We start from the raw sequence: 48,591 nt of genomic DNA, 5'->3' as shown, positions 1-48,591 counted from the left end.
CGGGCTGCTGGGCTCGCCCCGGTACGCACTGCCCGGAGGCCTGTCGCTAGAGGGCGCGACGACGGTACGCATGGTGGCCGACGGCACCGTCCTCGTCACGGGCGTCGCCGCGGGCACCGTGGCGGCCGCCGCCGGCAGCGCCTGCACGGATGGCTCCCAGAAGCAGGACGGCCACCACTGGCACCATCTCGCCACCAACAAGAACGACTCCTCGACGCAGAGCGGAGGACCCTGGACACCGCTATTCAGTCGCCTCTTTGCCAAGGCGGGATTGGACCTGGATGCAGCGGAGAATCTCGTCTACCTCCAGGGCCACAAAGGCCCGCACCCCGAGGAGTACCATACGGAAATCTACCGTCGGCTCACGACGGCAGTCGCGCAGTGCCAGACCTTGATGCAATGTCGGAACGCATTGGTGGAAGAGCTCAAGAAGATCGCAAGAGAGGTATGCACTCCAGGGACACGGCTCCACCGGCTGGCAACGAAGACATCGGACTGAACGCGTATGGCTCGATTCTTTGACTTGATGGACGACAGACGTTCCCACGATCGCTGGCACTTGGGGGCGCCTGTCGACGAGCAGGGGCGGGAGATCGACCCCTGGCAGTTCAACGAGGGACGGGTGATCGAGCTGGGCTGCGTGCCGAGCTTTCCGCTCGACATTCCCGGGCGTGCGCTCGACTTCTGCTGGGCCGCCTTCAACATCCTCGTGGCCAACGAGCGTTTCGTGCGGCTCTTCAAGCAGCTGAATGTCAGTGGGGTGCAATTCATCCCCGCCCGCGTCGAAGCACACTCGGAGCCCTACTTCATCCTCAATCCCCTGCGCATCATCCGCTGCATCGACGACGCCCGGAGCGAGGAGGTGCAGTACTTCAAGCCCGAGGATGGCCAACCGGAAAAGGTGGGCGAGTACAGGGTGGTGGCGGGGATGCGTATCGACCCTACGAAGGTGGGCGACGCGCGCATCTTCCGTCCCTGGGGCTGGACGGTAGCCCTCATCGTCTCCGAGGACGTAAAGGAAGCGATGGAGCGCGAGGGCCTCACCGGCCCGCGCTTCGCCGAGGTGTGAGGATATAGTACGGGTGGCACATGGACAACACCGCAAGTCTGACAGTGCGACAGCGGGGACCATCAGCACAGGTGTAGGCGTCCCACGGCGAGGAGAACCTCGTCTACCTCAAGGGCCGTAAGGGCCCGCATCCCGAGGAGTACCATCAAGAAGTCTACAAGAAGCTCAGCAAGGCGCTCCAAGGCTGTGCATCCGTCATCCAATGTAGGAACAAGCTGGTGGAAGCGCTCAAGGCGCTCTCGGATGAGGTATGCAGCCCCGGCTCACGCCTCCACAAATTGGTGACTCAATCCCAGGATTGAGCCAGAGCGAGAAACATGCCCAGGTATTACGAATTGGAGGATGACAAGTACGTCCCGGAACGCTGGCATCTGAGAACCCCGGTCGATGAGCAAGGGCAAAAGCTCAATCCCTGGCAGTTCACAGAGGGCCGATGGCTCGAACCCCAGGGAATCATCCGCTTCCCCGTGAGACCTGATGGAGTAACGCTGGACTTCACCCTGGACGCCTTCTCCAACCCCATCGTCCATGCTCGCGTCGTCCAGCTCTCGAGCGCCTGGGAGTTGAAGGGGTGCAGTTCCTACCCGTGCAGGTAGACGGCCATGCGGGGCCCTATTTCGTTCTCAATGCCCTGCGCATCATCCGCTGCATTGACGACGCCCGGAGCGAGGAGGTGCAGTACTTCAAGCCCGAGGATGGCCAACCGGAGAAGGTAGGCGAGTACCGGTTCGTGAGGGGTATGCGCATCGACCCGACGAAAACAGAAGGAGCCCGCGTCTTCCGCCCTTGGGGCTGGACACTGTCGCTCCTCCTCTCCGAGGACGTAAAGGAAGCGATGGAGCGCGAGGGCCTCACCGGCCCGCGCTTCACCGAGGTGTAGCCGGAAGCTCCCCAAGCCCTCCCTACCAGCAGCGCGCGGCGAACGCGGCGAGCTCGCGGTTGAAGCGGCGCGAGTCCTCCCAGAAGGGCGAGTGGCCGATGCCCGGATACAGGGACACCTTGGCATCGGGCAGCAGGGAGGCGATGTGCTGTCCGGAGGCGGGGCGGATGACGCGGTCCTCCATGCCATGGGACACGAGCACGGGCACGGAGAGCCGGCGCAGCACATCGTCATTGTCCGCGGCGCGCGAGCCGATCGCCTCCCGCACGTGGCCCGGCACCAGCTCGTTGTAGGCGAGCACCAGGCGCCGCGTCTCCGGCGTCACGGGCTGGTGGTGCAGCAGCGACACGAAGCGCTCCAGGGTGGCGCGGCTGACGGCGTCCTCCTGGGTGAAGAGGCCGGGGATGAGCGAGAGCAGCTCGGGCGAGAGCAGGCCGAAGGCCTCCTCGGAGCCGCCCTTCACCATGGCGGACACGAAGTTCACCCCGGCGACGCGCTCCTGGCCGTAGTGGCGCAGGTAGTCGGCGACGACCATGGCGCCGTAGGACCAGGCCACGAGCAGGGGCCGCTCCAGCTCGAGCGCGGAGATGACGGCATGCAGGTCCTCGGCCCACAGCCGCCCGTCGTCGTAGGCGCCGTGGGGCTTGCCCGAGTGCCCGTGCCCTCGCAAGTCCAGCGCCACCAGCCGGAAGCCCAGGCTCAGGGCGCTGTAGAACTGCCGCTGCCACGCCAGGTGGCACTGCGAGAAGCCGTGGAGGAAGAGGAGCGGAGGCCCGTAGACGTCTCCCGCGTCGTACACGCGCAGGGACACGCCGTCGGCGCCCTCGAGGCCGTGGACGCGGAAGGCAACGGGCTCGGAGAAGGGCGAGCCACCTTCCGGGTCTCTCGGCGCGGACGACGGCTCCAGGACGGTCACCGCCGGGGCGTACGGAGACGGTGCCGCCGGAGAAGGCGGGTACACGGAGAGTGAGGGGGTTTCGACCATGGCGATGTCAGTCCGGGGGTGTGCTGCGTTCCCCTCAGAAATAGGCATGGGCGCAAGAGCGGGAACCCCCTCCCCGTGCCGGGCTCTCCAGACGTTTCAAGGAAGACGCGTCTCCCACGGAATTCGGTCTGCCCGGAAACACTCCCGTTTTGCGGGAAGGGGTGGGCGAGTGCGCGCCAGGAGACGTCTGGCCGCCCACTGCACCGGGGGGCGCGAGGCGCGGGCGTCGAATCGCGGAGCGGTTAGTAGTAAGCCCGCCACATACACGCAGGTGTCACACGCAGGTATCAGGAGCCTCGCGCATGAAACGCTTCTTCATCGGTTCGCTCGCGGTGGTGGGCGGGCTGACCATCCTCTTCGTCGGAGCCATCATCGCGTTGGCGGTGCTGGGGGCGTCGAGCAAACCGGGGGTGCCACAACAGGTGGTGCTCGAGCTGGAGCTGAGTGAGCCGTTGCCGGAGTACGTGCCGGAGGACTCGCTGGCGAGCGCCTTCGGGGACGACAAGCTGACGGTGAAGGACGTGGTGGACGCGCTGGAGAAGGCGGGAGGGGACGCGCGGGTGAAGGGGCTGGTGATGAGGCTGGACGGCCCGCCAGGGAGCACGGCGGTGGTGCAGGAGCTGCGAGACGCGGTGAAGGCCTTCCGGGCGAAGGGGAAGAAGGCGGTGGCGTACGCGGACACCTTTGGAGAGGGAGGGGGAGCGACGGGGGCGTACTACCTGGCGTCGGCGTTCGACGAAATCTACATCCAGCCGTCGGGGGACGTGTCGGTGGTGGGGGCGGCCATCGAGACGCCATTCGCGAGGGATGCGCTGGCGAAGCTCGGGGTGAAGCCGAGGATGGGCAAGCGCTACGAGTACAAGGGCGCGGTGAACACATACACGGAGCAGACGTACACGGAGGCGCACCGGGAGGAGACGGAGCGCTTCCTGACGAGCCTGTTCGGGCAGGTGGTGAAGGGGGTGGCCGAGGGCCGGGACTTGAGCGAGGAGCAGGTGAAGGCAGCCATCGACGCGGCGCCGCTGATGGGGAAGCAGGCGGTGGAGGCGAAGCTGGTGGACGGGCTGCTGTACCGGGACGAGGTGTACGCGAAGGTGAAGGAGGAGGCGGGGGGAGCGCAGCTGCTGTACGTGGAGAAGTACCTGGAGCGAGCGGGGAGACCGAACACGCACGGCCCGGTGGTGGCGCTCATCTACGGAGCGGGGACGATTTCGCGAGGGAAGAGCCACTCGAGCCCGGTGTCTGGGGAGGCGACGATGGGGAGCGAGACGGTGGCGGCGGCGTTCCGCAAGGCGGTGGAGGATGACCGGGTGAAGGCGATTGTCTTCCGGGTGGACAGCCCGGGAGGAGGCTACGTGCCGAGCGACACGGTGCGCCGGGAGGTGCAGAGGGCGAAGGAGAAGGGCAAGCCGGTGATTGTGTCGATGGGGACGTACGCGGCGAGCGGTGGCTACTTCATGTCGATGGAGGCGGACAAGATTGTGGCGCAGCCGGGGACGCTGACGGGGAGCATCGGGGTGTACGGCGGGAAGATGGTGACGGCGGACTTCTGGGAGAAGTTGGGGGTGAACTGGGAGGCATTGGGGGTGGGGAAGAACGCGACGATGTACAGCTCGGACCTGGACTGGACGCCGGAGCAACTGGCGAAGAACGAAGCGTCACTGGACCGGGTGTACGAGGACTTCACGACGAGGGCGGCGGCGGGGAGGAAGCTGCCGTTGGAGAAGCTGCAGGCGGTGGCGAGGGGCCGGGTGTGGACGGGGGAGGACGCGAAGGAGCGGGGGCTGGTGGACGAGCTGGGAGGCTTCCCGGTGGCACTGAAGCTGGCGAAGGAAGCGGCGAAGGTGGAGGGCCCGGTGCAGGTGGAGATCTTCCCGAGGAAGAAGGGAGCGGCGGAGGTGCTGGCGGGGATGTTCGGAGGGGAGAAGAAGGGGGAGAGCAGCGACGACGAGGAGGCAGGCGTGAGGGTGAGCACGCCGTGGCAGCCGCTGTTCGAGCAGACGCGGGCGCTGTACCAACTGGGAGTGAAGCTGGGAGTGGTGAGCGAGCGCCAGCAGATGCTGTCGGCGCCGGTGCCCGACACCACCTGGTAGGGCACACCTGAGCGGAGAGCCCCTCCCATGCCGCTGGGAGGGGCTGCGACGCGGCTGGCCTTCTATTCCTTTGCGATGCCCACATCGCCGGCCTAGCGTCGATCGCATATGAAGAACTCGAACCAGGCCTTGAGCCTGGGAGCAGTGGCCCTCCTGGGAGTGCTCGTATCAAGCTGTGCATCGGTACCTGAGACGCCGGGTCCGACCGACGATGCGAGCACCTCGTCCCCCTCCGTCGAAGAGCTCAACCAGTACGTGCTCATCCTCCAAGAGTCCTCCAGCGGTCACGTCACGCACAGTTGGCGCCCCGTCGAGGAGTTTGACCTTTCGCAGTTCAGGCTCCAGCCGCGTGCGGAGAGGACCTATGGGCGCATCGTGCTTGCGGCGGCCCGCCAGCGCGATTGTCATGAAGAACTCAACGGTTGCATCGAGACGTGCATGGACCGGCCTCTTTCGGAGGACTATGCGCACATCACTTCAATTGGCGCCAAGAGATCGCATTGCAGGAAGGGGTGCTGGCAACCGTACCTTGATTGCGAAGAATTGCAGGGACGTCGCCCTCAAGAGTTTTCGGCCACGAACCAGGCGGTTGATTGGCTGAAGCGCAATCGCAACGAGGTTCTGGCGGGGAGTATCATCGTCGTTGCAGGAGTCGCCTTCATCGTGGCCTTTCCCCCTGGGGCGCTCATTGCCTTGATTCCAGCGGCTGCTCTGGCTTCATCGGAAGTGGCGTGCGAGCCCCACATCGCAGCGGTGGCACCGTGACGATTTTCGACCGCATCACCGAGGCACAGAAGCTCCTCGGGAAGGACCGGAAACAGGCTCAGACACCGGAGGAGAAGGAGTTGTATCTCCTCGCCATCGACGCGCTCTGGTTCGTCTGGATGAATGGCCAGTCGTATGAGTTCGAGAGCTATCGCAAAGACGTCGAATCCAAGGCCCCCCCCCGGGTCATCGCCTCATTCAACACGCGGGACGAGGCGGAGGCCTGGCTCGGTGCGCAACCTGAGCCACCTGATCTGGCCGATGTGCTGATCGCTGACGAATACCATGTCATCATGTCTTCTCGTGACCGTAGCCGCCGCTTACTCGTCCCAGATTCCGGACTCGAATACCACATCGAGGAGATGACGAAAGACGGCCTCCCTCCGGCGGTGGCTACGTTCAATACTCGCGAGGAAGCAGACGCCTGGTTTGGCAGCCAGACCGCCCCCCCAGCGCAGACCGTCATTCAGATTGGGGGCGAGCGCTACCTCGCGGTGTTCTACCGAAACATCAATCACCGTGCCCTCTTCCCCTTCTCTGTTGTTGAGAGACTTCATGCGAGGCGGAAGAGGAGAGAACAAGAGGGGACGGAAGAAGGAGAATAGGGGCCGACGGGGCAGCGACACGCGTGCGCTCGCTCACCAATCGGGCGCTTCGCACTGAACACGCCTTTCCAGCCATCCCCCTTGCCGGGAGCGTGCCCATCACTCAGCTCGCTCAGTCTGGCCCGCTTCTCCCTCGTCCAGCGTGCTCGGTAACACCCGCGCCCGGCATCCAGCCCCGGGCGGTCACGACACTGGGAGCGGACTGTCGAGGCCTCTAAGCTGCTCCTCGGCCGCCTGACGGTATCGCGGCACGACCTCCACGGCCAGCACGTCGCGCATCTGCTGGCGCGCACCTTCGAGGTCCCCCGCGTCCCGGAGGCTCGTCATCTGGTACATAGCGCGCAGGAATCGACGCCCACCCTTCTGGAACCGAGAGAGAATCATTCCCATGAGGGCTTCGGCGCCTTCTGGGCTCTTGATGGCCTCTTCGGTCTCGGCCTCGCTGACGGCTGCCGTAGGGGCGACCCGGCGTAGAAGGGCGCGCAAGTCGTCCGTGAGTTCTAGGGCGTTCCCCTGCTGAATGCGTTGCGAAAGAACGGCGAGTTGGTCCCGGTCGGGCAGGTCCGGATTGAGCCGCCCGGTTGCGCGCACTTCAATCAGTCCGGTCAACTTCTCAAGCTGAACTTCGGCGTGCTTCCGGTAGAGGGGGACCACCTCCACGGCGAGCACGTCACGGATCTGCTGACAGGCCCCTTCAAGGTCCCCTTTATCTCGAAGCTCATACGCCCGGTTTCGAGCCCTGCTGAGTCGCCGTGACCCTTCCCCGATTCGCTGGTGGATCTCTCGAAGCAGGGTCATTGCGGTGGACAGGGAGCGCAAGGCATCTTGCGCGTCCTGTTGGCCTATGGCCACCTGCTGAGCGGTCCGCGAGAGGAGGGTCCGCATCTCGTCGTTGAGTTCTAAAGGGGCGCCGTTTTCAAGAACGTCACGACACAGCACCCATACATCGTCCAAGTCTACCTCTTCGGCCATGTGCTCACCTCCATCTAGCGTTCGTGGCACTTGCTAGAAGGCCATTTCTGCTGCTCCTCACAGTAGCGCAGGCAGTCATCACACTTGCCCGTCCACCCTCCCTGGATGCAGGAATAATAGAATTTGATGCACTCTTGCTTCCACTCGGGAAGGGATGCGTTGTTGGAAAAATTCTCCTCGTCCTCGTCCACGTCGGCGCGCATGGCGCGTAGCACCTGCTCGACCTCCGTAAGGCGAGGCGCCACAGGCCCCCACCGGTTCAAGAGGGTGCTTCTTTATGCAGCACGTCATGGTGGAATCCTCCGGTAGGCAGTCCGCCGAGCCCAGAGCAGCAGCAGGAGCCGAGCAACCTGACGCCAGCACAGCCCACTGCATGGCCGCTCCGAGACGAAGGGTATAATTCGGCCTTTTCATGCCTCAAAGGCCAAGCCAGCCCACCAGGGAACACTAGAAAACGACAGAGCGTAACGGGCTAGCCGCCATGCACCCTTTCTGGTAGGTTGTGCTGTCCTATGCGGAACTTCTTACCTCCCCGGTCTGCCCTACTTCTCGTCCTCCTGGCGTCCGTGGCTGTGGCCAAGGAACGCGAGGCCGAGTCTCGGAGCTTCTACCTTTCGGAAAGCCCGAGGGACGTAGCCCGCCCGGTGTACGTCGCCGGTGAGATGGTAACCGTCCTCCGGTTCCAGCAACCCTGCACCGCGGCAGGAACGAAAATGCTGGGGTGGGAAGGTCGTTTTGAGCCGGTGACGTGTGCCGGGAAGCGAGTGCTTATTGAACCGCTCCAAGACCTCAAGCCCGAGGATCGCTTCCTCTTGCTGGTGACGCTCGCGGACGGGAAAGAGCTGCCCTTCACCGTGACAGCACATGAGGGGCGGTTTGATCATCAGGTGAACGTGTTCCTGGACCTTGAGAGCCCGGATGCAGCCCGCAGGCGACTGGCAGATGCCTACGTCAGGGAGCGCACGCTTGAAGAGGAGAACGAACGACTCCGAAAAGAGCAAGCCTCTACTAGTCACGCCTACGCCTCGCTATTGGCCAGCGGAGAAGTGAATAACACGCCATTTCGTCGCGAGAGCAAGTGGCGAGTCGAGCTTGGGGGCGCCGTAGTTGATATTTATATCTATTCTGCCAGGAAAGTGCAGAAAGCGGCTGTCCTGTTTCATGTGACCAACAACCAATTGGACGTGCCTTGGAAGCTAAAGGAAGTCCAGCTATCGGCCATGCTCAGCAGGCAATCCTTCGACGAGCCTGTGCGGACGGGCGAGAAAAAGGAGTTTGCCTTACGCATGAGTCGCGACGAGATTCAGCGCGGGGAGTCAGGCGATATTGCTGTCGTTGCGGACAAGAGCGCTTTCACTTCAAAAGATGGACCGGTCCATCTTGTTCTTGAGTTGTTCCGGCAGGATGGTCTTCAGCAAGCCGTTGTTCTCCTGGATCATCGAATTGTAGAGGAGAAGGGAACGCGTTAGCCATGTCTGTGAAAAAGCCCCTTGCGCTCCCTGTTATTGTCTTGCTGCCTTTGCTCACTGCCTGCCCGCCTGCTGGAGTGTCTCTTCGTTCTGACGGCAGTCCCGGTCCGGAGAAGTGCCCCGAAAAGGCGTTGGAGGTTATGCGCATTCTGCGGATGCGTGTAGGTGATGCCGCTGACGCGCACCTTGATGCGAATCAAATAGATGCAAGTCCCGTCATCGTTTACGACGGTCCGATTGAAAGCTACTTAACCGAATCGCTTGGTACGCTAGAGCCCGGAACTCGCCTTTACGGGCAGGCGTGGACCGGAGGGTTTCAGGTAGTCGTCCGGTACTACGAGGCGCACCCTCCAGATGGCGACAAGGTGCCAATCTGCGCGGTCGCTCGCCTCGGTCACGGCCAGATGCGGAAAAAGGCCGAGTCCAAGCCGGGGAGCGCCCTCCTCGAACATGGCGCGGTGTCGGTTTTCGTAGTCGATTCGTTCCGGTAAGGGCCATCCGCGCGTCCCGACTAGTCATTTCACCTCGGGTGTGGGTCCCGTGTGGTCGAGAATGTAGCTGCGAGCGCCAGAGGAGACCTGAATTGATGGCCTTTGACCCCCATCAATTCAAGCGAAGTGCCTGAAACTCTTGGGGAACCGTTTTTCTCCCACCAAGACAGGGTCGGGGCGAGGGAGCCACGGCTCCCAGGAAGAGCCCCGGAAACCCACTCCGGGTCAAAACGAAGGCAGATCGTTGGCGAGGTGAGAAGACAATCCGCCGTCGATCACCAGCGTGCTGCCGTTGATATAGCCACCGAAGGGCCCGGCGACGAAGGCCACCAATCGGGCCACCTCCTCGGGGCTGGCGAACCTTCCGGCGGGAATCCTTCGCAACAATGCCTGACGAGACGCGGGGTCCGCCTTCGCCAGCATCTCCGTATCGATGTACCCGGGACAGATGGCATTGCAGGTGATGCCATGGGCGCCCCACTCGGCGGCGATGGATTTGGAGTAGCCGACGAGCGCGTGCTTGGTGGCCGCGTAGGTGGAAGAGAGCGCCCCGCCAAACAACCCCAGGACGGAGGAGATGTTGACGATCCTCCCGTACCCGGCCGCCTTCATGCGCGGGAGGGCCCAGCGGCAGAGATGGTAGACACCATCCACGTTCACGCCGAACAAGGCATCCCACTCTGCCTTGGAGACCTGGTCGGCACGGTGGAAGGGCCCACCGAGTCCGGCGTTGTTCACGAGGACGCCGGGGACGCCCAGGGAGGCTTCCATCCGGGCGAGTATCGCGTCCACCGCGGCCTCATCCGCGACATCGCAGACGAATGACCACGCCTGGGCACCGGAGGCGCGCAGCTTCTTCTCCTGGCGGGCCAGGGCCTCCGCGTCACGCGCCAGCAGAATCAACCGGAAACCGTTCTCCGCGAGGACGTCAGCGATGGCCGCGCCAATTCCTCGGCTGGCTCCGGTGACGAGCGCCAGGTTCGCGTTCGATGGCCGCTCCATCAGAGGACTCCCTTGGGGGGCAGGAGGTGGAGCTCATCGACGCGGACGTGCAAGGGTTTGCGGGCAATCTCCCAGATGCTCTGGGCCACGTCCTCCACGGACAGCATGTCGGCCGGGCTGAACTCCGGGAGCGACTTCCAGAAGGCCGTGTAGACGGCGCCCAGCGAGAGGAGCGTGGCCCGGATGGAGTAGGGCTTCCCTTCTTCATTCAAGACACCCGTGAGGCCTCGGACGCCATGCTTGGAGGCGGCATACGCCCCATTCGTGGGCAGGGTGAGGTGATCGCTCACGGAGCCGATGTGGATGAGCCTCCCGCCGCCGCGCGCCTTCATCCGCTTGAATGCCTCACGTGCGCACAGGAAGGTCCCGGTCAGGTTCACGTCGAGCGTCTTGCGCCAGTCGTGGAGCGAGGTGTCCTCGATGGGCGTGAAGCTCCCGAAGCCCGCGCAGTTGACCAGCAGCGAGAGGGAGCCCTGCGCCTTCTCCGCCCTGTCGAACAGCGACGTCACCGAGGCCTCATCCGTGACGTCGACCCGCATCGCGTCGGACGACTCCTGCCTCACATCATCCGAGGCGCACACGACGCGCAGTCCCTCGGCCCGCAGCTTGTCCGTGACTGCCTTGCCTATATTGCCGGTCCCGCCGACGACGATCGCGCTCATGGGGGAGAGATATCGACCGTCTCGCCTCGACACCAGGAGCATTCACGGACGGGCTCACACCGTCTGTGCGGGAGTGAAGAACGGGAGGGAGGTAAAGCCACCGCAGGAATTCTCTCCCCGGTGACCCAGGCGCGCGGGGGCTCGCGCGGAGATACCGAGCCGCCGCCGCAGCGCCTCCAGGGGCATCTCCAACAGGGCCTCGAAGCGCTCGCCGAGGAGGGACACAGCGGAAACACCCCGCTCGAAGTCCTCCGCCTGAATCTGTCCCAAGTAGATGTCGCGCAGGTGCTTGTACCGCGTCTGGGAGATGTCCGGGTGCACCGCCGCCTCCGCCAGGAAGAGGGCGAGCGCGACGGGCGCCATGCCGAACACGAACGACTGGACGGCGACCTCGTCCGAGTCCGACGTCTCATAGGCGCCCATCACGTGGATGAAGTCGTGGCACTTGTTGAGCCGGTGGACGGCGTACTGGGTGGGAGTCGCGTCCGCGCCGAGCCGGGCCTGGATGGGGAAGAAGTCGGGGGACAGCCGGTAGTGCGCCATGTACCGCGCGTAGCAGCTCCCGAGCGAGCCCTCCGGCATCGCGGTGAGCGCTTCTGGCTCCGGGAGAGCGGGGTCCCACCGCTCGGCATGGAGCTGGCGGAAGCCCGGCACCGAGAGCAGGACGGCATCGCTGGCGGCGAGGAGCTCGGCCCGGGAGAGGTGGGGGATGATCTCCCCGAGAGTGGCTCGCCGTTCCGCCAGGTCGCGGACAATCGTATCGAGGGAATGCTCAGGCACCGGAATCTCCTGGGGCCCACGTTATTGCGTCCCCGGCGGGGCCTTCAAAGCTCCGTTTGCACCGTGCCCGCGGCGGAAACTCGCGCCACCCGGAGCCTCGCCGCCTCGGCCCACTGGCTCTCGAGCGCGCCCCAGTCCGCGATGGCGCCCAGCCGCGCGAGCACCGCGTACAGGCCGAAGCGCAAGCGGAACAGGAACAGGAATCGGCCAGGGAGCGAGAGCCTCGCGAGGAACCGCTTGTCCCGGAGAAGCTCCTGGGCCTCCAGCCCCGGGCCGGGGTGCATGGGGTGTGCGCCGTGCTCGAGCAGCGGCGCGAAGAAGCCGCGCAGCAGCGTGCGCAGCATCTCCAGGCTCTCCGAGTCCCCGGGCGGCTCGGCGCCGAGCGCCACCAGGGCCTCGCGGATCCTCCGCGCGTCATCCGTCCGGACGGCCTCGAGAAGCGCCGAGCAGGCGAGCACCGTCTCCGGGTCGAAGCTCCGGACGCAGCCGAAGTCGTAGATGACCAGGCGGCCATCGTCGCGGAACGCGTAGTTGCCCGGGTGTGGATCTCCATGGAACAGGCCGTGCCGGTAGAGCGTGCCGACATAGAACGAGAACAGCGCGACGCCCATCCGGTCCCGAGCCCCCTGGGACGATTGTGACCCCAGGAAGGAATCGAACGACCGTCCGGAAATCCAGCGGGTGGTGAGCACGGCGGGCGAGCACCAGTCGGGCTCGATGGCCGGGATGAGAATCGTCTCATCCTGCGAGAACAGCCGCGCGAAGGTGGTCTGCCGCTCGCGCTCCAGGGAGTAGTCACACTCCTCGAGCAGCACGGTGTGCGCCTCCTCGACGAAGCCGCGCACGGACGCGGCGGCACCTGGAACCAACAGGCTCGCGAAGGCGGACCCGGCACCCGCGGTGCGGAAGTCGCTTCGGAGCGCCTCGTCGATGCCAGGGTGCCGCACCTTCACCGCGACGTCGGTGCCCTCGGGGAGGCGCGCCCGGTGGACCTGCCCGATGCTCGCGACGGACACCGGTTGCCGCTCGAGTCCGGCGAGGAGCACGTCCGCACGAGCCCCGAAGGCCTCGCGAATCACCGCCTCCACCTGCGGGAAGGGGCTGGCCGGAGAGGCGGTCTGCAGCACGGAGAGCAGCCCGCGAAGCTCCTCGGGGAGCGTCGGGTCGATGTAGCCGAGAATCTGGCCGGCCTTCATCGCGAGGCCCTTGAGCTCCCCGAGCCGCGCCACGAGCTGGGACACGGCGCGCACATCCGCCGCCGCGAGCCCCTCGCCCCGGCCGCGCAGCCGCCCTCCGAGCGCCGAGAGCGCCAGCCCCGCGACCCCGCGCCCCGTCTTCCACAGCCGCTCGACCCCCGACCGGGCCAGCGACCGCTCCGTCCCCAGCAGCTGCGCCCGAAGCATCCCCACCCGGTCGTCCTCTCGCATCCCAGCCCCTCCGCCACCGCGCGGCGCACTCCCGCGGACCTTCGGCTACCTCGCCCCGGCTCCGTCCGGCAGCCAACAGAACATGGCTCCAACGCCCGGACTAACCAGACAGCCCGTCAAAGACAAACGGGAAATGTCGCCAAGACGGAAGCAAGTGGCGCCCAGGGTGAAGACACCGCTGGTGTAAATGTTCTACAGAACCGTGACCACTGAACGGGGGGGACGCCCGATGCAAACAAGGAAACGGCTGGGGGACATCCTGTCGGAGATGGGTGTGGTGGACGGGCTGCAGTTGCAATCGGCGCTGGCCTACCAACGCAAGTGGGGAGTACCTCTGGGCCAGGTGGTGGTGGACATGCGCTTCTGTACGGCGCAGCAGGTGCTGGAGGCCCTGGCGCGGCAGGCGGGCGTGGAGACGCTGGACCTGGACGCGGAGCTGCTGGAGCCGGGGATGGCGGAGCTGGTGCCGAGGCGTCTGGCGGAGATGCACCGGGTGGTGCCGCTGCGGCTGGAGGGCCCGCGGAGCATGGTGCTGGTGGTGGCCATCGCCGCGCCGGCGAGCCTGCACTCGCTGGATGCGGTGCGCAGCGTGTCGCGCAAGGCGCGGGTGGTGGCGAAGCTGGCGTCGGACGCGGCGATCTCCCGGGCCATCGAGCGGCTCTACGGCGCGGAAGCGCCGGCCCGGCTGGAGCAGGAGTCCATCCTGCTACCCGAGGCGGACGCGGACATGCAGCTGAACTCGGGCTGCATGGCGGCGCTGACGGAGGACGGAGGCTTCGACGAGGCGCGCGCCATCCTGCTGCCGGACCTGAATCCGGAGCGAGAGGCCCTGGAGCTGCCGCTGCTGGAGCCCCTGGACGTGGAGGAGCTGGCGGGCATCCTGGAGCTGACGGAGGAGCTGTGCGAGCCCGAGCCCGAGACGGGTGGCGTGCTCGTCTACGGCTGGGGCGCGGCGGCGGCGGCGGGGCTGGTGCGGGTGCTCGGAGCGGCGGGCCACCGGGCGAGCGTGGCGAGCACGGAGCAGGTGCTGGCGGCGGGGGAGGGCGCGGTGGTGCTCTCGCCCCTGCCCTCGCTGGAGGTGCTGGAGCAGCGGCCCCGGGCGCAGTTGCTGGTGGCGGGCAAGGTGCCGGAGCTGGATGTGGTGAGGGCGCAGGCCCTGGGAGCGCGCGGCTTCCTGGTGGCGCCCCTGGACACCGACTTGATGCTGCGCGCGGTGAAGCGGCTGATGCGTCCGGCGGAAGAGGCGCCCCGGCTCCGCGCGGCGAGCTGAGGCGCCTCGGACGTCACGAGATCAGCGCACGAGCTCCAGGACGCTCTCGGTGGGCATCCACAGCGAGGAGAGCTCCAGCGGGAGCGAGTTGAAGGGCTCGGCGCGGACGATGGCATCCCCCTCGTAGGTGTCGACGAGCAGCCAGCCGCGCTTGACGCGCTGGAACACCTCGAGCGTGTGAGCGGCGGGGTCCACGAGCCACACGTGTGACACGCCCGCGCGGGCATAGGCCGGCAGCTTGCGCGTCCGGTCGAGCGCGGCGGTGGAGGGCGTGAGCACCTCGCAGATCCAATCCGGCGCGAGCGTGAGGAAGGGCTCGTCGGGCGTGGGCGCCTCGGCGATCCTGTCCCTGCGCCAGCCGGAGAGGTCCGGGACGAGCACATCCCGGCCGAGCCGCAGCTCGGGGGCGCGCAGGAAGCACCAGCGGCCAGACCCACCGCGCCGCGGGTCCAACCGTTCACCCAGCTCGACTCCCAACATGAAAGCGGCACGGGCCTGACCTGGCGCCGGCCGGGGCGAAGCCACCAGCTCCTCGTCGACGATTTCCCCAACCCATCCCATGGGCAGCGCCTCGAGAGCCGAGTACGCCGCCTGGCTGTTGCACATCGGAATCACCCTGTCCTCCTACGGCCCCCATGGGCCGGGCAGGGGAAGCAGTCTAAGGAGGGGTCTGACATGCGCCCGGCGCCGGGCCGGGTGTCTACTTTCCGATGCAAAAGCGCTGGAAGATGGCGTCCAGGAGTGCCTCGGACGCGGATGTCCCCGACACCTCGCCCAGGCACTCGAGCGCGAGGCCCACCTCGCCCGAGACGACCTCGAGCGTGGAGAAGCGGCAGGCGCTCTCGGCACGGCCCAGGGCCTCGGCGGTGCGCCGCAGCGCATCCGCGTGACGCTCGGAGACGAGCGCCACCGCCGCTGGAGCCCCGCCGCCCCACAGGCGCGAGAGCACCGTCGAGCGCAGCAGCTCCACGCCCTCGCCCGTGAGCCCACTGACGGACAGCTCGCCGTCCGTCCCCAAGTTGTCCACAACTCCGAGGGCCCGCCCCACGTCACACTTCCCGGCAACGCGGAGCACCGCCGTGGCCCCCGCCTCGAGCAACCACCGCTGGGCTTCCGCCTCACCGGCCTCGGGAGGAAGCACGAGCACGGCGAGGTCCACCGTGGCGAGCACCTCACGGGTGCGCGCGATTCCGAGCGCCTCCACGCGTCCGGGAGCCTCGCGCAACCCGGCGGTATCGAGCAGGGTGACGCCGAGCCCGTCCCACTCGACCCGGGCCTCGAGCACATCGCGCGTCGTCCCCGGCTCCTCGTCGACGAGCGCCCGCTCCTCGCCCACGAGCCGGTTGAACAGCGTGGACTTGCCGGCGTTCACCGGCCCGAACAGGGCCACCCGAGCCCCCCGGCGCACGAGCCGCCCCCGGCCCACCTCGGCGAGCAGGGCCTCCGCGGCGGCGCGCAACCCTGAGACACGGGCGTCCGCGCCTTCATCCGCGCCCTCGGCCTCCTCGGGGAAGTTCAGCACGCCCTCCAGGTCCGCATGCAGCGAGCGCAGGGGCTCCTCGAGCGCGCGGACCCTCGTGGCGAGCGAGCCCGCCAATCCCGCCGCGGCGGCGCGCACGGCAGCCTCCGAGTCCGCCGCGACGAGGTCCGCCACGGCCTCGGCGCGGGTGAGGTCGATGCGCCCGTTGAGGAAGGCGCGCCGGGTGAACTCGCCGGGGCCCGCGGGACGTACGGCGGGGTGCTCGAGGGCGCGCGCCAACAGCATGTGCAGGAGCCGGGGGCTGCCATGGGCCTGGAGCTCGACGACGTCCTCGCCGGTGAAGGACTGGGGCGCGCGGAAGAACAAGAACAGCCCCTCGTCGAGCACGCCGCCTGTGGCATCGACGAAGGAGGCCAGGTACGCGTGCCGGGGCGTGGGGGCAGCGGGCACACCGGGAGCGAGCAGGCGCCCCACCTCGAGGGCCGCGGGGCCGGAGAGCCGGAGGATGCCGACGGCACCGGCGGCGGGAGCGGTGGCGAGCGCGGCGAGGGTGGCGGGAGAGGAGGTCATGCGTCGGCCGTCAGGAGCCCACCGCGAGGCCTCGCCAGGAGGACGGAGCCCGGAGCGCTATGGGCAGGCGGGTGCGGTGGGGGAGTTGAAGTTCTCGTCGTAGGAACCGTTGCAGGACACGATGCCATTGCCATCCACCTTCCCACCACGGAGTTGGGAGCCGCCGATGTGGATGACATACCCCTCGGCGCTGCGCACCGTCTGGGTGGTACCGGAAAGGGTGGAGCGCTGCACGTCCACGGAGTAGGAGCCGGCGTCAGTGCGAGACACCGCCAGCGCTCGAGCCTGCTGCCCCGCGGAGCCGGAGCCCGAGAGGGAGCTGTCCCGCACGAAGGCCGAGGACGAGGACAGGCGCAGCCCGGTGGAGTCCGCGCCATTGCCACCGGAGAGCTCGGTGCGGACGAGCAACACCTTGGAGCCCGCGGCGTCGACCCCCGTGCTCTCCGAGGCACCGTCCAGGCCGGTCGCGGAGGAGTCCCACAACTCCAGGGTGCCCTGGCGCACGGAGACGCCGAGGGCCCGGTTCCCGCCCTGACCGAGGAGCGTGGAGCCCGAGAGCTTCACCGTGCAGGCCTCGCACGAGAAGCCCACGGTGTCCCCCTGGTGGGACGAGGCGAGCGCCTGGACGCGCTCGAAGCCCCCGGGGCCCGGGCCAGCCGAGGACTGGATGGAGACGGTGCGCTGCTGCCCGTCATGGGCGAAGGCCACCACGTCGCGGGCGCGGAACAGGGACGACGCGGTGGAGAGCGCCACGGCCTCGCCCGGTCCGCCCACATGCTCCACGGTGAGCGAGCGCAGCTCCGTGTGGTCCACCCCCACCAGCGTGGCCCCCTCCGCCCGCGAGCGCACGGTGGTGAGCGTCTGCCCCGAGCCCTGGAGGTGGATGTACGGGCGCAGCTGCAACCCCTCGGTGCCGAGGTCGAACACCCCGGGCTCGATGAAGACGAGCCAGGGCTCATCGGCGGAGACCTTGGTGATGGACTGCACGGCATTGCGCAGGTTCTCGCCGCCAATGAGCGGGTTGTCTCCCGGTGGGACGACGCGGATGCGGGCGAAGTTGCCCGGAGGTCCCATAGGCCCGGGGTCTCCCTTCTGACCCGGCTCGCCCCTGGGTCCGACAGTGCCCTCGCCCTGGGGTCCGGGGTCTCCCTTGGGTCCGGGAGCTCCCTTTCCACCGCAGGCGGGGACGAGGACGAGCAGGATGGACAGGGAGAGAACGACTCGGCGCCGCATGGAGAGGCCCTCCTGTGCCCCGGGGGCACGGCCCGCCGGAGGGGAGCTCCGGAAGGGACCTCGAACGAGGTAGGTGCCCCCTCTCCGTGCGTCCAGCCAGGAGTCGGCCCAGCGCCGGTGGGCAGACGGAGCCAACGTCCACCAGCGGTGGCAGACCCACTCTCGGGCCCGCCAGCCGACAGAGCCCTGCGACTCCAGGGCGTCAGACCGGAAGGCTAGTCCCGCGAACCCTGCGCGGGAGTGGTGCCGCGAGCGGCGCGCTCGACGGCCTCTCGGTTCTCATCGATGTACCTCTCGACGGCGGCGTCCTCGAGCTCGAGATCCCTCAGCACGCCGGGGTACACGAACTTGAAGGCGGGAGACTCCTCGTCTCCGCGCAACCGGAAGCTCATCTTCAGCACGGCCGCTCCGTATAGCTTGTCCTTGAGCGACTTGGCCTTACCCATGCCTTGCCCTTTCGTCGGTGGGCCCCGGGGGCACCTCAGCCCTCGAGGTCATCCTCGTCATCGTCCTCCGGCAGCATGCTCCGCTTGGGAAGGGGCGCGGGCTTGTCCGGAGTGAACACCACGCGCCGGTTGCGGCCCTCGCCCTCGCAAGAGACCTTCACCCCCGGCACGCCCTCCACGGCCTTGAGGACGCGCGCGCGGTCTTCTGACTTCAGTGTAACGAGCGCGTAGAAACGGCCGAGCGTGGCCGACTTCTCGGCGAGCTTCCGGGCGGCATCGCGCAGGGCGGGATCCTCGGCCACCTCCACGGTGCGCTCATCCGCCTCGGTCGCGCGAGCCGCGGGGGCCTTCGCCTGCTGCTGCGCGCCCTGTTGTCCCCGCGCGGGCTTCGCCGGGTGCGGCGCCGGCGCCTGCTGCTGCCGGGGCTGCGGCGGAGGCTGGGGCTGGGGAGCCGGCTGGGGCGCCTGGGCCGCGGCCTGCGCGGCGGCGGCCTGCTCGCGCTTCAACCGCTCGCTCCGGGGCTCCGTGTGGGCCCCGGCACCCACGAGCACGAAGCGCCGATCGGAGCCCGGTCGGTGGAGCATCTTGTTGAGGAGGAACTGCAACGAGTCCACCACCTGGCTGCGCTTGCCGGGCTCCACGCCCGGAGGCGGCTCGCCCTGGAAGTGCAGGGCGACGGAGAGGCTGCCGTCGCTGGCGTCCTTGAAGTCGAGCCGGGCGGGAAAGCCCATCAGCCCGAGGATGTCGGTGAGGAGCCGCTCCACGCGAGCGCGCAGTTCCTCGCCCGCGGGAGCCGGAGTGGAAGCCTCGGGTGCCTGCACGTCGCTCACTTGCGCTTGCCTCCCGCGGTGGCCGTGGCCGTTCCCGCCGGCACTCCGCCGCCTCCACCGCCGCGCTTCTCCAGCCACTTGCGCAGGCCGTACTGCTGCGCGATGGACAGGAGGTTGTTGGTGAAGATGTAGAGCGCCAGACCCGCCGGGTAGTTGAAGAGCGTGAGGGTGAAGATGACGGGCACCACCCAGGTCATCATCTTCGCCTGGGCCGGGTCTCCCATCTGCGGCTGGAGCTTCTGGGTGATGATCATGCTCACGCCCAGCGCCAGCGGCAGCAGGTAGGTGGGGTCCTTGTAGGTCAGGTCCCTCCACACCGGGCCGAAGAAGGGCTCCTGGTAGATGTCGTAGCTGTTGCGCAGGGCGGTGAAGAGCGCAATCCACACGGGCATCTGGATGATCATCGGCAGACAGCCGCCGAAGGGGCTCACCTTGTTCTCCTGGTAGACCTTCATCATCTCCAGGTTCTGCCGCTCGCGGTCGTCCGCGTACTTCTTGCGGACCTCCTCGATGCGCGGCTGGAGCTTCTTCATGGCCTCCATGCTGACCATGGAGCGGTGGGTGAGGGGCAAGAGGAGCAGCTTCACCAGCACGGTGAGCAGGATGATGGCCACGCCCCAGTTGCCCACCAGGCCGTGGAAGAACTTCATGACGGTCACCAGCAGCTTGGCGATGACGGCCCACAGGCCGAAGTCGACCGTCTCCCCGAGCTGCGGGTTGACGGAGGTGGCCGTCAGCCCCGCCGCCTCGCGCACGGCCTGGCCGGGCACCGCGGCGAGCAGGTCCGGCTCCTTGGGCCCGAAGTAGCCGCCGAAGCGGTACGTCACCGTCTGGCCGGGGGCCACCGTGAGCGGGAAGATGGCGGCGACGGAGCGCGCCTCGGGGGTGGCGGTGAGCTCACAGCGGCCCTGCATCGGGCCGTCGAGCGGGTAGAGCGCGGAGAGGAAGTACTGCTGGTCGATGCCGAAGTACTGCACCGTCCCGCGCATCTTCTCCGGGTCCGGCTGCTTCTGGTCCGCCGCCAGCTTGTGCTTCTCCTCGCCCACGTGGCACGAGGCGTAGCTGAGGTTGCCCACGCCGCCGAAGAAGGACGGGGCGTGCTCGTTCTGCGGGTCGATGGCGCGGTTGTAGTGCACCTGCAGCTCGCCCGTGGCCGGCTGCGCCGAGGTGTTCTTCACCTGGAGCGTGTAGACGAGCTCGAAGCCCTCCTTGGGCCACTGCAGGCTCTTGGTCACCTCCCACGGCCCCTGGCGCGCGGTGAAGGTGACGCCACCCTCGGCGCCCGTCTCGGCCACCGCGTAGTGCGTCCCGGCCGGCAGGGGCTGGGGGCCCGCGATGGTGACGGACAACGGCACCGGCTGGCCCGCCACCGGCTGCGCCAAGTTCATCTGCGGCGGCGGCGGCACCTGGCCTCCGAAGAGCAGCTTGTAGCCCTCGGCGATGGACAGGTGCTGCTGCTCGCGCATCTTCTCGCCCTGGAGCACCGCCGACGTCAGGCCCGCGCCCTGGCTGGTGAAGGTGTAGTGCGCCGACGTGCGCTCGAACTCCAGCGTGCGCACCGGCGGCGGCGGCGCCTCGGCGTTGGCCACGGCGCCCTCACTCCCCGTCCCAGCGGGCGGCGGCGTCCCCGCGGTCTCCATTCCGGGCGCGAGAGTGGGCGTCCCCGCATCCGTGACGGCGGCCACCTGCTGACCACCGTCCGTGGCCCCGGCCTCCACCGGAGCCCCCTTGGGCGCGAAGAAGAAGGTGTAGGCGAAGGTGAGCGCCATCGCGAGCGCGAGCGCCACCAGCAGTCGCCTCTGGGAGTCAGGCGAGTTGGGCGAGAGCGGATCCAGATCGTTCATAGAGAGAAGGCGGTCAGGGAACGGGGTCGATGCCGCCGGGGTGGAAGGGCTGGCAGCGCAAGAGGCGCCAGACAATGAGGGGCACGCCGCGCAGGGCTCCATGCTTCTGGAGCGCCTCCAGGGCGTACACCGAGCAGGTGGGGTAGAAGCGGCAGGCGGGGGGTAGTAACGGCGACAGCCACCGCTTGTAGAGGCGGATGGGCAGCGCGAGCAGGTAGGCGAGCGGGCTCATCGGGGGGACTCCCGGGGGCCGGACGGAAACAGCCTCTGCAGCTTGCGGGTGACTCCATCGAAGGCCCGCGACAGGTCCGTGAAGGAGGCGTCCTTGGCGGACTGACGCACGACCAGGACAACGTCCACACCGGTGGGCCATTGCCCCCGGCGCTTGCGAAAGAGCTCTCTCAGGAGCCGACGCAGGCGGGCACGCACCACGGCATTGCCCACCTTGCTGGAAACGGTGAGGCCCACGCGGCTGAAGGGCCGCCCATTGGGCCTGGCGAGTCCCAGGAGACAGTCGGAGGGAAGCTTCTGACCGGTCTCCTGGACCTCGAGGAACTCGCGCCGCCGCAGCAGGCGCACGGCCTTGGGGAAGCGCTCGTCGCGAGGTGGCGCCTGGCCCTCGGCCTTCACGCGAGCGTCCCGGCCACTACTTCTTGTAGGCGGACACCACCAGGCGCTTGCGGCCCTTGGCGCGGCGGCTCTTGAGCACGTCCTGGCCAGCCCTGGTGGAATTGCGCTTGCGGAAACCGTGGGTACGGTTGCGCCGGATCTTCGACGGTTGATAGGTGCGCTTGGACACGGCTGAACTCCTGGGACACCGAGTCGCCCACCCCTGAGGCGGGCGCCCTTATCCATGAGACTGAGGAAGGCGGCGCTCGTAACCCGATCTCCCACCCAAGTCAATGTCGGATCACTCCCGCCTGTCCGGCCAGGGAAGGTGGCCCCCCTTTTTGCACCCCACACCCGGGGTGAAACGGGGGTGAGGTGGGAAGGCTGGGGTCAGAACCCTTGGAGGGGCGCGCGGGATTCCGCGCGATCGCTGCGATCAGAAGGGGGGCCCTAGGGGTGCGGAATGTCTGGGGTTGGGGCGGCAAACTTGATCGCCCAGGGGGGGCCTGTTAGCACGGACGGCCCCCTGCCTGGCGGTGCGCCAGTGCCTCGGAGCCCCTTCGTGAACGCGCTCGCCCATACCCCGCCCCCGACGCCAAGTGCCGAGAATCTCTGGGCCCGGATGCTGGACTGCCTGCTCCAGGACAAGAAGAACTACGCCCTGGGGTGGATCGGCAAGATGCGGCCCCTGGAGGTGCGCGGGGACACGCTGGTGCTGGCGGTGCCGGACCGCTTCTACCAGGACTGGGTGGACAACCATTACCGCCCGCTGCTCGAGGCCACGCTCGCCCGGGTGACGGACGAGCCCACCCAGGTGGACTACGAGGTGGTGCCGGGCATGGCGCCTCCGCCGGAGCTCAAACCCGCACCCGAGGTCAAGTCCGCGGGCTCCCGGCCGCCCCGGCTCAACGCCCGGTTCACCTTCCAGAGCTTCGTGGTGGCGGACAGCAACCAGCTCGCCGCGGCGGCGGCCCACGCGGTGGCCGAGAGCCCCGGCCGGGCCTACAACCCGCTCTACATCTATGGTGGGACGGGGCTGGGCAAGACGCACCTGCTGCACGCCATCGGGAACAAAATCTGGGAGAGGGACCCGTCGCAGCGCGTGGTGTACCTGTCCAGCGAGCAGTTCACCAACGAGTACATCGAGAGCGTACGCGAGCAGCGGATGCCGGAGTTCCGCCGGAAGTTCCGCGACGAGTGCGATGTGCTGATGATCGACGACGTGCAGTTCCTCGGGCGCAAGGAGGAGACGCAGCGCGAGTTCTTCCACACGTTCAACACGCTGCACGAGCAGGGCAAGGCCATCATCCTCACGAGCGACATGGTGCCGGCGGAGGTGCCGGGGCTCGAGGAGCGGCTGCGCAGCCGCTTCAGCATGGGGTTGATTACGGACATCCAGGAGCCGAGCTTCGAGACGCGGGTGGCCATCCTCCAGAAGAAGGCGGTGATGGAGGGGTTGGACCTGCCGGACGAGGTGGCGCACTTCATCGCGAGGGCGTTCCAGAAGAACGTGAGGGAGCTGGAGGGGGCGCTGGTGAAGGTGAGCGCCATCCACTCGCTGTCGAGGCACCCGGTGACGGTGGAGTTCGCCTCGCACGTGCTCAAGGACGTGCTGCCGAGCCGGCAGGTGGTGGACGCGGAGAGCATCCAGCGCGAGGTGGCGCGCTACTACAAGGTTCCGGTCGAGGCGTTGAAGGAGGACCGGAGGCACAAGGCGCTGGCGCACGCGCGGCAGGTGGCGATGTACCTGTGCCGCAAGCTGACGAAGGGCTCGTTCCCGGAGATTGCCGCGCGGTTCAACAAGGACCACTCGACGGTCATCTCCGCGGTGCGCAAGGTGGAGAAGCTGCGCGAGACGGACGCCGCGGTGAAGCGCGAGCTGGACGAGCTGGAGTCGAAGCTGACGGGCGAGTGAGCTCCTGAAAGAGGCCAAGGCCTCTGTGCCAGGAGCACAAGGGCGAGGGGTGCTGGCGACCTTCAACGGGAACGTGCCCCAAGGGCCCTGGGAGACCCGCCCAAGCGCCGCCCTCGGCGGGCTCTCATCAGGAGGCTCCCTTTTTCCGGAGGGGTTGCATCTGCGAGAGAAGCGCCTCTGCCTCCTCTTGAGTGCACACGGTCACGTCCCTGGCACGAGCCACGCGCGTCAGCGCGGACCTCGCCTTGGCCCGATCATCGAGCGGCCCAAGGTAGAGCTTGGCAAGATGGAGAAGCGCACCCGTGTCACCCAGCGAAACCGCCTTCTGGAACCAGCGAGCCGCCAAGCGTGGCCGACCTTCGTCCCGATACATCGTACCGATGTTGTTCGCAGCGGCTCCATCGCCTTTCGAGACTGCCTTGCGATACCAGAAGAGTGCCCGCTCTCGAGAGCGCCGCACTCCCCGGCCCACATCGAAGCAGTAGCCAACGTTCAGCCAGGAAGCCTGATGCCCGGCCCGTGCCGCCTCGTGGAAGAGGCGAAACGCCTCGCGATGATGACCCGCATCGAGATGCGCACTCGCCTCGTTGAACTTCACCTCGAGATCCATGTGTCGCGCCTTGCCTGTCATTTCCTGCTGTTCCACCATTCGTCGAATCCGGGAGGCTTCGCCCTCCGCACCAGCGTGCCCGTGTGAGGGTCTTCGTAGAGGACCTTGCTTGGATTGTCTGGATCCGGTCTCATCTTCTTGAAGGGGTTGTTTGTCCCGTCGGGTTTGGCTGTCTTCCCGCGCTCACCCTTCCCACCACCGCCGGGTACGCCAGCAGACTCAAATTGATGATCGTAGTTCGGGTCGTCGAGCGTTTCCTCGCACTCCTCCGGCGAGACGAGCCAATTTAGCCCTGCTGCACTGACTCAGAAATCGAGTCTGCCATAATAGAAGAGAAGTCTGTTCGGTTCGAAGCGACACGACACACTCACGACACCGGGGGCGGACTGTCGAGGCCCCTTAGCTGCTCCTCGGCCATCTCGCGGTATAGCGGCACGACCTCCACGGCCAGCACGTCGCGCATTTGTTGGCGCGCACCTTCGAGGTCTCCCGCGTCCCGGAGGCTCGTCATCCGGTACATTGAGCGCAAGAATCGACGCTCCCCCTTCTGGAAACGAGAGAGAATCATCTCCATGAGAGCCTCGGCGCCTTCCGGGCTCTTGAGGGCCTCTTCGGTCTCGGTTTCGCTGACGGCTGCCGTGGGGGCGATCCGGCGTAGAAGGGCGCGTATGTCGTCCGTGAGTGCTAGGGCGTGCCCCTGCTGGATGCGTTGCGCTAGAACGGCAAGCTGTGGCCGGTCGGGCAGGTCCGGATTGAGCCGCCCGGTTGCGAGCACCTCCATCAGTCCGGTCAACTCTTCAAGCTGGACTTCGGCGTGCTCCCGGTAGAGGGGAACCACCTCCACGGCGAGCAGGTCGCGCATGACTTGGTGTGCCCTGTCGAGGTCCCCTTTCTTCTGGAGTTTGCCCGCCTGGTCCAGGGCATCCCCAAGTCGATGCGAACCGTCCCGGATGCGCTGGCGGATCTCCCGGAGCAGGGTTGTAGCGGTGGGCAAGCTGCGCAAAGCATCTTCCGCGTCCTGCTGACTGATGGCCACCTGCCGAGCGGTTCGCGCAAGAAGGGCGCGCGTCTCGGAGGAGAGTTCCAATGGGGCGCCACTTTCGAAGACATCCTGAGCCAGCGTCTGGAGTTCTTCCCAGTCCGTTTCTTCGGTCATTCGCTTATCGCCCCTCGCGCCTGGTGCACCAGTTGAACGGCCAATTTCCGAGTTGACCCTCACAATACCGCAAGCAATCGTCGCACTTTCCCGTCCATCCGAGATTCCGGCAGTCGTAGTAATACCTGATGCACTTCTGCTTCCACTCGGGCAGGGAAGCGTTGTTGGAGAAGTCCTCCTCGTCCTCATCCTCGTCGGCGCGCACGGCTCGTAGCACCTGCTCGACCTCCGAGGGCGATGCTCCACAGGCCCCCACCGGGTCAAGGGGGTGGTTCTTGATGCAGCACACCATGGTGGAGTCTCCCGGTCGGCAGTCCGCCGGGCCCAGAGCAGCAGTTCCAGCTGAACAACCTGACACCAGCACGCCCCACAACACAGCGGCCTCGAGGCGAAGGGGGAAATTCAGGTTTTTCATTTCTATAAAGCTAGGCCAGTAAATAAAGCTAATCCAGAAAATGACGGAGCATGACGGACTGGCCGTCTGGAACCCGCTCTGATAGGTTGACCCGTGCGATGCGGAACCTCTTACCTTTGCGGTCTACCCCGCTGCTCGTCCTCGTGGCATCCATGGCCGTAGCTCGTGGACGCGATGTCAACGTGCGGAGTGCCTACATTCAAGACCGCCCCAACGACCGGGTCGAGCAGTTGTTCGTGACTCCTGATGTGACAACCGTGCTCCAGTTCCAGCAGTCCTGCGACCACGCAGGCACGAAGATGCTGGGCTGGGAAGGTCGCTTCGCGCCCGTGGAGTGTGTCGGGAAGAGGGTGCTTCTAGAGCCGCTCCAGGCCCTTGAACCCGAGGAGCGATTCCTGCTGGTGGTGACGCTCACGGATGGGACAGAAGTGCCCTTCACCCTGTTGGCCGCCGGGAGGGACGAGACGCGATGGCCTGATCAACAGGTGAACGTGTTCCTTGACCCCGATTCCCGCGACGCTCTCCAAGCGCAGCTAAAGGAAACCCGAGAGAGGGAACGGAGGCTCGAGGAGGCGAGCTACCGTCACTACAAGGAGGACACGGCAGACCACGCGCTCGCAAAACTCCTGGTGACGGGCGCCATCAATCAGACCTCGTTCGTTGAGCGGAAGAAACGGATCGTCAAGAGCGAGGACGGGGCGACAATCGTCGTCCGGATCTACGGTGGCAAGGCGAAAGCAGCGGTCCTTTTCACTGTGACGAACCGCCACCCATCCAAGCCCTGGAGTCTGGCAGAGGCTCGCCTGGTGACCACTCGCCCAGGAGAGGACCAGCGCCCTCCCTTCCTGTTTGGCGAGGCGAGACCGTTTGCCTTGCGCGCCGACCGCGACGAAATCGCCCCAGGCGAGACCGGGAACATCGCCGTCGTCGTGGATAAGAGCGCCTTCGACACGGAGAGCGGGCTCGTCAACACCCTTGCTCTGGAGCTCTACCGCCACGATGGCCTGATGGACACCCACGTTCTCCTGGAGCGTCGACTTGCCCGCGAGTAAGACCGCCGAGATCATGCCGCCGACCCGAGCACCGCTACTCCCTTCCGTGATTCTGCTCCTTGCGACGTTGGGTTGCCCTTCCGGGGGTGTGCCACTGCGGGCGGATGGCAGTCCCGCATCGGAGAAGTGCCCGGAAGAAGCCCTGAAGACGATGCGGATTCTTCGGATGCACGTCAGTGACTCCGCGGATGTGCAACTCGATGCCAACCAGATCGATGCGAGCCCCATCACGCTCTATGACGGGCCAGTCGAGAGCTATCTTGATGGTTCGCTTGGCACACTTGGCTCCGGTACGCGGCTGTACGGGCGGGTGTGGACGAGCGGACCACTGGTTGTCGTCCGGTACTACGAAGCGAAGCCTCCGGATGGAGACACCGTGCCCATTTGCGCAGTAGCCCGGCTCGGGGACGGTCAACTCAGAAAGCGCCCCGAGTCCAAGCCAGGAACAGCCATTCTCGATTACCCGGGCGCCTCGGTCTTTGTGGTTGATTCGTTCCGGTGAGCCCCCGCCCGAGCAAGTAGCAAACCCTACCAGCACCTGTTCTTCAGGGACGGCTTTAGAAGTTCTCCGAGCGATCCGGCAAACAGGAACTGAGCATCTCGCTGTTGGAGCACACGGCCAGCCGTACCTGCGAGGAGGTCCTCCGGAGCCGCGTGGCACTCGACGCCCTGCAGCAAGACATGCAAAGGGTCATGATGAACGCTCTGCTGCAGACCGACTTCCACCTGGATGGTTGTGCCGTGGAAGTGTCCCGGCCCCTGGATGTCAACCCTCCAGGTTGATCAGGGCCTGGAAAACACCCGGCCACCGCTCGAATCCGCTACACACGTTGCGGACAACCTGGCCCCCGGGGCGCTATATCCCGGGCCGCGCTCGTTCCAGGTGGAACCGAAGGTGACGGAGCCAACCCAGGCCCCGTGACACCCCGGTTCTGCCCCGCGGAACGGAGCACGGAGGTTTCACACCCATGCGGTTGACGGTCTTCGGAGCGACGGGGCGGGTCGGGCACACGCTGGTGCACGATGCGCTGGGGCAGGGGCACGAGGTGACGGCTTATGTGCGGGATCCGCGCCGGCTGGGGCTCAAGCATGCGCGGCTGCACGTGAAGAAGGGCAGTCTCGAGGACGGCACCTCCGTCGCCGAGGCCATTCGCGGCGCCGAAGTCGTCGTCAGTGCCATCGGCGCCCGTGACGCCACCCACACCGTCACGGTGGTGACCGAGGCCACCCGCGCCATCGTCACCGCCATGAAGCTCGAGAACGTGCAACGGCTCGTCACCGTCGGCGCGGCCGGCCTGCTTCCCCACCCCGCGGGCGGTCTCGCCGGTGAGCACGGCCTGCCTCCCTTCCTCCGTCACGCCTTCGAGGACCACCGCGACGCGTTCCACGTCCTCCAGGAGAGCTCCCTCGACTGGGTCGTGGTGTGTCCGCCCGTCATGCCCAGCGGCGTCAAGACAGGCAAGTACCGCACCGCCGTGGAGTCGCTCCCCTCCGGCGGCCGTCAGGTGTACGCCGAGGACGTCGCCGATTTCACCCTCAAGGTCGCCACCGGCTCCGAGCACCACCGCATTCGCATGGGCATCGTCGGCGACTGATTCCCCCGCGCATGGCCTCCGCCTCCCCCTCCCTCCTCCTCCTCTCCCTCTGGCTCGCCCTGTCCGGCTGCGCGCTCCCCGCCCCAGACTCCGGCACCCTCCTGCTCACCGCTCCCGTCCCCGTCTCCGAGGCCTCCTTCCAGGTCCGCGCCCGCCACACGGACCTCGTGGACGTACGCGTCGTCTTCCCCTCGGACGACCAGGGCCACCCCGCCCGGCCCGCCGACGGCTCCCGGCTCCCCGCGCTCGTCTTCATCCACGGCGGCTTCGTCCCCCCAGAGGACTACCTCTGGCTCGCCGAGTCCCTCGCCGCTCGCGGCTACGTCGTCGCGCTCCCCTCCCACCCGCTCGGCCTCGCCCTGTCCGCCATCGACAACGGCCGCTTCGCCCGCGAGCTCCTCTCCTCTCCCCCCGATGGCTCCCTCCTCGTCGGCCTCGTGGACCCCTCTCGCATCGCCGTCGCCGGGCACTCGCTCGGCGGCGTCGTCGCCAGCAAGCTCGCGCTCGATGGGGGATTCGCCGCCCTCGCCTTCCTCGCCAGCTACCCCGACTCCGCCGACGCCGAACGCATCCCCTCGCTCGCGATGCCCTCGCTGTCCCTCGCCGGTGCGCTCGACTGCTCCGCGCCCCTGTCCCGCGTCAGCGACGAGGCCTCCCGTCTTCCCCCTCCCTCCGTGCTCGCCGTGCTCGAGGGCGTCACCCACTACCAGTTCACCGCCAGCGACTCGAAGGACGTGGAGGGCGGCTGCACCCCCGGCCTGCCGCTCGACACCGCCCACGAGCGCATCGCCGAGGTCCTCTCTCGCTTCCTCCACGCCGCCCTCTCCGGGCAGGGCACCGGCGCCGATGACATCCGCCTGGTTCCCGGCACCGAGGTCACCGTCCGATGAGGGCCCTCGTCTTCTCCCTCGTCTTCTCCGGAGCGCTGCTGCTCGCCCCCGTGGCCGCCGCCGAGGCCCCCGTCCTCACCGCCCGCGGCCGCGTGGATGCCTCGCACCTGTCCCTGCTCGCGGGCCCCCAGGGCGTGGGCCTGGGCTTCCTGCTCGCCCGCCCTCCCGTCCCCGACTCCCGTCCCATCGCCGCTGGCGGTGAGCTCTTCTTCCACCCGTCCTCCGGCGTGCTCGAGCTGCGCGGCTCCGGCCAGTGGCAGCTCTCCTCGGGCGAGCGCGCCTTCAGTGCCTCGGCGCAGCTCGGCCTCACGGCCTACGGCGTGGTGCGCGGCCCCGCGGACGCAGGCCTCGGGCCCCACGCGGGACTCACCCTGGGACTCGGTGGCCCCCGCCTCGAGGGCTTCCTCGGCGCCCAGGCCGGGCTCGAGACCTTCCTGCGCACCGGCGGCCCCCGCTTTCCCCTGCGCGCACTGCTCGGCGGGCACGGACGGCTGGGGCCCTGGGGCCTCACCCTCACCGCTCGCGCCGGGGTGGACCTGGAGCACGGCCTGCATGCCACCTGGCGCGGGGACGTGCTGCTCGCCCTGAGCTGGTACGGCCGCGTCCCCAACCCCGAGGTGACTACGGAAGCCTCGGCGCCTCCACGTCCGTGACGATGAGCGTGTTGGTGCGTGCGTCCACGCTCACGCTGCCCCGGGGCGACAGCAGCGCCTTCACGTGGGGCAGCAGCTCCGAGGCCTGCGCGTAGTTGACGGGGATGAGCCAGGTGCGCAGCGGCGCCGCCTGCTCCTTCGCCTGCTTCAGCCGCGCGAGCACCTCGGCCTCCTCCTGCAGCGTCTTCAGCGGCGCCACGCGCAGGATGTTGCCGCGCTGCTCCATCCCCAGCCCCCTCGACGCCAGCACCACATCCAGCGCCTCCGTCCACGGCACGTTGCGCAGCGTGAGTGTCACCGAGCCCTGCACCTCCTCGGACACCACCAGGTTCAGCCGGCCCACGTCCGCGAGCATCCGCAGCACGTCGTGCACGTTGGCCCGCGTCACGTCCAGCGAGATGCGCTTACCCTCCTTCGGCGGCTTCGCCACGGCGGGCGTGGCGGCCAGCGCCAGCGCGAGGAACACGGCTCGGGCATGCCTCATGGGACTCCTCCGACGGCCAGGGTTTCCCCAGTCTAACCTGCCGTCCTCACGGGCCCCGCCCCCCTCACCGGGACTGTCCGCCACGAACAGGGCCACGCCTTTCGCCATGCGCCGGCCCGCCGCCCCGGCCTACACCCGCAACAGTCACAGGCGTGTGGCCGATATCCCATGGAGAGGGTCCTCCCCCCAGCGACAGGGGGGCAGGTCGGCCCAACACCCACTCCAGAGGTGACCATGAACCTTCGCACTCCTTCGCTCCGGCGGATGCTGCTGTCCGCCACCACCCTGGCCTTCACCGCCTGCGAGGGAGGTGAGGGTGCCTCCCTGCGCTTCTCCGTGGACGAGCCCCAGGCCCCCACCTTCCACTCCAGCGACGGCGTCACCTTCACGCTGACCGAGGCCCTCCTCCGCCTCGAAGACATCCACCTGAGGCTGCCCCAGGGCTCCGGCTGCTCCGACGTGCGCGGCCTGCCCCCGGACGCCACCTGCTCGCGCGGGGACTCCGGCAGCGGCTCGAGCGACGTGCTCCTCCCCGGTCCCATCTTCGTGGACCTGATGACGGGCACCACCACCCCGGACCTCTCCAGCCTGCGCCTGCCCTCGGGCACCTACAAGGCCATCGACTTCCGCCTGGAGGACAACCCCTTGATGGACGCCAAGCGCGACGCCCCCTCCGAAGAGCTGCTCATGAGCTACAGCCTCGTGGTGAAGGCCACCTTCACCCAGGAGGACACCGTCAACACGTTGGACCTGAGGCTCCATTTCAGCGAGGACGCGCGCTTCGAGTCCACCCCCGGTATCGCCGTGGGCTCCGGTGACGAGATGCTCGCGCTCCTCCAGCCCCAGGCGTGGCTCGAGGGCCTCCCCGTGGGCAGGTGTCTCCAGAAGGGCGACCTGCGGCTCACCGAGAACGTGCTGAGCATCGACGACCAGGCCAGCGGCGAGTGCACCGGCGCCGTGAACACCCTGAAGCGCAACATCAAGTACAGCGGAGACCTGCGCAAGGTCCGGGAGTAGCCCGCCCCCCGCGAACCGGGCCCCCGCACCAGGGGTGTGTGGCCGATGTCCAGCTCGTGGGGTCCTCGTACCGTACCCCGCCCGAACCGCCGCACCTGGTGTTGCTCCACATCCACGCGCCAGGAGTGCCGGTCCGCACAAGGTGGTTGCCCCCCACCTCGCTCGGGAACGGGCCCCCTTCAGGTAGCCTCCACCTGGAGGGGGCCGTGCGGAATCTCCTACCCCGCGGCGAACAGCGCGTGCAGCAGCTCGGAGAGCCGCGGCCAGAAGAGGCCCACCCACAGCACCAGCGAGCCGAGCCCCAGTCCCATCGCGGCGAGCGCCTGGCCTCCGTGGCCAATGGGTGGCCGGGCCTCGGGATTGACGCGCCGCAGGGCGACGAAGCCGAGCCCCAGCGCCAGCGGCGCGAACACCGGCACCAGCACCCCGTAGAGCCCGAGCTGCAGGCCCAGGCGCGCCAGCGGGTTGTTCTCGAACCGGTCCCACAGCCGCAGCAGGACGGCGTCCGGGAGGGGCAGGCGGAAGAAGAGCCGGTGCCGGGGATCCTGATGGACGGTGTAGGCGAGGCCGAGCAGGAAGAGGGAGGGCAGCCCCAGCGCGGGGTCCTCGCGCACGAGGCCCGCCACGACCATGCCCGCGGGCACGGCGAGCAGCCCCACGCGGGCCCACCCCTGGCGGAAGAAACACCCCACGCCCACCCCCGCGCAGGCGAGCGCGAGCACTCCGGCGAAGGTGTCCCCGCCGAACAGGAGCACGGCACCGAGCCCCAGCGCCACGAGCCCCCAGAAGCCGAGCATCCAGGCCCACGAGTCCCGCCGGCCCCACAGCTTCAGCCGGAAGGTCTCCAGGTAGTTGACCTCGGGGAGGGCGGCGCAGGCGGTGCAGTACACGGCCCCCAGCACCCAGGTGGCGCACGCATCACAGAAGAAGCCGCCGCAGCGCCCGCAGATGCCTCCGGCCGGAGACTCGGGGTGGACGGCACAGCGGGGCACGGTGGCGCTCGGGGCATCGGCGGAGGCCATGGGGCCAGTGTCTCACGAAGCCGCCCGCCTCTCCCTCGAAGGGCGGGGCAGGCGCCGCTTGTTGCCGTCCCGCTCCGCCTCCACCCTCGAAGAAGCAATCCCGCCCACGAGGGAGGAAGCCATGGCGGAAAAGAACTGGGGCAACTGCAAGGGCTGCCGCTACTTCGACAGCCACCACCCCAACCCGGGTGACGCCGAGGTCGCCCAGTGCACGGAGCCCGAGCTCCGGGAGTTCGACCTGAAGGTCTCCGGCATGAGCGGCTGCAACGAGTTCGAGGCCCGCACCGGCGTCCCCAGCAGCGTGCAGCAGGAGCCCGCACCCTCCCTGCACTGAGTGAGCACCGGAGGCCTCCTCGCGGTGCCCGGCCCGGCCGCCTGGCCTCGGGCCGGGCTTCACTCCCGGAGAAAAGCGGCCCCGTTTCCGGGGATTGATGTCGCTATGCTGCGCTGCATGGCCTCGTCGCCGCACCTCCACGACCCGGCCGGCCCCGAACCGTTGCTCGGGCCAGGCCCCGCCGCGCTCCTCGACGCCGTCCACGCGCTCGTCCTGGTGCTCGACGCCAAGGGGTGCATCCTCCACCTCAACCGCCATGGGGAGCGGCTGCTCGGGTGCGCCACCCGCGACGTCCGGGGCCTGCGCCTGGAGGAGCTCGCCCTGCTGGCACCCGGGCAGGAGACGGAGCGCACCGCCCTCGCGCGGCTCGTCGAGGGCCCCCACCCCGCGCGCCACGAGGGCCCCTGGCTCACGCGCTCGGGCCGGAAGCGGCTGCTCGAGTGGAGCACCTCCCGGCTGCTGCCCGACACGCCCGGCGCCGAGGCCCTGCTCGTCCTCACCGGCGTGGAGATGACGGAGCGCGACCGGGCCCTGCGCGAGCAGGTCCGCTTCTTCCAGACGCTCATCGACAGCATCCCCAACCCCGTCTTCCACAAGACGGCCAACGGCCTCTACGGCAGCTGCAACCGCGCCTTCGGGGAGATGCTCGGCACCCCGCGCGAGGCCATTGAAGGCAAGTCCGTCTGGGAGCTGTCCCCGCCCGAGCTCGCCGCGCGCTACGCCGCCAAGGACCAGGAGCTCTTCGACCATCCCGGCCTCCAGACGTACGAGTCCTCGGTGCGCTTCGGCTCCGGCGAGGTGCGCGACGTCATCTTCTACAAGGCCACGTACACGGACGAGGGGGGGCGGGTGGCGGGGCTGGTGGGCACCGTCCTGGACATCACCGACCGCAAGCGCGCCGAGGCCGCCCTCCAGAAGACGCGCGACGAGCTGGAGGTGCGCGTACGCGAGCGCACCGCCGAGCTGCTGCGCCTCAAGGACTCCGCCGAGGCCGCCGATCGCACCAAGAGCGAGTTCCTCAACATCGCCGCCCACGAGCTGCGCACGCCCCTCACCTCGCTGCACCTGGTGCTCACCCAGGCCCGGCGCCAGCTCGAGCGCCACGAGCCCGTCTCCGACGTCACCCTCGTCTCGCGCATGGAGCGCTACACCCACCGCCTCACCCGGCTCGCCGAGGACTTGCTCGACGCCTCGCGGCTGGAGCGCGGCCAGCTCCTCATGCGCCAGCGGCCGGTGGACCTGCGCGCCCTGGTGGCCGACGTGGCCAACGACTTCCGCCAGCAGTACCCCCTGCGCCACCTGGAGGTGGAGCTCACCGAGGGCATCGCCTGGGTGGCCGCGGACCGGGAGCGGATTGAACAGGTGCTCGCCAACCTGCTCGACAACGCCATGAAGTACACCCCGCCCGAGGCCCGCGTCACCGTGCGGCTCTCCGGGTGGGAGGGCACCTTCCGCGTCTCCGTCTCCGACGAGGGCCCCGGGATTCCCGCCGGAGAGCATGCCCTGCTCTTCCAGCGCTTCCACCGGCTGTCCTCCTCCATCCACCAGCCGGGCCTGGGCCTGGGCCTCTACATCTCGCGCGAAATCATCGAGCGCCACGGCGGCTCCCTGGGCGTCCACGGCCACGCCCCCGGCCAGCCGGGCATCACCTTCTTCTTCTCGCTTCCCCGCTCCCGCTGAACGTCCATCCCCCCGCACGCTGGCGTCCACCCCGAGCGTCCAGGTTCAACGTCCACCGTCCACGGTATCATTCACGGGATTCATCCCGGGGCAGCTCCCGGGCCACAGGGGCGCGCACATGTTCCACCCGAAGGGACCCAGCTTCGTGGAGCTCCTCCAGCAGGGCCTCAGCTCGGTGGAGCGGGGCTATGATCTGCTCGCGCCGAAGTTCGAGTACACGCCGTTCCGCACGCCGGAGAGCCTCCTGAAGGCGAGCCTGGAGCAGGTGGGGCCGCCGGGGGGAGTGCAGAGCGCGCTGGACGTGTGCTGCGGCACGGGGGCGGCGATGCGCTACCTGCGGCCGCTGTGCCGCCAGCGCGTGGTGGGGGTGGACCTGAGCCAGGGGATGCTGGACGAAGCGCGCCGGCTGCTGGCGGACGCCCCGGGCGAGGCCGCGCTGGAGTTCGTGCGAGGCGATGCGCTGGCGCTGCCCTGGCGCGAGGAGTTCGACCTGGTGACGAGCTTCGGCGCCTTCGGCCACATCCTCGAGGAGGACGAGCCGAGGCTGGTGGACGCCATCCACCGGGTGCTGCGCCCGGGGGGCCGCTTCGTCTTCATCACCGGGGAGGAGCCCTCGGCGCTGCGTCCCGGCTACTGGATGGCGCGGGCCTTCAACGCGGCCATGCGGGTGCGCAACGCGCTTTGGAGTCCGCCCTTCGTCATGTACTACCTGACCTTCCTGTTGCCGCGCGCCCGGGCGCTCCTGGAGGCCCGGGGCTTCGGCGTGGACGTCCGGCGCGACGCCCTGCCCGAGCCCTACTCCCACTATGGGCTGCGCGTGGTGATCGCCACCCGGCGGTGAAAGGTTCTCCTGTGCAGGCCTACCGCGCACGTCGTATCATCCCCCGAGTCCACATCGCCGTTGGAGCCCTGCCGCCCCCATGCATCGCCCGTCGCCCGCCCCGGAGGAAGGCCTGAGCACACACCGGGAGCCGAGCCACGAGAACGCTCGGCGGCGCAAGACGAACCTGGTGTTCGCCGGGGTCATCGTCCTGCTGTACCCGATGGACCTGCTCGTCCTGGAGCCTCCCAGCCTGCCGACCCTGCTGGCGCGGGTGGGGTGGGCCATGGATCTGCTCCTCTACACCTGGCTGCTGCGGAGGCTGAGCGCGCCCTGGGTGGAGCGGCTCACGGAGCTCAACAGCGTCCTCAACTGCGTCTTCCTCTTGAGCCTCGTCTACCTCACCGGGGGCAGCTCGAGTCCGTACCTGAACCTGGTGCCCACCCTTCCGCTGCTGCTGGCGCTCGTCCTGCCACGCAGCTCGAGGCCCGCCATCCTCTGCGGCATCACCTGTGCGCTGGGCGTGATGGCCATCCACCTGCTGGGGCACGCGGGGCTGCTGCGCGCGCTGACGTGGGTCGGCATGGTGGGCTCGTCCACCTTCTTCGGGGTGTACGGCGCGGCGCAGGTGCGCAAGGCGCAGGCCGCGGAGAGCGAGGCCCGGCTGGAGCGCGCCCGCCGCGAGTCGCTGGAGAAACAGGCCATGGCCGAGAGCCACCGCCTGCAATCGGAGAAGCTGGCCACGGTGGGGCGCCTGGCGGCCAGCGTCATGCATGAAATCAACAACCCGCTGGCCTTCGTGAGCTCCAACCTGGAGTTCCTGCGCACCGAGGTCCTGGCGCACGGCCTTCCAGAGGAGGCCCGGCAGGAGCTGCGCGAGGTGTTCGACGAGACGCGCTCGGGCGTGCTGCGCATCCGGCAGATTGTGACGGACCTGAAGGGCTTCTCGCGGATGGACGCGGAGGAGCCCAGCGAGTGCGCGCTGGCGGACGTGGTGTCCGATGCGGCGAGGCTCGCGGCGGTGCGGCTGAAGAACGTGGCGAAGCTCAAGGTGGAGGTGCCATCGGAGCTCCCGGAGGTCTTCGCGACGAGGCGAAGGCTGGCTCAGGTGATTCTCAACCTGCTGGTGAACGCGGGGGACTCGCTGGAGGAGGCGAAGGTGCGGGGCGGCGAGGTGCGGGTGTCAGGAGTGGCGGGGGAGGGCTGGGTGGCGCTGCTGGTGGAGGACAACGGCCCGGGCTTCCCCCCCGACGCGCTCCCGCGGCTCTTCGAGGCCTTCTTCACGACGAAGGGGCCGGAGAAGGGGACGGGCCTGGGGCTGTCCATCTCGCGCGAGCTGGTGGAGCGCTTCGGCGGGACGCTGAGCGCGGAGAACCGTCCAGAGGGTGGAGCCCGCCTGCGCCTGCAACTGCCGGCGCACAAGCCCCCCTCCCCGGCGGAGAAACAAGACGAGGCGTAGCCGGAGGCCCCGGGTGCTTCTCTCCGGGTTGCACCGAAAATCGAACGGTCGTAATAATCCGCGCACTTCCGGAGCGGACGGCCGACACCATGGGCAAACGAGAACAGACGCACCAGCGCATCCTGGACGCCGCCGTGCGGGTGGCCAGCCGGGAAGGTCTGGAGGCGCTCACCATTGGCCGGCTGGCCGATGAGACCGAGATGTCCAAGGGCGGCCTCTTCGCCCACTTCGGCTCCAAGGAGAGCCTCCAGATTGAGGTGCTCGGTTACACCTCGGAGGCCTTCCACACCACGGTGGTCCAACCGGCGTTGCAGCTGGAGCCCGGGCTGCCGCGCCTGCGCAAGCTGTTCGAGCGCTGGCTGTCCTGGCTGAGCCGCCCCGAGGTCCCCGGCGGCTGCATCCTCCTGTCCGCCTCCTCCGAGGTGGATGACTGCCCCGGGCCCGTGCGGGATGCCGTGGTGGCGCAGATGCGCAGCCTGCTCCTCCTGGTCGTCAAGTTCGCGCGCCAGGCCCAGGAGCAGAAGCAGATCCGCGCCGAGCTCGATGTGCACCGCCTGGCCTTCTCCATCCAGGGGCTGCTGCTCAGCTTCCACCACTCGCACCGGCTGCTGCGCAATCCCCGGGCCTACGAGCACGCACGCGCCGCGTTCGACGAGCTCCTGGCCCCGGTCATGACCTGACCCCTTTTCCCCACGACGTCCCCATGAGGACACCGCATGCCCGAAAATCATACGACCGTTCGATTTCAAGAGAGGCCCCCGAAACGCAGGCAGGTGGTGGTGACGGGGTTGGGGCTGATCACCCCATGCGGCACCGGCGTGGAGGCGAGCTGGAGCAGCCTGGTCCAGGGCCGCAGCGGCGTCCGTCCCATCACCCTGTTCGATGCGAGCGCGCTGGAGACGCGCTTCGCGGGCGAGGTGCCAGACTTCAAGCCAGAGGACTTCATCGAGCGGCGGGAGCTGCGGAGGATGGACCGCTTCGAGCACCTCGCGGTGGCGGCATCGGACATGGCCCTCAAGGATTCGGGCTTCCGGGTGACGCCCCAGAACGCCGAGCGCGTGGCGACCATCGTCGGCAGCGGCATTGGCGGAATCTCTTCCCTGGAGGAGACGTACCGGAAGGCGCTCGAGAAGGGCCCGGACCGGGTGAGCCCGTTCTTCATCCTCCAGATGATTGTCAACCTCTCGGCGGGCTACATCTCCATGAGGCACGGGCTCAAGGGCCCGAGCTGGGCCACCAACTCGGCCTGCTCCACCAGCGCGCACGCCATTGGCGAGGCGATGCGGGGCATCGAGCGGGGTGACTTCGATGTGGCGGTGGCGGGCGGCTCCGAGGCGCCCATCTCCCTGTTGGCCGTGTCTGGCTTCAACGCCATGAAGGCGCTCTCCACGCGCAACGACGCCCCGGACAAGGCCAGCCGGCCCTTCGACGTGGACCGGGATGGCTTCGTCATCGCGGAGGGAGCGGGGATGCTGGTGCTCGAGGAGCGGGAGCACGCACTGGAGCGGGGAGCGCGCATCTACGCGGAGCTCGCGGGCTACGGGGCCAGCAGTGACGCCCACCACGTCACCTCTCCGGCGCCGGGCCACGAGGGCGCACAGCGCTCCATGCGGCTGGCGCTCAAGGACGCGTGCATGAACCCGGCGGAGGTGGGGTACCTCAATGCCCACGGCACCTCCACGGACATCGGAGATGCGCTGGAGGCCGAGGCCATCGAGGCGGTGTTCGGCGAGCACTTCCCGTCGCTGGCGGTGTCCTCCACCAAGTCGATGACGGGCCACATGAACGGGGCGGCCGGCGCGGCGGAGGCAGCCATCAGCATCCTGGCGCTGACCCGGGGCGTGCTCCCGCCCACCATCAACCTGGAGCGGCAGGACCCTCGCATCCGGCTGGACTGCGTTCCCAACCAGGCACGCGAGCGCCGGGTGGACGCGGTGATGAGCAACTCGTTTGGCTTTGGGGGGACCAACGTGACGCTGCTGTTCCGCCGGGACGCCTGAGACCCGTGAGAGCCGGTTCCGGACACCGGACCCGACAGGGAGGGCATTCGTGCTCCGCGGGGAACAATTTGCGTGGTAAGCGGATTCTTCCTGAACCACGAGGAGGCATCCGCTCCGCATGAAAGCGCTCATCGCCGCCACCGTCCTCGCCCTCGGCCTTCCGGCCTTCGCCCAGCAACAAGAGGCGAAGCCCCTGGCACCGGGGCGCGAGGCGCTGGCCATCCCCTACGAGAAGTACACGCTGCCCAACGGCCTCGAGGTCATCCTCGCCAGGGACCCCAAGCTGCCCGTGGTGGCCGTCAACGTCTGGTACCACGTGGGGGCCTACAACGAGCAGCCGGGCCGCACCGGCTTCGCGCACCTCTTCGAGCACATGATGTTCCAGGGCTCCAAGCACGTGCCGGATGACGTGCACATCGCGATGCTCGAGCAGCTCGGCGCCAACGACCTCAACGGCACCACCAACTTCGACCGCACCAACTATTTCGAGACGGTGCCCAGCAACCAGCTCGCCACGGCGCTGTGGCTGGAGAGCGACCGGATGGGCTTCCTGCTGGACGCGCTGGACGAGAAGAAGCTGCGCACCCAGCAGGAGGTGGTGAAGAACGAGCGCCGCCAGGGCACCGAGACGCGCCCCTACGGCCTCGCCCAGGAGAAGCTGTGGAAGGCGCTCTTCCCGGCGCCCCACCCGTACCACGGTAAGGTCATCGGCTCGATGGAGGACCTGGACGCCGCCACCGTGGGCGAGGTGAAGGACTTCTTCCGCAAGTGGTACGCGCCCGCCAACGCCACGCTCGCGGTGGTGGGGGACTTCGACGAGCAGCAGGCCCGCGCCCTCATCGAGAAGTACTTCGGCACGCTGCCCAGCGGCCCCAAGCCGGAGAAGCCCCAGGTGGCCCCGGTGAAGGTCACCCGGGAGACGGTCATCCGCCACGACGAGAAGGTGGGCACCCTGCCCATGGTGACGATGGCCTGGCTCACCCCGTCGTACCTCACCGAGGGCGATGCCACCGCGGACGTGCTCGCCAACGCGCTGGGCACCGGCAAGTCCAGCCGCCTCTACAAGCGCCTGGTGCAGGACAAGGAGCTGGCCCAGAGCGTGAGCGCCAGCCAGCAGAGCCTCGGCGCCCAGTCCGTCTTCACCATCGAGGCCGTGGCCCGGCCCGGCGTCTCCAGCGACGCGCTCGCGAAGGAAATCGACGCCGTGCTGGACGAGGTGCGCCGCGACGGCATCCAGCCGCAGGAGCTGAACCGGGCGCGCTCGCGCTTCGAGACGCAGATGCTGGCGGGGTTGCAGTCGGTGGGCGGCTTCGGCGGCAAGGCGGACACGCTGCAGAGCTACAACCACTACGAGGGAGACCCGGGCTACCTCAACGAGGACCTGGCGCGCTACGACGCGGTGACGCCGGACAAGGTGCGGGACTTCGCCCGCGAGTACCTCAAGCCCGACGCCCGCGTGGTGCTGCACGCCGTGCCCTCCCAGAAGAGCCCCATCTCCGCCGCTAAGGAGACCCGCTGATGCGCCGCCTGTTCGTCGCCGTGTCCGTCCTGGCGCTCGCCGCCGCGTGTAGAACGGCTCCCGAGCCCGTCCCCGAGACGCCCCCGCCCGCTCCCGAGACGCCCTCCACCCCCGCGCCGGACCCCGAGGCCTTCCGCGCCCAGCCTCCGAAGCCGGGCGAGCCGCCCGAGCTGGTGCTGCCAAAGTTCGAGCAGGCGAAGCTCGACAACGGGCTCACCGTGCTGGTGAGCACGCGCAAGGAATTGCCGCTGGCCTACGTGGGCGTGGCGTTCGCGTCGGGAGGCTCGGAGGACCCGCAGGGCAAGGCGGGCCTGGCGGACATCACCTACAAGACGATGCTGGAGGGCGCGGCGGGCAAGGACTCGCAGGCGCTGGACCAGGCCTTCCAGGACCTGGGCGTGTCGCCCGCGGTGAGCGTCAACGCGGATGGGGCCTCGCTGGGGACGCGGGTGCTCAAGCGCAACGCGGACGCGGTGCTGGCACTGCTGGCGGACGTGGCGCGCAAGCCGAACCTGGCGCAGAAGGACTTCGACCGGCGCAAGAAGCTGCAACTGGCCGAGCTGGTGCGCGCCATGGGCAGCCCGGGCTTCCTCGCGCAGCAGGCGTACCTGGACACGGTGTTTGGCCCGGAGCATCCCTACGGGCACCCGGTGAGCGGACTGCCGGCCACCGTGGACACGGTGACGCTCAAGGACGTGCGCTCCTTCTACCAGAAGAACGTGGGCCCCAAGGCCGCCGCGCTGGTGATGACGGGAGACGTCACGCTGGACGAGGCGGTGGCGCTGGCGAAGAAGTACTTCGGGGACTGGAGGGGGAGCGGGACGCCGCCCCCGGTGCCGCCCACGCCGCCCGTGCCACCGAGGCAGCAGGTGGTGTTCGTGCCCAAGCCGGGGTTGGACCAGACGGTGATGGTGCTGGGCCGGCCGGGCGTGGCGGTGGGCAACCCGGACGAGTACCCGCTGGAGCTGGCCACGACGGTGTTCGGCGGCTTCTTCGGCAGCCGGCTGAACATGAACCTGCGTGAGGACAAGGGGTACAGCTACGGGGCGGGGGCGAGCGCGGATGCGCGACTGGGCGTGGGTCCGCTGACGGCCTCGTCGGCGGTACGGGCCAACGTGACGGGCCCGGCGCTCACCGAGTTCTTCCACGAGCTGAAGGGGATTCGCGAGCGTCCCATCACCCAGAAGGAGCTGGAGGCGGCGCGCGAGGGCCTCATCCGCGCGTTCCCGGGCGAATTCGAGACGGTGGAGGGCCTGGGCTCGAGCGCCTCGCAGCTCTTCTTCCTGCGCAGGCCCATGGACGAGTTCGCGCGCACGGTGGAGGGGCTGCAGAAGGCGACGCCCGCCGAGGTGCAGCGCGTGGCCGAGGCCTACCTGGCTCCGGACGCCATGCAGGTGGTGCTGGTGGGAGACCCCGAGGTCATCCAGCAGCAGGTGGGCCCGCTGGAGCTCGGCAAGCTGACGCCGAAGGAGCCGGTGGCCTCGCCGACGGTGAAGCGGTAGCACCCCGAGGTGGGGGCCGGTACACCCGGCCCTCAGTCCTCGGGCTCCTCACGGTCCTTGTCCAGCTCCTCGCGGCCGCGGAGCTCGCGGACCTCCTCGTCGGCGTCCTCGATGGCGGTGTCGGTTTCGGGGACGTAGCCGCCCACGGGACCATCGCTGTCCAGGCTGAACTTCAGCTCGCGCGTGGGGTGGATGGAGTCCGCGGCGTAGAGCCGCCGCGTATCATCGGCCTCGAGCCCGCGCTCGACCCGGTCCGGATGGAAGGGGGGCTTGCGGTCCTCCAGCTCCTTCGGGTGCAGGGGATCGTACTTCCTCGGTTTCTCTTTCCCGGCCATGGTGACGGGCTCCTCGTGGAATGAGGACGCGCGAGGTTGCGCGGCCCTCCGAGACTCAATGTGGGGCGAGCCCGGAGCACTCCAAGCTTCCCGGGGAGGGACGGGCCCTGGCTCGCACGCCCGGTACGCGAGCGGCTAGGGCTCGGGCTCCTCCGACGAGGTCAGCTCCAGCCGGACGAGCACCTCATCATCGAGGACGCCGTCCCGGCTCTCCTGGTAGGTGGCCCGCGCGTGCTCTCCAGGCTGGAGGGACTCGGCAGACACCCGTTGGCCGTCCCGGAAGATGTGGACCGAGCCGTTGAGGTCGAAGTCCAGCGTGCCCTCGTGGGTGCGGAGCACGACCTGGCCCGAGTCCACCGATGAGATGACACCCTCGGCGGTGTAGAGCCGCTGCGCCGACACCTCGGCGTGCGCCTGGGTGGCCAGGAGGAGAAAAGCCGCCAGGGAGAAGAAGAGCCGTTTCATCGCCATCCCCCGCACCCTCCAAGGTGGAGACGCGGGTGGCGGTGGGCACCCAGGGACGGCTGCCTCGTGGGACTCCGAGTCGAGCAGCGCCCGCCAGGAAGGGGCTCGGGCAGGGGGCGCTTTGAGACACCGCGCCGCGGCGAGGGCGTGCGAGTCTGCGGCCCCATGAGCTCCTCCGCGACACTCTGCGCCCTCCATCCCGAGCGCCCGGCCGTGGGCACGTGCGCACGCTGCGGCGCCTTCTTCTGCGAGCCCGAGACCATCCGGCACGGCGAGCGGGCCTACTGCGAGGCGTGCGGCCGCCGGCCCGAGGTGAGCTACCTGGAGGAGCTGCGCGTGCGGCTGTGGGGGAAGCGGGACACGTGGGCGTGGCTGATGATGCTCAGCGCGCCAGCGCACGTGGCCCTGTGCATCACCATGGGGCTGGATGGGATGTGGAACTGGGCGGTGCTGGCGGGGGCGGACGCGGTGGTGGTGACGGCGTGGTTCCTCGGCGTGAGGCTGGCGAGGCCCGCGCTGCTGCTGCTGCCGCCCGCGTGGATGGTGGGCCTGCTGCTCAAGGACCGTGAGGCGCTCCACGTGGTGCTGTTGATGGCACCGCCGATGGCGCTCGCGCTGGCGGCGTTCTCCAGTACGCGCAGCCAGCTCTTCTTCCGCCTGGAGGTGGACCCCGGACGCCTGGAGCGGCTGTGGGAGGCACACGGGAACAACCCGCTGGCGAGCCGGGCGCTGCTGTGCGGACTGGTGGGCCTGCTCGTGCCGGTGGCGGCGCCGGTGGCGGTTCTGCTCGGATGGGCGGCGCTGCGCCGGGTGAATCCCGAGGCGCACCCGCCCGTGGGCAAGAAGGCACAGGCGCTCGAGGCGATGATGCTCGGAGGCCTCAGCATGCTGGGATGGACCTACCTCCTGGTGAGGCTGAAGCTCGGGCTGCCCCTCAACCCGTTGTAGGAGTCGAGCTCAGAGCCGCTGGAGACGAGGGGCGCGGAACCGCACCCGCGAGCCCGCATGGTGCGCCTGCAGACCGATGCGGCCGGCGCGAGGCTTGTACGCGGGCGCGGTGGAAGTGCACACCTCCACGCCGTTGAGCACGACGCGCAGCTCCAAGCCTCCGGCGAGGATGTCGAAGGTGTTCCACTCGCCCAGGGGGCGCGAGGCCTTCAGCACCGCGGGCGCGAGCATGTAGAGGGCGCCGGTGAGGTGCAGGGGACTGCCCAGGGTGTCGTGTTCGGGATCCACACCGCGCTCGTCGATTTGAACCTCGAAGCCGGCCTTCCAGTCGGGCTGCTTGCGCGCGAGCTCGGCGGTGGGGAAGCGGAAGAAGACACCGGAGTTGTCCTCGAGCGCATGGGCGAGCCAGTCCACCTGGAGCCGGAAGTCGGAGAACTCCGCGAGGGTGTACCAGAGGAGACCGGGGCCGCCCTCGGACTCGAGCAGACCGGGGCCGGCGGAGACGAAGCGGCCCGCTCCCGCCATGGCCCAGGCGCCAGGAGAGTCGAAGGACAGGGTTTGGAAGGAGTCCATGTCCGCCCACGGTGGCGCGAGCGCGGGCCCTGCGGCAAACACGGCAGGGCCGCTTCCTTCCGGTGGACGACGGAAGGAGGACGAGCCGCGTGCCAGCCGTGCCACGAGTGTTGGCGGTGAGGCGCAACGAAGCGGGGACGAGGGGCGCGATTCACACCGCGCCGGGAGCGCTCGGCGCTCGCGAACGGAACTCCACGGCATACTCGAGGAGCCGGCGGATGGCCTGTTCCGCATCTCCCTGACAGGCCTGGAGGAGCGGCAGTGTCCACTCCTGCCCCGGCGGGAGGCCCTTGTCCTCCTGAAGCCAGCGCTCGAATCGGGCGTACTCCTCGTCCCGGGCACCCGCGAGGGCCAGGCACAACCGGTAACCCTCAATGAAGCCAGCCATCCGCCGCACGTCGATGTAGCCGATGAACAGGCCCAGCCGCCCAGGCACATCGCCAATCACCCGGCGGACCTCCAGCAGCAGGTCCAACGTGGGCTTGGGCGGGTGGATGGGAGTCCAGGAGGGCACCTGGGTCGCGGGGTGCTCGCCGCCGTAGCGCCACGGAATGGCGGCCAGTCCTTCGGGAGGAAGGGCTCGGAACTCGGCGACGAAGTCCAGGTATTTGCGCAGGGCACGCTCCTGGTCGCCGTGGAACTCCTCCAGATAGGCTTTTGCCCAACCCTGGCCCGGCCAGGCTTTCTTGACGTCGCGAAACCACTCACCGAAGAGCGCATCCGCCCCCTTCTCGACACCAAATGACCGAAGGCATTCCGCATAACCCACGACAAAACACTCGATCCGACTCACATCGGGCATGCCGATGTATAGGTACGGCCCCACCGTGTGGTTCCGAATGTCCTCGCGGATGCGCAGCAGCACGTCCAGCAGGGGAACGGCGGGCTTCACCTCGGAGTGAGAGATAGACCGCTGGCTCATGGGGCCTCCGTCACGACTTCAACGACCTTCTGGGTGATCGCCGACTGAGCACCCAACCTGCTCAAGTACTCCGCCCAGGGCATCCCCGCTGCCCCGGTGTAGGCGTCGTATGCCCGGTCGTTCATCCTGACCAAGAGATGGTAGCCGTTGAGCGATAGATTCATGTCCCGGCCGTTCACCATCTTGAACATGATGTAGGGAACCTCCTGGGCGGATCGGGTCCGCAGCTCAACGAGTTCCGGCTTGCCTCTCAGCTGGGTGAAGGCCGTGTAGATGGACCGCGCCACCCCCTGACACTTCCCCGCCTCCTGTTTGCCCACATCAAATGCCGTCCTGAGGGCCAACAGCCACGAGGGGGCTTCCTTTCCCGTGGTCAGCACCCAGTAGTCGATGGCCTCCGCCACCTCTCCCCGTGCGAGCAGACTGAGGGTATGCCCCCGCAGCGTGTCCGCGGCCATCACCTGCGTGGCCACCACCTCCCGGACAGGTGGTGCGCCGTACGCCGCACTCGCGAGCCCCCACAGCAACACCACGGCCAGACACATCCGCGAAGTGGACATGGACATGAGGGGACAGGACGCTAGCCGCACCCTCTCAGAAGGACCACCCGAGGCAGAGCTCGGCCCTGTACCCCACGGTCACGCTCCACGGACTGGAGCCGGAGTGGGGAGGCCGGTACAACGCGCCCACGCCCAGCGCGCCCTGCACGGTGAAACCCTCGCCCAGGCGCACGCTGTAGCCCGTGAGCAGCGCGCCTCCCAGGTCCCAGTCCCGCCGCGAGCCCCCCACCGCGCTTCCCTCGGAATCCCTCGCGTCCTGCCACGAGTGCATCAGCTCGAGCCGGGGGCCGAACCACATCCCATCCAGCGCCGAGCCCGTCACGTAGAAGCGCACGCCCGGCTCGACTCCCAGCCGCAGGTACGCCGGGCTCGAGTCGTCGAAGACGCGGCTCCACCCTCCCAGGTCGAAGGAGCCCCGCAGCCCGAGGGTCGCGGTGAACCGGTCATCCAGTTCCCGCTCTCCCTCCAGCGCGAACCCCCCGGGCGCCAGCGGCACCGCCACGCCCACGAACACGCGGGCGCTCTCATGCCAGGAATCACCCTCCTCCGGAGCGCCCTCGGCCGCGCCCTCTCCGGCCGGGGCCGCCGCCATCACCAGGGCCGTCATCACACCCACCACACCGTGCATGTCACCGCCCATTGCAACCCCCATGCACTCGGGCCGTCCAGGAGAAGCGGGACGTTGCGAGCGCCGCCCCCCGCCCACCGTCACACCGCGTACGCACCGGCCCACCCCGCTGACACGCCCCGTACGCACACCGCCCGCGCATCCCCATCACGGAGCGTGCCCGTCCTCCTCGCCCTGGTTAGGGTTCGCCCATGTCCTCGAACACCTCGGAGTCATCCCCCTTCGTCACCGCCACCACCTGGAGCCCGCTCGGCGAGGGGCGCTACCTCAGCCACATCCGCCCGGAATGGTTCCAGGGGCGCGGCGCCTTTGGCGGAATGCTCGGCGGCTCCCTGCTGCGCTCGATGATGCGCGAGCTGAACGAGCCGGCCCGTGCGCCGCGCTCGCTCACCGTGCACTTCTGCGCTCCCGTGACGGAGGGCGAGGCCACCCTCTCCGTCCGCCTCGAGCGCGCCGGCCGCCAGGTGACGCACCTGTCCGCGCGAGTGGAGCAGGCGGGACAGGTGGCGTGCCTCGCGAGCGCCACCTTCGCCCTGTCGCGGGACACACCGCTCGTCTACACGGACGCGAAGCCGCCCCGGGCGCCGCCTCCCTCTGACGTCCGTCCCATGTCGAGCGAGATGCTGCCCACCTTCGCCGCGCACTTCGACTACCGCTGGTGCGTGGGGGCCGTGCCCTTCTCGGGTGCGAAGGAGGCCCGCCTCGGAGGGTGGATCCGCCCGCGCGTCCCGACGCCGCTCGACGCGCCGCTGGTGGTGGGGCTGTTGGATTCGTACCCGCCCGCGGCGCTGACCCGGGTGGAGGGCTTCTGCAACGGCGCCACGGTGGACTACACGGCGCACTTCTACGCGCCGCTGCCGCTCGCCTCGGCCTCGCCGGAGGCCTTCTACCTGCGCACCGGCCTCTCCCGTCACGCCGCCGAGGGCTACGCGGATGACCTGGCCGAGCTGTGGAGCGAGGACGGACAGTTGATCGCACAGCTACGCCAGGTGGCGGCGGTGTTCCCCCAGGGCCGGTGAGCCCTGTCTGTGTTTCCTCTCCTTGAAAAACTAGCGCGGGATGGAATGACGCACAGCGCAAGAATCAAATGACGCACCGCACAAGGGGGTCTATTGCGGTCGCGAAGTTCGCCTTAATCGTCACGAAGTGCTAACAACGCGCCACTCTCCGGTCACACGGTCACCCACGTTTGGAGGGGGGCGAGGTGGACCAGGGAGGTTGCAGCACAACTCCCCGCAGTTCCCCATTCAGGAGATGATTCACATGCGCAAGTTCTTCCTTGTGGCCAGTGCCGCCGTGTCCATGTTCGCCGTTGGCTGCGTCTCGCCCGAGTCTGTGTGCGAGTCCAGCGCGGATCTGGCCTGTGACCGCATCTACGAGTGCCAGTCGGATGCGGTGAAGAGCTCGGATGCGTTCAAGGCCATCTACGGCACCAGCGTGGCCGACTGTAAGACCAAGCTCTACGCCGCCAGCAAGTGCTCGGAGCGCAAGGAGTACGACGAGGCCTGCACCGACGGCAAGAAGTACAACCTGGGCAACGCCTCGGACTGCTCGGACGCGCGGAAGGCCCAGACCTGCGCGGACTTCCTGGACCCGGCCAAGACCCCGGCCGTGTGCGGGCAGATCTGCAAGTAATTCCGCGCGGCACCCTCGGGTGCTGAGGCACTGAAGCACGAAGGGCCGGTCCCCTCTGGAAGGAGACCGGCCCTTTCTTCATGCGGGGTGCCCGGGTCCGGCGACTAGCCGTTGATCTGCGCCCGGTACTTGTCCATCCACTGGGTAATCTGACGGGCGTAGGTGACGCTGTCGTTGCCATCGGAGGGAGGGGCGTACTTGTTCACCAGGCCCTGCCAGTCCTTGTTGTCGACGAACTCGCGGTAGGCGGGGCCGCCGAGCAGCCGGAAGTAGGCCTCGACGCCCTTCTCCACGCTGGGGAACTTGGTGAAGCCGCCGTTGGGCACGCCGCCGAACTGACGCTCCCACTCGGCGAAGCGCAGGTTGCCGGGGTTGTTGTTCTTCGGGGCCAGGCCGGTGGTGTTCCACTGGGCCTCCTTCTGGAACATGGCGAGCGCGAGCTCGGGCGGCACGTTGTACTTCTTGGACATGGCGAGGATGTGCTCGCCCTGGCCGCGCAGGCCGCTGTTCTTGAGCATGTCGTTGAGGCGGGCCGCCTTGGCCGCATCCGTGCCGCCGGTGGGCGGGGTGGGGGTGGGGCCGGTGACGGGGCCGGAGGGGGGCTTGCCGCCGCTGCCGCCGAGCGCCTGGGTGAGCGCCGCGCGCGTCTTGGGGCCGAAGATGCCCGAGTTGGGACTGATGCCGTGGTCCGTCTGGAACTTCGCGACGGCGGCTTCCGTCTTGGGACCGAAGGTGCCCGGGCCGGTGGAGACCTGCTCGTTCGTCATGTAGCCCAGCTTCACCAGGGCGTCCTGGAGCTTCTTCACCTCGGCGCCCTCGGCGCCGCGCTTGAGGTCCACCTGGGGCACGGCGGGGCGGTTGAGCTTGTCGAGCTCGGAGGTCATCGCCGCGCGCGTCTTGGGGCCGAAGATGCCCGAGTT

The 48,591-nt window shown here is 68.4% G+C and carries 54 protein-coding genes and 1 pseudogene (1 of these 55 cut by a window edge); 28 read left to right on the top strand and 27 right to left on the bottom strand.

What is annotated here, in order from left to right; all coding sequences use genetic code 11:
* The 5 genes and pseudogenes from DAT35_RS46835 to DAT35_RS62550 all read left to right on the top strand — a co-directional run.
* On the top strand, positions 1-499 hold a 499-nt coding region (locus tag DAT35_RS46835), incomplete at its 5' end, for an AHH domain-containing protein (protein ID WP_199243213.1).
* Positions 500-505: 6 nt separating this feature from the next.
* Entirely contained in the window at positions 506-1,069 is a 564-nt protein-coding gene (locus DAT35_RS46830) for an imm11 family protein (RefSeq protein ID WP_233262116.1), read from the top strand.
* Positions 1,070-1,170: 101 nt separating this feature from the next.
* Positions 1,171-1,371 (top strand): annotated as a pseudogene (locus DAT35_RS46825) (AHH domain-containing protein); the annotation flags it as partial.
* Between the two features lie 15 nt (positions 1,372-1,386).
* Positions 1,387-1,665, top strand: coding sequence for a hypothetical protein (locus tag DAT35_RS62555; RefSeq protein ID WP_369946351.1), 279 nt, complete (start codon positions 1,387-1,389; stop codon positions 1,663-1,665).
* Complete coding sequence (locus DAT35_RS62550) at positions 1,641-1,949, top strand: imm11 family protein (RefSeq protein WP_369946350.1); 309 nt, start codon at positions 1,641-1,643, stop codon at positions 1,947-1,949. The genes DAT35_RS62555 and DAT35_RS62550 overlap by 25 nt, the downstream gene beginning before the upstream one ends.
* 22 nt (positions 1,950-1,971) lie before the next feature.
* Here DAT35_RS62550 and DAT35_RS46815 read toward each other — a convergent pair whose 3' ends face one another.
* A complete protein-coding gene (locus tag DAT35_RS46815; RefSeq protein WP_158502163.1) occupies positions 1,972-2,934 on the bottom strand; it encodes an alpha/beta fold hydrolase in 963 nt (320 codons plus the stop codon).
* A gap of 302 nt (positions 2,935-3,236) precedes the next feature.
* Here DAT35_RS46815 and sppA point away from each other — a divergent pair, with 302 nt between their 5' ends.
* The 3 genes from sppA (at position 3,237) to DAT35_RS46800 (ending at position 6,397) form a co-directional block, all read left to right on the top strand.
* Complete coding sequence (gene sppA / locus DAT35_RS46810; protein ID WP_108075847.1) at positions 3,237-5,027, top strand: signal peptide peptidase SppA; 1,791 nt, start codon at positions 3,237-3,239, stop codon at positions 5,025-5,027.
* A 108-nt stretch (positions 5,028-5,135) separates the two neighbouring features.
* Positions 5,136-5,792, top strand: coding sequence for a hypothetical protein (locus DAT35_RS61455; RefSeq protein ID WP_233262115.1), 657 nt, complete (start codon positions 5,136-5,138; stop codon positions 5,790-5,792).
* Positions 5,789-6,397 carry a head protein gene (locus DAT35_RS46800; RefSeq protein ID WP_108075846.1) on the top strand — a complete coding sequence of 203 codons (609 nt, stop codon included), beginning with the start codon at positions 5,789-5,791 and terminating at the stop codon, positions 6,395-6,397. Before DAT35_RS61455 ends, DAT35_RS46800 begins: the two co-directional genes overlap by 4 nt.
* Positions 6,398-6,580: 183 nt before the next feature.
* Here the strand turns inward: DAT35_RS46800 and DAT35_RS46795 are convergent, their stop codons facing one another.
* Positions 6,581-7,369, bottom strand: coding sequence for a DUSAM domain-containing protein (locus DAT35_RS46795; RefSeq protein ID WP_108075845.1), 789 nt, complete (start codon positions 7,367-7,369; stop codon positions 6,581-6,583).
* Positions 7,370-7,383: 14 nt separating this feature from the next.
* The gene (locus tag DAT35_RS46790; RefSeq protein ID WP_146210162.1) at positions 7,384-7,614 is read right to left on the bottom strand and encodes a hypothetical protein; all 231 of its coding nucleotides are present in this window, start codon (positions 7,612-7,614) and stop codon (positions 7,384-7,386) included.
* A 267-nt stretch (positions 7,615-7,881) separates the two neighbouring features.
* On the opposite strand from DAT35_RS46790, the gene DAT35_RS46785 reads away from it, so the two are divergent.
* Positions 7,882-8,838, top strand: coding sequence for a DUF2381 family protein (locus DAT35_RS46785; RefSeq protein WP_108075843.1), 957 nt, complete (start codon positions 7,882-7,884; stop codon positions 8,836-8,838).
* A gap of 716 nt (positions 8,839-9,554) precedes the next feature.
* Here the strand turns inward: DAT35_RS46785 and DAT35_RS46775 are convergent.
* The 4 genes from DAT35_RS46775 to DAT35_RS46760 are packed head-to-tail and all read right to left on the bottom strand — an operon-like array spanning position 9,555 to position 13,200.
* Positions 9,555-10,331, bottom strand: coding sequence for an SDR family NAD(P)-dependent oxidoreductase (locus tag DAT35_RS46775; RefSeq protein WP_108075842.1), 777 nt, complete (start codon positions 10,329-10,331; stop codon positions 9,555-9,557).
* On the bottom strand, positions 10,331-10,993 hold the full coding sequence (locus DAT35_RS46770; RefSeq protein WP_233262113.1) for an SDR family oxidoreductase: 663 nt from the start codon (positions 10,991-10,993) through the stop codon (positions 10,331-10,333). The genes DAT35_RS46775 and DAT35_RS46770 overlap by 1 nt, the downstream gene beginning before the upstream one ends.
* Positions 10,994-11,047: 54 nt before the next feature.
* Positions 11,048-11,773, bottom strand: coding sequence for a Coq4 family protein (locus DAT35_RS46765; protein WP_108075840.1), 726 nt, complete (start codon positions 11,771-11,773; stop codon positions 11,048-11,050).
* A gap of 44 nt (positions 11,774-11,817) precedes the next feature.
* On the bottom strand, positions 11,818-13,200 hold the full coding sequence (locus DAT35_RS46760) for an AarF/ABC1/UbiB kinase family protein (RefSeq protein ID WP_108075839.1): 1,383 nt from the start codon (positions 13,198-13,200) through the stop codon (positions 11,818-11,820).
* 229 nt (positions 13,201-13,429) lie between these two features.
* Between DAT35_RS46760 and DAT35_RS46755 the strand changes: the two genes are divergently transcribed.
* The gene (locus DAT35_RS46755) at positions 13,430-14,470 is read left to right on the top strand and encodes a general secretion pathway protein GspE (RefSeq protein ID WP_108075838.1); all 1,041 of its coding nucleotides are present in this window, start codon (positions 13,430-13,432) and stop codon (positions 14,468-14,470) included.
* A gap of 21 nt (positions 14,471-14,491) precedes the next feature.
* Here the strand turns inward: DAT35_RS46755 and DAT35_RS46750 are convergent, their stop codons facing one another.
* The 9 genes from DAT35_RS46750 to rpmH form a co-directional block, all read right to left on the bottom strand.
* Positions 14,492-15,076 carry a Uma2 family endonuclease gene (locus DAT35_RS46750; protein WP_108075837.1) on the bottom strand — a complete coding sequence of 195 codons (585 nt, stop codon included), beginning with the start codon at positions 15,074-15,076 and terminating at the stop codon, positions 14,492-14,494.
* A 94-nt stretch (positions 15,077-15,170) separates the two neighbouring features.
* On the bottom strand, positions 15,171-16,520 hold the full coding sequence (mnmE, locus tag DAT35_RS46745) for a tRNA uridine-5-carboxymethylaminomethyl(34) synthesis GTPase MnmE (protein ID WP_108075836.1): 1,350 nt from the start codon (positions 16,518-16,520) through the stop codon (positions 15,171-15,173).
* 57 nt (positions 16,521-16,577) lie between these two features.
* The gene (locus DAT35_RS60240; protein ID WP_199243212.1) at positions 16,578-17,753 is read right to left on the bottom strand and encodes a hypothetical protein; all 1,176 of its coding nucleotides are present in this window, start codon (positions 17,751-17,753) and stop codon (positions 16,578-16,580) included.
* A 215-nt stretch (positions 17,754-17,968) separates the two neighbouring features.
* Positions 17,969-18,199 (bottom strand): hypothetical protein, encoded by a 231-nt coding sequence (locus tag DAT35_RS46735; protein WP_108075835.1) that lies wholly within the window; start codon positions 18,197-18,199, stop codon positions 17,969-17,971.
* A gap of 35 nt (positions 18,200-18,234) precedes the next feature.
* The gene (locus tag DAT35_RS46730; RefSeq protein WP_369946348.1) at positions 18,235-19,029 is read right to left on the bottom strand and encodes a hypothetical protein; all 795 of its coding nucleotides are present in this window, start codon (positions 19,027-19,029) and stop codon (positions 18,235-18,237) included.
* On the bottom strand, positions 19,026-20,873 hold the full coding sequence (yidC, locus tag DAT35_RS46725) for a membrane protein insertase YidC (protein WP_108075834.1): 1,848 nt from the start codon (positions 20,871-20,873) through the stop codon (positions 19,026-19,028). The genes DAT35_RS46730 and yidC overlap by 4 nt, the downstream gene beginning before the upstream one ends.
* A 13-nt stretch (positions 20,874-20,886) precedes the next feature.
* Entirely contained in the window at positions 20,887-21,105 is a 219-nt protein-coding gene (yidD, locus tag DAT35_RS46720) for a membrane protein insertion efficiency factor YidD (protein WP_108075833.1), read from the bottom strand.
* Positions 21,102-21,503 carry a ribonuclease P protein component gene (gene rnpA, locus DAT35_RS46715; RefSeq protein WP_108075832.1) on the bottom strand — a complete coding sequence of 134 codons (402 nt, stop codon included), beginning with the start codon at positions 21,501-21,503 and terminating at the stop codon, positions 21,102-21,104. The genes yidD and rnpA overlap by 4 nt, the downstream gene beginning before the upstream one ends.
* 16 nt (positions 21,504-21,519) lie before the next feature.
* Positions 21,520-21,672, bottom strand: a complete 153-nt coding sequence (rpmH, locus tag DAT35_RS46710; protein WP_108075831.1) for a 50S ribosomal protein L34 — start codon at positions 21,670-21,672, stop codon at positions 21,520-21,522.
* Between the two features lie 372 nt (positions 21,673-22,044).
* Between rpmH and dnaA the strand changes: the two genes are divergently transcribed.
* Positions 22,045-23,397, top strand: a complete 1,353-nt coding sequence (gene dnaA / locus DAT35_RS46705) for a chromosomal replication initiator protein DnaA (protein WP_108075830.1) — start codon at positions 22,045-22,047, stop codon at positions 23,395-23,397.
* Positions 23,398-23,524: 127 nt separating this feature from the next.
* Here the strand turns inward: dnaA and DAT35_RS46700 are convergent, their stop codons facing one another.
* Both DAT35_RS46700 and DAT35_RS46695 read right to left on the bottom strand, forming a co-directional pair.
* Positions 23,525-24,046, bottom strand: a complete 522-nt coding sequence (locus tag DAT35_RS46700; RefSeq protein WP_108075829.1) for a tetratricopeptide repeat protein — start codon at positions 24,044-24,046, stop codon at positions 23,525-23,527.
* A gap of 328 nt (positions 24,047-24,374) precedes the next feature.
* Positions 24,375-25,163, bottom strand: coding sequence for a DUSAM domain-containing protein (locus DAT35_RS46695; RefSeq protein ID WP_108075828.1), 789 nt, complete (start codon positions 25,161-25,163; stop codon positions 24,375-24,377).
* A gap of 567 nt (positions 25,164-25,730) precedes the next feature.
* Between DAT35_RS46695 and DAT35_RS46685 the strand changes: the two genes are divergently transcribed.
* From DAT35_RS46685 to DAT35_RS46665, 5 genes are all read left to right on the top strand, one after another.
* The gene (locus tag DAT35_RS46685) at positions 25,731-26,630 is read left to right on the top strand and encodes a DUF2381 family protein (RefSeq protein ID WP_158502162.1); all 900 of its coding nucleotides are present in this window, start codon (positions 25,731-25,733) and stop codon (positions 26,628-26,630) included.
* 13 nt (positions 26,631-26,643) lie between these two features.
* Positions 26,644-27,132: a serine/threonine protein kinase gene (locus tag DAT35_RS46680; protein WP_108075866.1), complete on the top strand. Its 489-nt coding sequence runs from the start codon at positions 26,644-26,646 to the stop codon at positions 27,130-27,132.
* Positions 27,133-27,598: 466 nt separating this feature from the next.
* Positions 27,599-28,225: an NAD(P)-dependent oxidoreductase gene (locus DAT35_RS46675; RefSeq protein ID WP_108075825.1), complete on the top strand. Its 627-nt coding sequence runs from the start codon at positions 27,599-27,601 to the stop codon at positions 28,223-28,225.
* An 11-nt stretch (positions 28,226-28,236) separates the two neighbouring features.
* A complete protein-coding gene (locus DAT35_RS46670) occupies positions 28,237-29,115 on the top strand; it encodes an alpha/beta fold hydrolase (RefSeq protein WP_108075824.1) in 879 nt (292 codons plus the stop codon).
* Positions 29,112-29,768, top strand: coding sequence for a hypothetical protein (locus DAT35_RS46665; RefSeq protein ID WP_108075823.1), 657 nt, complete (start codon positions 29,112-29,114; stop codon positions 29,766-29,768). The genes DAT35_RS46670 and DAT35_RS46665 overlap by 4 nt, the downstream gene beginning before the upstream one ends.
* On the opposite strand, the gene DAT35_RS46660 is transcribed toward DAT35_RS46665, so the two are convergent.
* On the bottom strand, positions 29,737-30,252 hold the full coding sequence (locus DAT35_RS46660) for a secretin and TonB N-terminal domain-containing protein (protein WP_108075822.1): 516 nt from the start codon (positions 30,250-30,252) through the stop codon (positions 29,737-29,739). The two genes, DAT35_RS46665 and DAT35_RS46660, sit on opposite strands and share 32 nt — an antisense overlap.
* 234 nt (positions 30,253-30,486) lie before the next feature.
* Here DAT35_RS46660 and DAT35_RS46655 point away from each other — a divergent pair, with 234 nt between their 5' ends.
* Entirely contained in the window at positions 30,487-31,269 is a 783-nt protein-coding gene (locus tag DAT35_RS46655; RefSeq protein WP_146210161.1) for a hypothetical protein, read from the top strand.
* Positions 31,270-31,487: 218 nt separating this feature from the next.
* Here DAT35_RS46655 and DAT35_RS46650 read toward each other — a convergent pair whose 3' ends face one another.
* Positions 31,488-32,291: a DUF4190 domain-containing protein gene (locus DAT35_RS46650; RefSeq protein WP_108075820.1), complete on the bottom strand. Its 804-nt coding sequence runs from the start codon at positions 32,289-32,291 to the stop codon at positions 31,488-31,490.
* Positions 32,292-32,412: 121 nt separating this feature from the next.
* Here DAT35_RS46650 and DAT35_RS46645 point away from each other — a divergent pair, with 121 nt between their 5' ends.
* The 8 genes from DAT35_RS46645 (at position 32,413) to DAT35_RS46610 (ending at position 41,605) form a co-directional block, all read left to right on the top strand.
* Positions 32,413-32,625, top strand: a complete 213-nt coding sequence (locus DAT35_RS46645; RefSeq protein WP_108075819.1) for a hypothetical protein — start codon at positions 32,413-32,415, stop codon at positions 32,623-32,625.
* Positions 32,626-32,730: 105 nt separating this feature from the next.
* Entirely contained in the window at positions 32,731-34,305 is a 1,575-nt protein-coding gene (locus DAT35_RS46640; RefSeq protein ID WP_108075818.1) for a PAS domain-containing sensor histidine kinase, read from the top strand.
* Between the two features lie 118 nt (positions 34,306-34,423).
* Complete coding sequence (locus DAT35_RS46635) at positions 34,424-35,146, top strand: class I SAM-dependent methyltransferase (RefSeq protein WP_108075817.1); 723 nt, start codon at positions 34,424-34,426, stop codon at positions 35,144-35,146.
* Between the two features lie 79 nt (positions 35,147-35,225).
* Complete coding sequence (locus DAT35_RS46630) at positions 35,226-36,584, top strand: sensor histidine kinase (protein WP_233262112.1); 1,359 nt, start codon at positions 35,226-35,228, stop codon at positions 36,582-36,584.
* A gap of 89 nt (positions 36,585-36,673) precedes the next feature.
* On the top strand, positions 36,674-37,264 hold the full coding sequence (locus tag DAT35_RS46625; RefSeq protein ID WP_108075816.1) for a TetR/AcrR family transcriptional regulator: 591 nt from the start codon (positions 36,674-36,676) through the stop codon (positions 37,262-37,264).
* 36 nt (positions 37,265-37,300) lie between these two features.
* Positions 37,301-38,584: a beta-ketoacyl-ACP synthase II gene (gene fabF, locus DAT35_RS46620; RefSeq protein ID WP_108075815.1), complete on the top strand. Its 1,284-nt coding sequence runs from the start codon at positions 37,301-37,303 to the stop codon at positions 38,582-38,584.
* A gap of 118 nt (positions 38,585-38,702) precedes the next feature.
* Entirely contained in the window at positions 38,703-40,103 is a 1,401-nt protein-coding gene (locus DAT35_RS46615) for a pitrilysin family protein (RefSeq protein ID WP_108075814.1), read from the top strand.
* Positions 40,103-41,605, top strand: a complete 1,503-nt coding sequence (locus DAT35_RS46610; RefSeq protein WP_108075813.1) for a pitrilysin family protein — start codon at positions 40,103-40,105, stop codon at positions 41,603-41,605. Before DAT35_RS46615 ends, DAT35_RS46610 begins: the two co-directional genes overlap by 1 nt.
* A gap of 32 nt (positions 41,606-41,637) precedes the next feature.
* Here the strand turns inward: DAT35_RS46610 and DAT35_RS46605 are convergent, their stop codons facing one another.
* Positions 41,638-41,940, bottom strand: coding sequence for a hypothetical protein (locus DAT35_RS46605; protein WP_108075812.1), 303 nt, complete (start codon positions 41,938-41,940; stop codon positions 41,638-41,640).
* A 135-nt stretch (positions 41,941-42,075) separates the two neighbouring features.
* The gene (locus DAT35_RS46600) at positions 42,076-42,411 is read right to left on the bottom strand and encodes a hypothetical protein (RefSeq protein ID WP_108075811.1); all 336 of its coding nucleotides are present in this window, start codon (positions 42,409-42,411) and stop codon (positions 42,076-42,078) included.
* A 159-nt stretch (positions 42,412-42,570) separates the two neighbouring features.
* Between DAT35_RS46600 and DAT35_RS46595 the strand changes: the two genes are divergently transcribed.
* The gene (locus tag DAT35_RS46595; protein ID WP_108075810.1) at positions 42,571-43,353 is read left to right on the top strand and encodes a hypothetical protein; all 783 of its coding nucleotides are present in this window, start codon (positions 42,571-42,573) and stop codon (positions 43,351-43,353) included.
* Positions 43,354-43,362: 9 nt separating this feature from the next.
* On the opposite strand, the gene DAT35_RS46590 is transcribed toward DAT35_RS46595, so the two are convergent.
* The 4 genes from DAT35_RS46590 to DAT35_RS46575 form a co-directional block, all read right to left on the bottom strand.
* A complete protein-coding gene (locus DAT35_RS46590) occupies positions 43,363-43,926 on the bottom strand; it encodes a DUF1080 domain-containing protein (protein WP_158502161.1) in 564 nt (187 codons plus the stop codon).
* Between the two features lie 151 nt (positions 43,927-44,077).
* Positions 44,078-44,848 carry a hypothetical protein gene (locus DAT35_RS46585; RefSeq protein ID WP_108075808.1) on the bottom strand — a complete coding sequence of 257 codons (771 nt, stop codon included), beginning with the start codon at positions 44,846-44,848 and terminating at the stop codon, positions 44,078-44,080.
* The gene (locus DAT35_RS46580; RefSeq protein ID WP_108075807.1) at positions 44,845-45,414 is read right to left on the bottom strand and encodes a hypothetical protein; all 570 of its coding nucleotides are present in this window, start codon (positions 45,412-45,414) and stop codon (positions 44,845-44,847) included. Before DAT35_RS46580 ends, DAT35_RS46585 begins: the two co-directional genes overlap by 4 nt.
* 28 nt (positions 45,415-45,442) lie before the next feature.
* Positions 45,443-46,048: a hypothetical protein gene (locus DAT35_RS46575; RefSeq protein ID WP_108075806.1), complete on the bottom strand. Its 606-nt coding sequence runs from the start codon at positions 46,046-46,048 to the stop codon at positions 45,443-45,445.
* 179 nt (positions 46,049-46,227) lie between these two features.
* On the opposite strand from DAT35_RS46575, the gene DAT35_RS46570 reads away from it, so the two are divergent.
* Together DAT35_RS46570 and DAT35_RS46565 are read left to right on the top strand one after the other, a co-directional pair.
* Positions 46,228-47,055 carry an acyl-CoA thioesterase II gene (locus tag DAT35_RS46570; RefSeq protein WP_108075805.1) on the top strand — a complete coding sequence of 276 codons (828 nt, stop codon included), beginning with the start codon at positions 46,228-46,230 and terminating at the stop codon, positions 47,053-47,055.
* A 244-nt stretch (positions 47,056-47,299) separates the two neighbouring features.
* Positions 47,300-47,671, top strand: a complete 372-nt coding sequence (locus DAT35_RS46565) for a hypothetical protein (protein WP_146210160.1) — start codon at positions 47,300-47,302, stop codon at positions 47,669-47,671.
* A 104-nt stretch (positions 47,672-47,775) separates the two neighbouring features.
* Here DAT35_RS46565 and DAT35_RS61445 read toward each other — a convergent pair whose 3' ends face one another.
* A protein-coding gene (locus DAT35_RS61445; RefSeq protein WP_108075803.1) for a peptidoglycan-binding protein crosses the window boundary here: on the bottom strand, positions 47,776-48,591 show its 3' end. 990 nt of this gene lie beyond the right edge of the window; 816 of the gene's 1,806 nt are visible here — the last part of the coding sequence; its start codon lies beyond the right edge, outside the window — the gene reads right to left on this strand; it ends in the stop codon at positions 47,776-47,778.

This window comes from Vitiosangium sp. GDMCC 1.1324, assembly GCF_003044305.1.
Taxonomy (GTDB): Bacteria; Myxococcota; Myxococcia; order Myxococcales; family Myxococcaceae; genus Archangium.
This window is presented reverse-complemented; position numbering and strand designations above follow the sequence as displayed.

What these genes read in the sequence shown, in the direction of transcription:
- DAT35_RS46830 (WP_233262116.1), top strand. Translation starts at nt 506, where the DNA reads ATGGCTCGATTCTTTGACTTGATGGACGACAGACGTTCCCACGATCGC.
- DAT35_RS62555 (WP_369946351.1), top strand. Translation starts at nt 1,387, where the DNA reads ATGCCCAGGTATTACGAATTGGAGGATGACAAGTACGTCCCGGAACGC.
- DAT35_RS46815 (WP_158502163.1), bottom strand. Translation starts at nt 2,934, where the DNA reads ATGGTCGAAACCCCCTCACTCTCCGTGTACCCGCCTTCTCCGGCGGCA.
- sppA (WP_108075847.1), top strand. Translation starts at nt 3,237, where the DNA reads ATGAAACGCTTCTTCATCGGTTCGCTCGCGGTGGTGGGCGGGCTGACC.
- DAT35_RS61455 (WP_233262115.1), top strand. Translation starts at nt 5,136, where the DNA reads ATGAAGAACTCGAACCAGGCCTTGAGCCTGGGAGCAGTGGCCCTCCTG.
- DAT35_RS46795 (WP_108075845.1), bottom strand. Translation starts at nt 7,369, where the DNA reads ATGGCCGAAGAGGTAGACTTGGACGATGTATGGGTGCTGTGTCGTGAC.
- DAT35_RS46785 (WP_108075843.1), top strand. Translation starts at nt 7,882, where the DNA reads ATGCGGAACTTCTTACCTCCCCGGTCTGCCCTACTTCTCGTCCTCCTG.
- DAT35_RS46775 (WP_108075842.1), bottom strand. Translation starts at nt 10,331, where the DNA reads ATGGAGCGGCCATCGAACGCGAACCTGGCGCTCGTCACCGGAGCCAGC.
- DAT35_RS46770 (WP_233262113.1), bottom strand. Translation starts at nt 10,993, where the DNA reads ATGAGCGCGATCGTCGTCGGCGGGACCGGCAATATAGGCAAGGCAGTC.
- DAT35_RS46760 (WP_108075839.1), bottom strand. Translation starts at nt 13,200, where the DNA reads ATGCGAGAGGACGACCGGGTGGGGATGCTTCGGGCGCAGCTGCTGGGG.
- DAT35_RS46755 (WP_108075838.1), top strand. Translation starts at nt 13,430, where the DNA reads ATGCAAACAAGGAAACGGCTGGGGGACATCCTGTCGGAGATGGGTGTG.
- DAT35_RS46750 (WP_108075837.1), bottom strand. Translation starts at nt 15,076, where the DNA reads ATGTGCAACAGCCAGGCGGCGTACTCGGCTCTCGAGGCGCTGCCCATG.
- mnmE (WP_108075836.1), bottom strand. Translation starts at nt 16,520, where the DNA reads ATGACCTCCTCTCCCGCCACCCTCGCCGCGCTCGCCACCGCTCCCGCC.
- DAT35_RS60240 (WP_199243212.1), bottom strand. Translation starts at nt 17,753, where the DNA reads ATGCGGCGCCGAGTCGTTCTCTCCCTGTCCATCCTGCTCGTCCTCGTC.
- DAT35_RS46735 (WP_108075835.1), bottom strand. Translation starts at nt 18,199, where the DNA reads ATGGGTAAGGCCAAGTCGCTCAAGGACAAGCTATACGGAGCGGCCGTG.
- yidC (WP_108075834.1), bottom strand. Translation starts at nt 20,873, where the DNA reads ATGAACGATCTGGATCCGCTCTCGCCCAACTCGCCTGACTCCCAGAGG.
- yidD (WP_108075833.1), bottom strand. Translation starts at nt 21,105, where the DNA reads ATGAGCCCGCTCGCCTACCTGCTCGCGCTGCCCATCCGCCTCTACAAG.
- DAT35_RS46700 (WP_108075829.1), bottom strand. Translation starts at nt 24,046, where the DNA reads ATGGTGGAACAGCAGGAAATGACAGGCAAGGCGCGACACATGGATCTC.
- DAT35_RS46695 (WP_108075828.1), bottom strand. Translation starts at nt 25,163, where the DNA reads ATGACCGAAGAAACGGACTGGGAAGAACTCCAGACGCTGGCTCAGGAT.
- DAT35_RS46685 (WP_158502162.1), top strand. Translation starts at nt 25,731, where the DNA reads ATGGCCGTAGCTCGTGGACGCGATGTCAACGTGCGGAGTGCCTACATT.
- DAT35_RS46680 (WP_108075866.1), top strand. Translation starts at nt 26,644, where the DNA reads ATGCCGCCGACCCGAGCACCGCTACTCCCTTCCGTGATTCTGCTCCTT.
- DAT35_RS46675 (WP_108075825.1), top strand. Translation starts at nt 27,599, where the DNA reads ATGCGGTTGACGGTCTTCGGAGCGACGGGGCGGGTCGGGCACACGCTG.
- DAT35_RS46670 (WP_108075824.1), top strand. Translation starts at nt 28,237, where the DNA reads ATGGCCTCCGCCTCCCCCTCCCTCCTCCTCCTCTCCCTCTGGCTCGCC.
- DAT35_RS46665 (WP_108075823.1), top strand. Translation starts at nt 29,112, where the DNA reads ATGAGGGCCCTCGTCTTCTCCCTCGTCTTCTCCGGAGCGCTGCTGCTC.
- DAT35_RS46660 (WP_108075822.1), bottom strand. Translation starts at nt 30,252, where the DNA reads ATGAGGCATGCCCGAGCCGTGTTCCTCGCGCTGGCGCTGGCCGCCACG.
- DAT35_RS46655 (WP_146210161.1), top strand. Translation starts at nt 30,487, where the DNA reads ATGAACCTTCGCACTCCTTCGCTCCGGCGGATGCTGCTGTCCGCCACC.
- DAT35_RS46650 (WP_108075820.1), bottom strand. Translation starts at nt 32,291, where the DNA reads ATGGCCTCCGCCGATGCCCCGAGCGCCACCGTGCCCCGCTGTGCCGTC.
- DAT35_RS46645 (WP_108075819.1), top strand. Translation starts at nt 32,413, where the DNA reads ATGGCGGAAAAGAACTGGGGCAACTGCAAGGGCTGCCGCTACTTCGAC.
- DAT35_RS46640 (WP_108075818.1), top strand. Translation starts at nt 32,731, where the DNA reads ATGCTGCGCTGCATGGCCTCGTCGCCGCACCTCCACGACCCGGCCGGC.
- DAT35_RS46635 (WP_108075817.1), top strand. Translation starts at nt 34,424, where the DNA reads ATGTTCCACCCGAAGGGACCCAGCTTCGTGGAGCTCCTCCAGCAGGGC.
- DAT35_RS46630 (WP_233262112.1), top strand. Translation starts at nt 35,226, where the DNA reads ATGCATCGCCCGTCGCCCGCCCCGGAGGAAGGCCTGAGCACACACCGG.
- DAT35_RS46625 (WP_108075816.1), top strand. Translation starts at nt 36,674, where the DNA reads ATGGGCAAACGAGAACAGACGCACCAGCGCATCCTGGACGCCGCCGTG.
- fabF (WP_108075815.1), top strand. Translation starts at nt 37,301, where the DNA reads ATGCCCGAAAATCATACGACCGTTCGATTTCAAGAGAGGCCCCCGAAA.
- DAT35_RS46615 (WP_108075814.1), top strand. Translation starts at nt 38,703, where the DNA reads ATGAAAGCGCTCATCGCCGCCACCGTCCTCGCCCTCGGCCTTCCGGCC.
- DAT35_RS46610 (WP_108075813.1), top strand. Translation starts at nt 40,103, where the DNA reads ATGCGCCGCCTGTTCGTCGCCGTGTCCGTCCTGGCGCTCGCCGCCGCG.
- DAT35_RS46605 (WP_108075812.1), bottom strand. Translation starts at nt 41,940, where the DNA reads ATGGCCGGGAAAGAGAAACCGAGGAAGTACGATCCCCTGCACCCGAAG.
- DAT35_RS46600 (WP_108075811.1), bottom strand. Translation starts at nt 42,411, where the DNA reads ATGGCGATGAAACGGCTCTTCTTCTCCCTGGCGGCTTTTCTCCTCCTG.
- DAT35_RS46595 (WP_108075810.1), top strand. Translation starts at nt 42,571, where the DNA reads ATGAGCTCCTCCGCGACACTCTGCGCCCTCCATCCCGAGCGCCCGGCC.
- DAT35_RS46590 (WP_158502161.1), bottom strand. Translation starts at nt 43,926, where the DNA reads ATGGACTCCTTCCAAACCCTGTCCTTCGACTCTCCTGGCGCCTGGGCC.
- DAT35_RS46585 (WP_108075808.1), bottom strand. Translation starts at nt 44,848, where the DNA reads ATGAGCCAGCGGTCTATCTCTCACTCCGAGGTGAAGCCCGCCGTTCCC.
- DAT35_RS46580 (WP_108075807.1), bottom strand. Translation starts at nt 45,414, where the DNA reads ATGTCCATGTCCACTTCGCGGATGTGTCTGGCCGTGGTGTTGCTGTGG.
- DAT35_RS46575 (WP_108075806.1), bottom strand. Translation starts at nt 46,048, where the DNA reads ATGGGCGGTGACATGCACGGTGTGGTGGGTGTGATGACGGCCCTGGTG.
- DAT35_RS46570 (WP_108075805.1), top strand. Translation starts at nt 46,228, where the DNA reads ATGTCCTCGAACACCTCGGAGTCATCCCCCTTCGTCACCGCCACCACC.
- DAT35_RS46565 (WP_146210160.1), top strand. Translation starts at nt 47,300, where the DNA reads ATGCGCAAGTTCTTCCTTGTGGCCAGTGCCGCCGTGTCCATGTTCGCC.